Annotated in this window: 50 protein-coding genes (1 of these 50 running past the window's edge); 34 read left to right on the plus strand and 16 right to left on the minus strand. The window is 65.6% G+C overall.

What is annotated here, in order from left to right:
- The coding region (locus AB3X89_RS24270) for a PRC-barrel domain containing protein (protein WP_368585539.1) at positions 1-1,009 on the minus strand (1,009 nt) is incomplete at its 3' end.
- Between the two features lie 541 nt (positions 1,010-1,550).
- Between AB3X89_RS24270 and AB3X89_RS24275 the strand changes: the two genes are divergently transcribed.
- Both AB3X89_RS24275 and AB3X89_RS24280 read left to right on the plus strand, forming a co-directional pair.
- The gene (locus tag AB3X89_RS24275) at positions 1,551-2,948 is read left to right on the plus strand and encodes an NCS2 family permease (RefSeq protein ID WP_368585540.1); all 1,398 of its coding nucleotides are present in this window, start codon (positions 1,551-1,553) and stop codon (positions 2,946-2,948) included.
- A 179-nt stretch (positions 2,949-3,127) separates the two neighbouring features.
- Entirely contained in the window at positions 3,128-3,874 is a 747-nt protein-coding gene (locus AB3X89_RS24280) for a DUF899 domain-containing protein (protein ID WP_368585541.1), read from the plus strand.
- 91 nt (positions 3,875-3,965) lie between these two features.
- Here AB3X89_RS24280 and AB3X89_RS24285 read toward each other — a convergent pair whose 3' ends face one another.
- Both AB3X89_RS24285 and AB3X89_RS24290 read right to left on the minus strand, forming a co-directional pair.
- On the minus strand, positions 3,966-4,148 hold the full coding sequence (locus AB3X89_RS24285) for a hypothetical protein (RefSeq protein ID WP_368585542.1): 183 nt from the start codon (positions 4,146-4,148) through the stop codon (positions 3,966-3,968).
- A gap of 132 nt (positions 4,149-4,280) precedes the next feature.
- Positions 4,281-5,195: an NAD-dependent epimerase/dehydratase family protein gene (locus AB3X89_RS24290; protein ID WP_368585543.1), complete on the minus strand. Its 915-nt coding sequence runs from the start codon at positions 5,193-5,195 to the stop codon at positions 4,281-4,283.
- Between the two features lie 104 nt (positions 5,196-5,299).
- On the opposite strand from AB3X89_RS24290, the gene AB3X89_RS24295 reads away from it, so the two are divergent.
- The 8 genes from AB3X89_RS24295 to hutG all read left to right on the plus strand — a co-directional run bounded on the left by AB3X89_RS24295 (position 5,300) and on the right by hutG (position 14,746).
- Positions 5,300-6,223, plus strand: coding sequence for a LysR substrate-binding domain-containing protein (locus tag AB3X89_RS24295; protein WP_368585544.1), 924 nt, complete (start codon positions 5,300-5,302; stop codon positions 6,221-6,223).
- A 270-nt stretch (positions 6,224-6,493) separates the two neighbouring features.
- Complete coding sequence (gene hutH / locus AB3X89_RS24300; protein WP_368585545.1) at positions 6,494-8,014, plus strand: histidine ammonia-lyase; 1,521 nt, start codon at positions 6,494-6,496, stop codon at positions 8,012-8,014.
- A gap of 25 nt (positions 8,015-8,039) precedes the next feature.
- Complete coding sequence (gene hutC, locus AB3X89_RS24305; RefSeq protein WP_368585546.1) at positions 8,040-8,735, plus strand: histidine utilization repressor; 696 nt, start codon at positions 8,040-8,042, stop codon at positions 8,733-8,735.
- Positions 8,736-8,816: 81 nt separating this feature from the next.
- Positions 8,817-10,505 (plus strand): urocanate hydratase, encoded by a 1,689-nt coding sequence (gene hutU, locus AB3X89_RS24310; RefSeq protein ID WP_368585547.1) that lies wholly within the window; start codon positions 8,817-8,819, stop codon positions 10,503-10,505.
- A 2-nt stretch (positions 10,506-10,507) separates the two neighbouring features.
- Positions 10,508-11,164, plus strand: coding sequence for a HutD family protein (locus AB3X89_RS24315; RefSeq protein WP_368585548.1), 657 nt, complete (start codon positions 10,508-10,510; stop codon positions 11,162-11,164).
- Between the two features lie 84 nt (positions 11,165-11,248).
- Positions 11,249-12,487 carry an imidazolonepropionase gene (gene hutI / locus AB3X89_RS24320; protein WP_368585549.1) on the plus strand — a complete coding sequence of 413 codons (1,239 nt, stop codon included), beginning with the start codon at positions 11,249-11,251 and terminating at the stop codon, positions 12,485-12,487.
- Between the two features lie 10 nt (positions 12,488-12,497).
- Positions 12,498-13,883 carry a formimidoylglutamate deiminase gene (locus AB3X89_RS24325; RefSeq protein WP_368585550.1) on the plus strand — a complete coding sequence of 462 codons (1,386 nt, stop codon included), beginning with the start codon at positions 12,498-12,500 and terminating at the stop codon, positions 13,881-13,883.
- Between the two features lie 50 nt (positions 13,884-13,933).
- A complete protein-coding gene (hutG, locus tag AB3X89_RS24330) occupies positions 13,934-14,746 on the plus strand; it encodes an N-formylglutamate deformylase (RefSeq protein ID WP_368585551.1) in 813 nt (270 codons plus the stop codon).
- Between the two features lie 245 nt (positions 14,747-14,991).
- Here the strand turns inward: hutG and AB3X89_RS24335 are convergent, their stop codons facing one another.
- Positions 14,992-15,126, minus strand: coding sequence for a hypothetical protein (locus tag AB3X89_RS24335; RefSeq protein ID WP_013089067.1), 135 nt, complete (start codon positions 15,124-15,126; stop codon positions 14,992-14,994).
- 342 nt (positions 15,127-15,468) lie between these two features.
- On the opposite strand from AB3X89_RS24335, the gene AB3X89_RS24340 reads away from it, so the two are divergent.
- Both AB3X89_RS24340 and AB3X89_RS24345 read left to right on the plus strand, forming a co-directional pair.
- Positions 15,469-16,131 carry a hypothetical protein gene (locus AB3X89_RS24340; protein ID WP_026228072.1) on the plus strand — a complete coding sequence of 221 codons (663 nt, stop codon included), beginning with the start codon at positions 15,469-15,471 and terminating at the stop codon, positions 16,129-16,131.
- Positions 16,132-16,308: 177 nt separating this feature from the next.
- Positions 16,309-18,258 carry a DUF3857 domain-containing transglutaminase family protein gene (locus AB3X89_RS24345; RefSeq protein WP_368585610.1) on the plus strand — a complete coding sequence of 650 codons (1,950 nt, stop codon included), beginning with the start codon at positions 16,309-16,311 and terminating at the stop codon, positions 18,256-18,258.
- A 57-nt stretch (positions 18,259-18,315) separates the two neighbouring features.
- On the opposite strand, the gene AB3X89_RS24350 is transcribed toward AB3X89_RS24345, so the two are convergent.
- From AB3X89_RS24350 to glgC, 5 genes are all read right to left on the minus strand, one after another.
- A complete protein-coding gene (locus tag AB3X89_RS24350) occupies positions 18,316-19,467 on the minus strand; it encodes a branched-chain amino acid ABC transporter substrate-binding protein (protein ID WP_368585552.1) in 1,152 nt (383 codons plus the stop codon).
- 430 nt (positions 19,468-19,897) lie between these two features.
- A complete protein-coding gene (locus tag AB3X89_RS24355) occupies positions 19,898-20,359 on the minus strand; it encodes a hypothetical protein (RefSeq protein ID WP_368585553.1) in 462 nt (153 codons plus the stop codon).
- A 158-nt stretch (positions 20,360-20,517) separates the two neighbouring features.
- Positions 20,518-21,384: a pyridoxal kinase PdxY gene (pdxY, locus tag AB3X89_RS24360; protein WP_176108975.1), complete on the minus strand. Its 867-nt coding sequence runs from the start codon at positions 21,382-21,384 to the stop codon at positions 20,518-20,520.
- Between the two features lie 265 nt (positions 21,385-21,649).
- Positions 21,650-23,110, minus strand: coding sequence for a glycogen synthase GlgA (gene glgA, locus AB3X89_RS24365; protein WP_368585554.1), 1,461 nt, complete (start codon positions 23,108-23,110; stop codon positions 21,650-21,652).
- 137 nt (positions 23,111-23,247) lie between these two features.
- Complete coding sequence (gene glgC / locus AB3X89_RS24370) at positions 23,248-24,513, minus strand: glucose-1-phosphate adenylyltransferase (RefSeq protein ID WP_368585555.1); 1,266 nt, start codon at positions 24,511-24,513, stop codon at positions 23,248-23,250.
- Positions 24,514-24,988: 475 nt separating this feature from the next.
- Between glgC and AB3X89_RS24375 the strand changes: the two genes are divergently transcribed.
- Complete coding sequence (locus AB3X89_RS24375; RefSeq protein WP_368585556.1) at positions 24,989-26,083, plus strand: alpha/beta fold hydrolase; 1,095 nt, start codon at positions 24,989-24,991, stop codon at positions 26,081-26,083.
- Between the two features lie 206 nt (positions 26,084-26,289).
- Here AB3X89_RS24375 and AB3X89_RS24380 read toward each other — a convergent pair whose 3' ends face one another.
- Positions 26,290-26,439: a hypothetical protein gene (locus tag AB3X89_RS24380; RefSeq protein WP_368585557.1), complete on the minus strand. Its 150-nt coding sequence runs from the start codon at positions 26,437-26,439 to the stop codon at positions 26,290-26,292.
- A 383-nt stretch (positions 26,440-26,822) separates the two neighbouring features.
- Here AB3X89_RS24380 and AB3X89_RS24385 point away from each other — a divergent pair, with 383 nt between their 5' ends.
- Complete coding sequence (locus AB3X89_RS24385; protein WP_368585611.1) at positions 26,823-27,074, plus strand: GDCCVxC domain-containing (seleno)protein; 252 nt, start codon at positions 26,823-26,825, stop codon at positions 27,072-27,074.
- A gap of 12 nt (positions 27,075-27,086) precedes the next feature.
- Here the strand turns inward: AB3X89_RS24385 and AB3X89_RS24390 are convergent, their stop codons facing one another.
- Entirely contained in the window at positions 27,087-28,019 is a 933-nt protein-coding gene (locus AB3X89_RS24390; RefSeq protein WP_368585558.1) for a DMT family transporter, read from the minus strand.
- A 127-nt stretch (positions 28,020-28,146) separates the two neighbouring features.
- On the opposite strand from AB3X89_RS24390, the gene AB3X89_RS24395 reads away from it, so the two are divergent.
- Positions 28,147-29,064, plus strand: coding sequence for a LysR family transcriptional regulator (locus tag AB3X89_RS24395; RefSeq protein ID WP_368585559.1), 918 nt, complete (start codon positions 28,147-28,149; stop codon positions 29,062-29,064).
- Positions 29,065-29,136: 72 nt separating this feature from the next.
- Here the strand turns inward: AB3X89_RS24395 and AB3X89_RS24400 are convergent, their stop codons facing one another.
- A complete protein-coding gene (locus tag AB3X89_RS24400; protein ID WP_368585560.1) occupies positions 29,137-29,337 on the minus strand; it encodes a hypothetical protein in 201 nt (66 codons plus the stop codon).
- A 300-nt stretch (positions 29,338-29,637) separates the two neighbouring features.
- Here AB3X89_RS24400 and AB3X89_RS24405 point away from each other — a divergent pair, with 300 nt between their 5' ends.
- Positions 29,638-30,429 carry an SDR family NAD(P)-dependent oxidoreductase gene (locus tag AB3X89_RS24405; protein ID WP_368585561.1) on the plus strand — a complete coding sequence of 264 codons (792 nt, stop codon included), beginning with the start codon at positions 29,638-29,640 and terminating at the stop codon, positions 30,427-30,429.
- Between the two features lie 128 nt (positions 30,430-30,557).
- Here the strand turns inward: AB3X89_RS24405 and AB3X89_RS24410 are convergent, their stop codons facing one another.
- The gene (locus AB3X89_RS24410; RefSeq protein WP_368585562.1) at positions 30,558-31,553 is read right to left on the minus strand and encodes an LLM class flavin-dependent oxidoreductase; all 996 of its coding nucleotides are present in this window, start codon (positions 31,551-31,553) and stop codon (positions 30,558-30,560) included.
- 334 nt (positions 31,554-31,887) lie between these two features.
- Between AB3X89_RS24410 and AB3X89_RS24415 the strand changes: the two genes are divergently transcribed.
- The 15 genes from AB3X89_RS24415 to AB3X89_RS24485 all read left to right on the plus strand — a co-directional run bounded on the left by AB3X89_RS24415 (position 31,888) and on the right by AB3X89_RS24485 (position 49,414).
- Positions 31,888-33,489, plus strand: a complete 1,602-nt coding sequence (locus AB3X89_RS24415) for a rhodanese-related sulfurtransferase (protein WP_368585563.1) — start codon at positions 31,888-31,890, stop codon at positions 33,487-33,489.
- Between the two features lie 565 nt (positions 33,490-34,054).
- Positions 34,055-34,606: an outer membrane protein assembly factor BamE gene (gene bamE / locus AB3X89_RS24420; RefSeq protein WP_368585564.1), complete on the plus strand. Its 552-nt coding sequence runs from the start codon at positions 34,055-34,057 to the stop codon at positions 34,604-34,606.
- Positions 34,607-34,665: 59 nt separating this feature from the next.
- Positions 34,666-35,619 (plus strand): patatin-like phospholipase family protein, encoded by a 954-nt coding sequence (locus AB3X89_RS24425; RefSeq protein ID WP_368585565.1) that lies wholly within the window; start codon positions 34,666-34,668, stop codon positions 35,617-35,619.
- 291 nt (positions 35,620-35,910) lie between these two features.
- Complete coding sequence (locus AB3X89_RS24430) at positions 35,911-36,600, plus strand: ABC transporter permease (protein ID WP_176110610.1); 690 nt, start codon at positions 35,911-35,913, stop codon at positions 36,598-36,600.
- Positions 36,601-36,605: 5 nt separating this feature from the next.
- A complete protein-coding gene (locus tag AB3X89_RS24435; RefSeq protein WP_368585566.1) occupies positions 36,606-37,319 on the plus strand; it encodes an ABC transporter permease in 714 nt (237 codons plus the stop codon).
- 88 nt (positions 37,320-37,407) lie between these two features.
- On the plus strand, positions 37,408-38,199 hold the full coding sequence (locus AB3X89_RS24440) for an ABC transporter ATP-binding protein (protein WP_176120081.1): 792 nt from the start codon (positions 37,408-37,410) through the stop codon (positions 38,197-38,199).
- A 28-nt stretch (positions 38,200-38,227) separates the two neighbouring features.
- A complete protein-coding gene (locus AB3X89_RS24445; protein WP_368585567.1) occupies positions 38,228-39,271 on the plus strand; it encodes a GlxA family transcriptional regulator in 1,044 nt (347 codons plus the stop codon).
- A 304-nt stretch (positions 39,272-39,575) separates the two neighbouring features.
- On the plus strand, positions 39,576-40,811 hold the full coding sequence (locus tag AB3X89_RS24450; RefSeq protein ID WP_368585568.1) for an aspartate aminotransferase family protein: 1,236 nt from the start codon (positions 39,576-39,578) through the stop codon (positions 40,809-40,811).
- Between the two features lie 76 nt (positions 40,812-40,887).
- Positions 40,888-41,940: an arginine/ornithine succinyltransferase subunit alpha gene (gene aruF, locus AB3X89_RS24455; RefSeq protein WP_368585612.1), complete on the plus strand. Its 1,053-nt coding sequence runs from the start codon at positions 40,888-40,890 to the stop codon at positions 41,938-41,940.
- On the plus strand, positions 41,937-42,974 hold the full coding sequence (gene astA / locus AB3X89_RS24460) for an arginine N-succinyltransferase (protein ID WP_176108957.1): 1,038 nt from the start codon (positions 41,937-41,939) through the stop codon (positions 42,972-42,974). The genes aruF and astA overlap by 4 nt, the downstream gene beginning before the upstream one ends.
- Before the next feature lie 2 nt (positions 42,975-42,976).
- Positions 42,977-44,440 (plus strand): succinylglutamate-semialdehyde dehydrogenase, encoded by a 1,464-nt coding sequence (gene astD, locus AB3X89_RS24465; protein ID WP_368585569.1) that lies wholly within the window; start codon positions 42,977-42,979, stop codon positions 44,438-44,440.
- A 12-nt stretch (positions 44,441-44,452) separates the two neighbouring features.
- On the plus strand, positions 44,453-45,793 hold the full coding sequence (astB, locus tag AB3X89_RS24470) for an N-succinylarginine dihydrolase (RefSeq protein WP_368585613.1): 1,341 nt from the start codon (positions 44,453-44,455) through the stop codon (positions 45,791-45,793).
- Positions 45,777-46,847 carry a succinylglutamate desuccinylase gene (gene astE, locus AB3X89_RS24475; RefSeq protein ID WP_368585570.1) on the plus strand — a complete coding sequence of 357 codons (1,071 nt, stop codon included), beginning with the start codon at positions 45,777-45,779 and terminating at the stop codon, positions 46,845-46,847. Before astB ends, astE begins: the two co-directional genes overlap by 17 nt.
- A 146-nt stretch (positions 46,848-46,993) precedes the next feature.
- Positions 46,994-47,788 carry an ABC transporter substrate-binding protein gene (locus AB3X89_RS24480; RefSeq protein WP_368585571.1) on the plus strand — a complete coding sequence of 265 codons (795 nt, stop codon included), beginning with the start codon at positions 46,994-46,996 and terminating at the stop codon, positions 47,786-47,788.
- A 249-nt stretch (positions 47,789-48,037) separates the two neighbouring features.
- Complete coding sequence (locus tag AB3X89_RS24485; protein WP_368585572.1) at positions 48,038-49,414, plus strand: EAL and HDOD domain-containing protein; 1,377 nt, start codon at positions 48,038-48,040, stop codon at positions 49,412-49,414.
- 99 nt (positions 49,415-49,513) lie between these two features.
- Here the strand turns inward: AB3X89_RS24485 and AB3X89_RS24490 are convergent, their stop codons facing one another.
- Both AB3X89_RS24490 and AB3X89_RS24495 read right to left on the minus strand, forming a co-directional pair.
- A complete protein-coding gene (locus tag AB3X89_RS24490; protein ID WP_368585573.1) occupies positions 49,514-50,971 on the minus strand; it encodes an HDOD domain-containing protein in 1,458 nt (485 codons plus the stop codon).
- Between the two features lie 95 nt (positions 50,972-51,066).
- Complete coding sequence (locus AB3X89_RS24495) at positions 51,067-52,881, minus strand: putative bifunctional diguanylate cyclase/phosphodiesterase (protein ID WP_368585574.1); 1,815 nt, start codon at positions 52,879-52,881, stop codon at positions 51,067-51,069.
- A gap of 353 nt (positions 52,882-53,234) precedes the next feature.
- On the opposite strand from AB3X89_RS24495, the gene AB3X89_RS24500 reads away from it, so the two are divergent.
- The 3 genes from AB3X89_RS24500 to AB3X89_RS24510 all read left to right on the plus strand — a co-directional run bounded on the left by AB3X89_RS24500 (position 53,235) and on the right by AB3X89_RS24510 (position 55,811).
- Entirely contained in the window at positions 53,235-54,536 is a 1,302-nt protein-coding gene (locus tag AB3X89_RS24500; protein ID WP_368585575.1) for an EAL and HDOD domain-containing protein, read from the plus strand.
- A gap of 171 nt (positions 54,537-54,707) precedes the next feature.
- Complete coding sequence (locus tag AB3X89_RS24505) at positions 54,708-55,271, plus strand: peroxiredoxin (protein WP_368585576.1); 564 nt, start codon at positions 54,708-54,710, stop codon at positions 55,269-55,271.
- Positions 55,272-55,346: 75 nt separating this feature from the next.
- Positions 55,347-55,811, plus strand: a complete 465-nt coding sequence (locus tag AB3X89_RS24510; protein ID WP_368585577.1) for a hypothetical protein — start codon at positions 55,347-55,349, stop codon at positions 55,809-55,811.
- 17 nt (positions 55,812-55,828) lie between these two features.
- Here AB3X89_RS24510 and AB3X89_RS24515 read toward each other — a convergent pair whose 3' ends face one another.
- Positions 55,829-57,671, minus strand: the 3' portion of a protein-coding gene (locus AB3X89_RS24515) for an efflux RND transporter permease subunit (protein WP_368585578.1). It continues 1,484 nt past the right edge of the window; the window shows 1,843 of its 3,327 coding nt (coding positions 1,485-3,327); its start codon lies off the right edge, out of view; its stop codon occupies positions 55,829-55,831.

A 57,671-nucleotide genomic window follows, 5' to 3' on the forward strand; every position in this document is an offset into this window, starting at 1 on the left:
CTTCGCGCCGTGACCTGAGTGCGGACCGTCCTCGCACCGCCCGTGCGTTGGAAACCGCGACGGCCGACGCCGCCGTCGGCGCCGAGCTCGCCGGCGCGGCGCTCGCGGCAGGCTGCGCCGGCGGACCGGGGGGCGGCGCGGGCGACACCGCGCGGATCGGCTTGTCGGCCACATAGGGCGGCGTCGCGTTGATCTGCGCGTCGCTCAGATCGAGCTGCGGATGCAGCTCCTTGTCGCGCGTGACGAAGCGCAGCGCCGACCAGTTCGCGGCGATCGTGCGCCGGTCGGTGCTGACGATGCCGCTCACGTCGAGCACGACCGCCTGCGGCTGTGCGTTGCCGTCGATCAGCACGTCGACCACGCGGCCCACCTTCGCGCCGTTCGCGCGCTCGACGGTCGCATCGAGCAGCGCCAGCTCCAGCGCGTTCGTCTTGTTCGCGGCGGCCGGCACCGCCGTCGCCGTCAGCGTGATCGGCGCGCCCTTCGCGGTCGGCGTGAAGTGGAACGTGCCCCACGGGAAGTTCACCTTGCGATCGCCGACGCCGAGAAAGCCCTGCAGATTGACGACCATCTCGCGCGGCTTGCCGGCCGCGTCGGTGGTCATGTCGACCGCGCGGCCGACCACCTTGCCGTCGGGCTTCTGCACCTGGCTGTCGAGCAGCGTGCGCGCGTCGCTGCGCTCGATCGTGCGCAGCACGATCAGCGGCGGCGGTGGCGGGGGCGGCGGCGGCGGAGCCGGCGCGACGACGGGCGGCGGCGGCTCGACCTTGTGCGGCTTGACGACCGGCTTCTTCGGCTTCTTCGGCTCCTCGGGCCCTTCGTTCGTCTCGGTCTCGACCGGCTCGGGCGCGGAAGCGGCGACCGGCGCGCTGGCCGGCTCGACCGGCATCACCCGCGCGTCGACGATCGGCGCCTGCTGCGTACCCCACAGCAGGCTGCTGCAACCGGACAGCGCGGCGAGCGCGAACAGCGCGGCCACGGTGCATAGCCAGCGGAAAAGTCGAAGCATCTCTAGCGAATCAGGCGAATCGAGCGGGCGAAGCGATCCAAACGGTCCAATCGGGACAATCGGCAGGCGCCCGGCGGGGCGCGGAAAACCGCCAGTCATCAGGAAAAACTCCACGGGCAGGTGCGGACGGGCGCGATGAGCCGCCGCGGTTGGAATGGGGTACGGCCCAGAGTTTAACCTGCGCTGCCGCGCGGGCAGGCTTTCGCGGACTGGCTTGCAGGCGTTTCGCCGATGCTCTGCCGATATTGCGCTGCACGGCGCGTGCCTGCAACGCGATCACCGAAGTGGGTCCGGCGCCGTTTCGCGGCCGCTCGAATGCCGTAGGTGTAAACGCGCGCAGTGCTAGCGCGAGCGACCGTCAAGCAAAAGTTATAAGTCGCGCGACATGCCCGGCATGCCATACATGCGATTGGACGCATAGTTCTCTTCACCTACATTTCGACTCAGAAAAGCGTTACCCACACCAACAAATCCACGAGACGAACCTGATGACGGCCGCGCTGGCGGCCGTTTCAGCGCGCTGATAAAGGAGGCACTCATCATGATGGAACCCCAGGCCCTCGCGAATTCCGACGTCGCGAGCGAATCGTTCGACACCGGATCATTGCGCGGCAAGGGCTTGCTCGACCGCTACTTCGACATTTCCGCGCGCGGCAGCACGCAGCGCCAGGAGATCGTCGCGGGCATCACGACCTTCCTCGCGATGGTTTATTCGGTATTCGTCGTGCCGGGCATGTTCGGCAAGGCGGGCTTCGACACCAGCGCGGTGTTCGTCGCCGTGTGTCTGACCACGGCGTTCGGCTCGCTGCTGATGGGCGTGTGGGCGCGTCTGCCGATCGCGATCGGCTGCGCGATCTCGCTGACCGCGTTCACCGCATTCGGCCTCGTGCTCGGCAAGGGCCTGCATCCGAACGTCGCGCTCGGCGCGGTGTTCCTGATGGGCGTCGTGTTCACGACGATTTCGGTGACCGGCGTGCGCTCGTGGATTCTGCGCAATCTGCCGACCGGCATCGCGCACGGCACCGGCATCGGCATCGGCCTGTTCCTGCTGCTGATCGCCGCGAACGACGTCGGTCTCGTCGTCAAGAATCCGGGCGCGGGGCTGCCGGTGTCGCTCGGCAATATCACGGCGTTGCCGGCGCTGATGTCGGTCGCCGGACTCGCCGCGATCTTCGGGCTGGTGCGGCGGCGCGTGCCGGGCTCGATCCTGATCGTGATCGTCGCGATCTCGGCGATCGGGCTCGCGATCGATCCGGCCGTCGCGTTCCACGGCGTCTTCGCGGTGCCGTCGTTGAGCGCGCCGGGTCATGCGTCGCTGATCGGCGCGATGGACGTGAAAGGCGCGCTGTCGATGGCGGTGCTGCCGAGCGTGCTCGCACTCGTGATGACCGCCGTGTTCGACGCGACCGGCACGATCCGCGCGGTCGCCGGTCAGGCGGGACAACTCGACGAGAACGGCCGCATCATCAACGGCGGCCGCGCGCTGACCGCCGATTCGCTGAGCTCGATCTTCTCGGGCCTGCTCGGCGGCGCGCCGGCGGCCGCGTATATCGAATCGACGGTCGGGGTCGCGGCGGGCGCGAAGACCGGGATGGCGGCGGCGGTCGTCGGTCTGCTGTTCCTGGTCGTGATGTTCTTCTCGCCGCTCGCCGCGCTGGTGCCTTCGTACGCGACCGCGCCCGCGCTGATGTACGTCGGGCTGCTGATGCTGTCGAACGTCAGCAAGCTGCATATGGACGACATGGTCGACGCGATGGCGGGGCTCGTGTGCGCGGTGTTCATCGTGCTGACCGCGAACATCGTGACCGGCATCATGCTCGGCTTCGCGACGCTCGTGATCGGACGCGTCGTCAGCGGCGAGTATCGCAAGCTCAATGTCGGCACCGTGGCGATCGCGGTGGTGCTGGTCGGGTTCTATCTCGGCGGCTGGGCGATCTGAGTTTCGTTGCAGGTAGTCGTGGTTCTCCACCTTGACGCGGTGCGTCGCGGTTCGGTCCGCGGCGTGCCGCGTATCTTTTTGTCCGGTCCTGGGTGCCCACCTGTCCTTGACTTCCGCGCCGGCGCTTCTAAACCATAACCTTATGGTCAAGTCCTGCATGCGCAGGAAAGGAGACGCAGATGGAACCGCAACATCGCATCGGCAGCCGGGAAGAGTGGCTGGCCGCGAGCCGCGCGCTTCTCGCCGACGAAAAAGCGCATATGCGCGCCGGCGACGAACTCGCGCGCAAGCGCCGCGAATTGCCATGGGTCAAGGTCGACAAGGTTTATACGTTCGATACGCCTGACGGCCGCAAGACGCTCGCCGAACTGTTCGACGGCCGCAGCCAGCTGATCGTTTATCACTTCATGCTGGGCCCGGACTGGGAGGAGGGCTGCGTCGGCTGCTCGTTCCTGTCGGACCATATGACCGGCATTCTCACGCATCTGGTCCATCACGACGTCAGCTATGTGACGGTATCGCACGCGCCGCTCGAGAAGATCGACGCGTTCAAGCGGCGCATGGGATGGACGTTTCCGTGGGTGTCGTCGAGCGGCAGCGATTTCAATTTCGACTACCACGTGTCGTTCACGCCCGAGCAGCTGGCGAGCAAAAAGGCGTTCTACAACTTCACCGAGCAGGACGTCGGCATCGACGAACAGCATGGCCACAGCGTGTTCTACAAGGACGAAAACGGTGACGTGTACCACACGTACTCGTGCTACGCGCGCGGCGACGAGCGCTTCGTGAACACCTACGCGCTGCTGGACATCGCGCCGAAAGGCCGCAACGAGCAGAGCAATCTGACCGACTGGGTCAGGCATCACGACCGCTACGACGATCACGCGCGCGCGGCGTGCCCGGCCTGCGGATCGTACACGGTGTGAAGCGGTGAAGCGGGTCGACGCGGAGGGTGAGGGGCGCGCGCCGCGCTAAGCAGGCGCGCTGCCTCGCGCTGTATCAGCGTTGCAAAGCTCGTTACAGCGCCATGTCGAAGGCGGGTTTGAGGAATATTTCCATCGCCATCACGATGAGGCTCATCGCCGCGGCGGCCAGCGTCAGAACGCCGTATTCGTCGTAGCGCGTGTCGTACAGACACGCGACGACGAACAGAATCGCCATCAGGTTGGTCAGCCAGTCGAAGTTCAGCGCGAAGCTCATCGGTCGAATCGGAGCGGGGATGCGACGGTGCAATCGCACCGTCAGGTGCCCGCGATTCTAGCGAAATGAGCTTACGGATTCGCAACGGCCGCGCTTACACAGTTTACGGTGCGTGAAGCGCGCAAAGCCCCGTCAGACGGCGCTTTGCGGCACCATCATGTCGCGTTCGATCCATTCGATCACCGACGTGCGCCGCGGCTGCCAGCCAAGCAGCTTGCGCGCGCGTTCGCCGCGCACTCGGCTATTCGAGCCGAGACCATACGAGGCCATTTCGTAGCCCCATTCCTGTTTCGCGTCTTCGAGCGGCCAGTTTTGCGGCGCGCCGAGCTTCATCGCGCGCGCGATCGCGGCGCTCATGTCGCTGAACGACGCTTCGCCGCTTTCGACGAAATAGAACGTGCCGGCAGGGGTTTTATCGAGCGCGAGACGATACAGCTCGGCGACGTCGTCGATATGCACGTTCGACCAGATGTTGCCGCCGCTGCCCACATGACGCACTACGCCGCTCTTTTGCGCCTGGCGCACGAGCCGCGGCAACTGCACGCTCGCGCTGCCGGCCACCGCGCCGTGACCGTAGATCAGCGTATTGCACAGCACGGCCGAGCGCACGTTGCGTTGCGCGGCGTCGAGCACCAGCTGATCGATCGCGACGCGCGCGGCTTTGTCGGCGGTCGGGGTGGGCAGCGCGTCCTCGTGATAGATGCGCGCTTCACCGGCTTCGCCGCCCGACGCATCGCCGACGATGCTCGAACCGCTCGTGTGCAGGAACACCTGGCCCGAACCCGCGAGTCCGTCGATCAGCGCGCGCACCGCGCCTTCGTGATCGCTGCTCGCGGCGTTGATCACCGCGTCGGCCGCTTGCGCTTCGGCGATCAGCAACGCGCGGTCGTCGAGCGTGCCGATGACCGGCTCGATGCCGAGCCGTTGCAACTCGGCGCTGTGTTCGGGCTTGCGGATCAGACCGCGCACCTGATGGCCGGCGCGCGCCAGATGCGCCGCGATCGAGCCGCCGATAAAACCGCTTGCGCCAGTAACGAAAATCTTCAAGACGTTCTCCTGAGGGAAATGCTGGGACAGGTGCGCAGTATCGCTCGCGCGGATTCTCGCAAAAAGCGTGTTAGTCTCAAATCAACCTTGATTTGAAGTCAATAATGAAAACCTCCACGGACGAATTGCTCGTATTCGTCACCGTGATCGACAGCGGTTCGATCACGGCGGCGGCCGAGAAGCTGGGTCAGACCGTCTCAGGCGTGAGCCGCGCGCTAACGCGCCTCGAACAGAAGCTCGACACCGCGCTGGTGCGGCGTACGACGCGGCGTCTGCATCTGACCGAGGAAGGCGACGCGTTCCTGCGTCGCGCCCGCGCGATTCTCGACGCGCTCGAAGAGGCCGAGGAGTCGGTCGCGCGCGGCCGCGAACGGCCGTCGGGGCGCTTGCGCGTCGATGCGGCGTCGCCGTTCATGCTGCATTGCGTGGCGCCGCATATGACCGCGTTTTCGGCGCTGTATCCGGAGATCCGGCTCGAACTGACCAGCAACGAGCGGATCGTCGATCTGCTCGAACAGAAGGTCGACATCGCGATTCGGATCGGCGCGCTGCAGGATTCGACGCTGCATGCGCGCGCGCTCGGCGAGAGCAGGCTGCGCGTGCTCGCGAGCCCGGCGTATCTGGCCGAGCATGGCGAGCCGACCACGCTCGATGCATTGCGCGCGCATCGGCTGATCGGCTTTACGGCGCCGGAGCATCTGAATCGCTGGCCGTTGAGGGAAGGGGGCCGCGGAACGAAGCGCGTCAAGGGACCGCGGGACGAAGCCGCGCTGCTGAAGATCGAACCGTCGATCACCGCATCGAGCGGCGAAACCTTGCGGCAACTGGCGCTGAGCGGCTGGGGCATCGCCTGTCTGGCCGACTTCATGACTGCCGCCGACGTGCGCGACAACCGCCTCGTACCGATTCTCGGTAACCTGCTCGTCGACGAACGGCAGCCGGTGCATGCGGTGTACTACCAGAGCGCATCGCTCGCGGGGCGTGTGCAGTGCTTCCTCGATTTCATCGCGGCGCGGGTCAAGCTCTGATCCGCGTCGCGGCGCCTTCTCTCCTATAACTCAGATATCGGCCGACCCGTACCGCGAAGGTGTATATACAACTGTGGGTCGGCCGCAGAGCCCACGCCGATCCATGCGTCTCGCATCGCCGCTTGCGACCCGCGGCCAAACTTGCCGATTCCGCGCCGAACCACGCCGCAAATAATGGAAATCCCCAGGCAGGAAATCTCGAAAAAGAAGTTGTATATACAAGACTCGCCGGCTAGACTTATTTGAACTTGTATAGACAGGACGACAACCATGATTCTGAAGCCCGGCTACCTGACCCTCCCGCAACTGCGCCAGATCGCACGCGAGCAGGTCACCCTGCAACTCGATCCCGCGAGCCACGCCGCCATCGACGCGTGCGCGCAGGCAGTCGCCGACATCACCGCCAAGGGCGAGCCGGCTTATGGCATCAACACCGGCTTTGGCCGCCTTGCCAGCACGCACATCCCGCGCGATCAGCTCGAACTGCTGCAGCGCAATCTGGTGCTGTCGCACGCGGTCGGCGTCGGCGAGCCGATGTCGCGCCCGGTCGTGCGTTTGCTGATCGCGCTTAAGCTGTCGAGCCTCGGCCGCGGCCACTCGGGCATCCGCCGCGAAGTGATGGAAGCGCTGATCGCGCTGTTCAACGCCGACGTGCTGCCGGTGATCCCGGTCAAGGGTTCGGTTGGCGCTTCGGGCGACCTCGCGCCGCTCGCGCATATGTCGGCGATCCTGCTCGGCGTCGGCGAAGTGTTCGCGAAGGGCGAGCGCATGCCGGCCACCGAAGGTCTCGCGCTCGTCGGCCTGAAGCCGATGACGCTGCAGGCGAAGGAAGGTCTCGCGCTGCTGAACGGCACGCAGGCGTCGACCGCGCTTGCGCTCTACAACATGTTCGCGATCGAAGACCTGTTCCGCACGGCGCTCGTCGCCGGCGCGCTGTCGGTCGATGCGGCGATGGGCTCGGTCAAGCCGTTCGATGCGCGCATCCACGAACTGCGCGGCCATCAAGGCCAGATCGACGCGGCCGCGGCTTATCGCTCGCTGCTGCAAGGCTCGGCGATCAACGTGTCGCACGCCGATTGCGACAAGGTGCAGGACCCGTACAGCCTGCGCTGCCAGCCGCAGGTGATGGGCGCGTGTCTCGACCAGATGCGTCAGGCCGCCGAAACGCTGCTGACAGAAGCGAACGCGGTTTCCGACAATCCGCTGATTTTCCCGGACACCGGCGAAGTGCTGTCGGGCGGCAACTTCCACGCCGAGCCGGTCGCGTTCGCGGCGGACAACCTTGCGCTCGCCGCGTCGGAAATCGGCGCGCTCGCCGAGCGCCGCATCGCGCTCCTGATCGACGCGACGCTGTCGGGCCTGCCGCCGTTCCTCGTCAAGGATGGCGGCGTGAACTCGGGCTTCATGATCGCGCACGTGACGGCTGCCGCGCTCGCGTCGGAGAACAAGACGCTCGCGCATCCGGCCTCGGTGGATTCGCTGCCCACTTCGGCGAACCAGGAAGACCACGTGTCGATGGCGACGTTCGCCGCGCGCAAGCTCGGCGATATCGCCGACAACACCGCGAACATCCTGTCGATCGAACTGCTCGCCGCCGCTCAGGGCGTCGATCTGCGCGCACCGCACAAGACCAGCCCGAGCTTGCAGAAGGTGATGGACCTCGTGCGCAAGGACGTCGCGCACTACGAGCTCGACCACTACTTCGCACCGGATATCGCGGCGGTCACGAAGCTCGTGCAGGCCGGCGCGGTCGCGAAGCTGAGCCCGTTCTCGTTCGTGTCGGAACAATGAGTCGACGAGAGCGCGGATCGAAACAATGAACGCACCCGCTTATCAGGGCATCAAGGACTTCATCCTCGCGCGCATCCATGCGGGCGAATGGGCCGAAGGCGATCAGGTGCCCTCCGAAAACGAGCTTGCGCGCGAGTTCAGCGTTGCGCGCATGACGGTCAACCGCGCGTTGCGCGAGCTGACCTCGGAGCAGGTGCTGACACGCGTACAAGGCTCGGGCACGTTCGTCGCCCGGCCCAAGTACGAGTCGACCCTGGTGGCGATCCGCAGCATCTCCGATGAAATCGTCGCGCGCGGTCACCGCTATCAGGCGAAGGTGCTGAACATCGGCGCCAGCATCGCCGACGCGGCGCTCGCCGAAGAGATCCAGGTGAGCGCGGGCAGCCCCGTGTTTCATTCGCGTCTGCTGCATTTCGAAAACGACGAGCCGGTGCAGCTCGAAGAACGCTGGGTCAATCCGGCCGTCGCGCCCGAATACGGGCTGCAGGACTTCACGAACACCACGCCGAACCAGTACCTCATGCGCGTCGCGCCGCTGCAGCGCGTCGAGTACCGCATCGAGGCGCTCGCCGCCGACGACATCACGCGCGAGCTGTTGAACATGAGCGAACGCGAGCCGTGTCTGGTGCTGCACCGGCGCACGTGGTCGCAAGGCGCGGTCGCTTCGATCGCGAACCTGTGGCACCCGGGCACCCGTTACCGCTTCACTGGGCATTTCTGAATTCGCTTTTTCGCGCTTTTTCGCGCTTTTTCGTCTTCGCCGAATCTTTATCGAACATCGTCACGCATTCCGAGGGACACCATGAACAATCCGAAACACATCGATCCGCGTCTTGATCCGACTCGCACGATCCGCGCACCGCGCGGCGCGGAAAAGACCTGCAAGACCTGGATCGCGGAAGCCGCGTACCGGATGATCCAGAACAATCTGGACCCCGAAGTCGCCGAGCATCCGCACGCGCTCGTCGTGTACGGCGGCATCGGCCGTGCCGCGCGCAACTGGGATTGCTTCGACCAGATCCTCGCGTCGCTGAAGGATTTGAACGAAGACGAAACGCTGCTGATTCAATCGGGCAAGCCGGTCGGCGTGTTTCGCACGCATGCGGACGCGCCGCGCGTGCTGCTCGCGAATTCGAACCTCGTGCCGCATTGGGCGACCTGGGAACACTTCCATGAACTCGATCGCAAGGGCCTGATGATGTACGGCCAGATGACCGCGGGCAGCTGGATCTACATCGGCAGCCAGGGCATCGTGCAGGGCACCTACGAGACCTTCTTCGCGGTCGCGAACGAGCACTTCAACGGGGAGCCTGCGGGCCGCTGGATTCTGACCGGCGGCCTCGGCGGCATGGGCGGCGCGCAGCCGCTCGCGGCGACGATGGCGGGCTTCTCGATGATCGCGGTCGAATGCGACGAGACGCGCATCGACTTCCGTCTGAAGACGCGCTACGTCGACAGGAAAGCGAAGACGCTCGATGAAGCGCTCGCGATGATCGACGAAGCGAAGAAGGCCGGCAAGCCGATCTCGGTCGGGCTGCTCGGCAACGCCGCGGATGTGTTCGCCGAGTGCGTCGCGCGCGGCATCACGCCGGACTGCGTGACCGACCAGACCAGCGCGCACGATCCGATCCATGGCTACCTGCCGCAGGGCTGGACGGTGGAAGACTGGCGCGAGCGTCAGAAGACCGCGCCGGACAGCATCGTCACGCCGGCCAAGCAGTCGATGGCGAGGCAGGTGCAGGCAATGCTGACTCTGCAGGAACGCGGCGCGGCCACGCTCGACTACGGCAACAACATCCGTCAGATGGCGCTCGAAATGGGCGTCGAAGACGCGTTCGATTTCCCCGGCTTCGTGCCGGCGTATATCCGCCCGCTGTTCTGCGAAGGCAAGGGCCCGTTCCGCTGGGTCGCGCTGTCGGGAGACCCCGAGGACATCTACAAGACCGATGCGAAGGTCAAGGAACTGATCCCCGACGATCCGCATCTGCACAACTGGCTCGACATGGCGCGCGAACGCATCGCGTTCCAGGGCTTGCCGGCGCGGATTTGCTGGGTCGGCGTGAAGGATCGTTATCGTCTCGGCCAGGCGTTCAACGAAATGGTCAAGAACGGCGAGCTGAAGGCGCCGATCGTGATCGGCCGCGATCATCTCGACACCGGTTCGGTCGCGAGCCCGAACCGCGAAACGGAATCGATGAAGGACGGCTCGGACGCGGTCAGCGACTGGCCGCTGCTGAACGCGCTGCTCAATACTGCGGGCGGTGCATCGTGGGTGTCGCTGCATCACGGTGGCGGCGTCGGCATGGGCTTCTCGCAGCACTCGGGCGTCGTGATCGTCGCGGACGGCACCGAAGCCGCGCACCAGCGCCTCGGTCGTGTGCTGCTGAACGATCCGGCCACCGGCGTGATGCGTCACGCGGATGCGGGCTATGAACTCGCGCAGCAAACGGCGCGCGAGGCTGGCCTCAATCTGCCGATGCTGGGCCGCTGATCGTGATCCAGGCCCACCACGCGGGCGACATCGCAAACGTCACGCTGATTCGCGGCGCCGAGCTCGTGGCGGCGCCGTGGAAAAACGGCGGCGGCGTCACGCGCGAGGTCGCGGCGTTTCCGTCGCCACGCGGCGGGCAGGGCGCGGCGAGCGCCGACTTCGTGTGGCGCGTGAGCGTCGCCGAGGTCGCGCAGGCTGGGCCGTTCTCGCGCTTCGACGGGGTCGACCGGACGCTCGTGTTGCTATCGGGCGCGGGCATGCTGCTCGATGAGCTGGGCGATGCGGGCGTCGTCAACACGCATGTGTTGCGACAGCCGCTCGATCTGGCGCGCTTTAGCGGCGAGACGCGCATCGACGCGCAGCTCGTCGATGGCGCGACGCGCGACTTCAACCTGATGGTGCGCCGTGACGTGGCGCAGGGCGAGTTGGACGTGTGGCGTGTCGGCGCAAAGCAGAATGAGCGGCGCGTGCTCGATGGCGACGTGGCGCTGCTGTTTTGCGCGGGCGGCGCGGTCACGGTCGCGTTGACGGCGGACCACGCGCAAGCGGTCCGGCTCGACACCGGCGATACGTTGCGCGTCGACGGGCCGAGCGCGCTCGCTTGCACGCTAACGGGCGACGGCGCGGTGCTCGCCATCACGATCCGCTACACGCGATGACGATTCATACGTGATGAGGCATTGCATGCGCTCCATGACGGCCAACCTATCCACAGACACGCAACGAGCGGCAAAGAGCACGCGATGAAGCAAACCGTCTGGCATCACCTGAATTTGTGCCCGCAGGGCGATCCTTGCCACACGCTCGCCGATGCCGCGATCGCCGTCGAAGACGGCCGCATCGCGTGGCTCGGCGCTCTCGCCGAGTTACCCGCGCAATACGCCGGATGGCCGCGCGAAGATCTGCGCGGCGCGTGGGTGACGCCGGGCCTGATCGATTGTCATACGCACCTCGTGTATGGCGGCCAGCGCGCCGACGAATTCGCGCAGCGGCTCGCGGGCGTCAGCTACGAGGAAATCGCGCGACAGGGCGGCGGGATCGTGTCGACGGTGCGTGCGACGCGCGCCGCGGACGAAGCTTCGCTGTTCACGCAAGCGGCGGCGCGGCTCGAACCGCTGCTCGCCGAGGGCGTGACGGCGATCGAAATCAAATCGGGCTACGGTCTCGATCTCGCGAGCGAGCGCAAGATGCTGCGCGTCGCGAGACAACTCGGCGAGCGCTATCCGGTCACGGTCTATACGACGTTTCTCGGCGCGCACGCGCTGCCGCCCGAATTCGCGGGCCGCGCCGACGCGTATATCGACGAAGTCTGTAACACGATGCTGCCCGCGCTAGCGGACGAAGGCCTCGTCGATGCGGTCGACGTGTTTTGCGAGCGCATCGGTTTTTCGCTGGAGCAAAGCGAGCGTGTGTTCAACGCCGCTGCGCGCTACCAGCTGCCGGTCAAGATGCACGCCGAGCAGTTGTCGAACGCCGGCGGCGCCGCGCTCGCGGCGCGGCATCGCGCGCTGTCGGCGGATCACCTGGAGTTTCTCGACGAAGCCGGCGTCGCCGCGATGAAGGAAGCGGGCACCGTCGCGGTGCTGCTGCCGGGCGCGTACTACTTCATCCGCGAGACGCAGTTGCCGCCGCTCGAACTGCTGCGGCGCTACGAGGTGCCGATCGCGATTTCGACCGACAGCAACCCGGGCACGTCGCCGGCGACTTCGTTGCTGCTGATGATGAACATGGCGAGCACGTTGTTTCGCATGACCGTGCCCGAGGCGCTGCAAGGCGTCACGACGCATGCGGCGCGCGCGCTCGGCAAAGCCGGGGAGCACGGTGCGCTGCAGGTGGGTCGCGCGGCCGACTTCGCGGTGTGGTCGGTCGATTCGCTGGCCGAGCTCGCTTACTGGATTGGCCGGCCGTTGTGCGCGCGCGTCGTGCGCGCGGGCGAAACCGTTTACGCGGCGCGGGTCGAGTGTGACCTGAACCCGAACTAGAACCTGAGAGATGACGCAATCCAATCAATCGCTGTTCGCCGCCGACGCGTATCTGCCCGAGGGCTGGCGCCGCAACGTGCTGCTCGAATGGGACGCGCGCGGCACGCTGAGCGCCGTCACGCCGGATCAACCCGGAGCGCCGGCCGGTGTGCCGAAAGCGGCCGGCCCGCTGATGCCAGGCATGCCCAACCTTCACTCGCACGCGTTTCAGCGCGCGATGGCTGGGCTCACCGAATATCGCGCCAACGCGACCGATAACTTCTGGTCGTGGCGCGACCTGATGTATCGCTTCGCCGCGCGCATCACGCCGGAAGGCCTCGCGAGCGTCGCGCAGTGGCTTTACATCGAAATGCTGAAGGCGGGCTATACGTCGGTGTGCGAGTTCCACTACGTGCATCACGCGCAGGACGGCCAGCGCTACGCGAATCAGGCCGAGCTGGCGCAGCGCGTGGTCGATGCGGCAGCGGCGAGCGGTATCGGCATGACGATGCTGCCGGTGCTGTATCAGTACAGCGGCTTCGGCGCGCAGGCGCCGCGCGACGATCAGCGGCGCTTCATCAATACGCCGGAGAGCCTGCTCGATCTGCTCGGCACGCTGCGCGCCGCGCGCCCCGAACATGCGGCACTGTGTTACGGAGTGGCGCCGCATTCGCTGCGCGCGGTATCGGAAGCATCGTTGCGCGCGCTGCTTGGCGGCATCGACGCGAGCGCGCCCGTGCATATCCATATCGCCGAACAGACTGCCGAGGTCGACGCGTGCATCGAAACCGAAGGCGCGCGGCCGGTGCAATGGCTGCTCGATCGTTTCGACGTGGACAGCCGCTGGTGTCTCGTGCACGCGACCCATGTCGATGCGAACGAAACGCTCGCGCTCGCGAAGAGCGGCGCGGTCGCCGGTTTGTGTCTGACCACCGAGGCCAATCTCGGCGACGGCATTTTCCCGGCGTACGACTATCTCGATGCGCACGGCCGCATCGGCGTCGGCTCGGATAGCCATATCGGCGTCGACTGGCGCGCCGAATTGCGTCTGCTCGAATACGGCCAGCGTCTGACGCGTCGGCAGCGCAACGTGCTGGCGTCGGCGCAGGCTCCGCATGTCGCGGACCGCCTGTATGCGGCTGCGCTCGACGGCGGCGCGCGCGCAACCGGCCGCGCGGTCGGTGCGTTGCAGCCCGGCCATCGCGCGGACTGGCTCGTGCTCGACGCCGATCATTCAAGCATCGCCGAGCACGAGGGAGAAGCGTGGCTGTCGGGCGTTGTATTCTGCGAGCACGGCGATACGCCGATCCGCGACGTCTATGCGGGCGGCATCAAGGTTGTCGACGATCGCCGGCATCGCGACGAAGAGGGCGCATATGCGCGCTATCGCGCGGCGCTCGCGGAACTGCTCAAATAATGGCGACGAGCGCCGAACCGATTCTCCGATCCCACTGATTCCGGACTGACATGACTGCTTCGAACCTCACGCCGGTTTTCTCCCTGCATCAGGGAAGCCTGCCGCTGCTGATCTCGATCCCGCATCTGGGCACGCAAATCCCCGCCGACATTGCCGCGACGATGACGCCTGTCGCGCAACGCACCGACGATTGCGACTGGCATCTCGATCGCCTCTACGCATTCACGAAGGTTCTCGGCGCGTCGTTCCTCACGCCGACCTACGCGCGCTACGTGATCGACCTGAACCGTCCGCCCGACGGCGCGAATCTGTACCCGGGGCAGGACACCACGGGTCTCTTGCCGGTCGATACGTTCGACAAGGAGCCGCTCTATCGCGACGGCCATCTGCCCGACGACGCCGAAGTCGCGCGCCGTCGCGACGCGTACTGGAAGCCGTATCACGACGCGCTCACCGGCGAGATCGCGGCGCTGAAGGCGAAGCACGGCAAGGTGCTGCTGTGGGAAGCGCATTCGATCCGCTCGCGCGTGCCGCGTTTTTTCGACGGACGTCTGCCGGACTTCAACTTCGGCACGTCGAACGGTGCGAGCGCGGCGCCGGGACTAGCTGACGAACTGGCCGCGCTCGTCGAGCGCCACGGCGGCTATACGGCGGTCGCGAACGGCCGCTTCAAGGGAGGCTATATCACGCGCCAATATGGCCAGCCCGAAGAGGGTGTGCATGCGGTGCAACTCGAACTGTCGCAGATCACGTACATGGAAGAGCGCTTGCCTTATGCCTACGATGAAGCCCTCGCCGCGAAGGTCGCGCCGCTGCTCGAAGCGCTGGTGACGACGGCGCTCGCTCGCGTGAAAGCAGCCTGACGCAGAGGTGTCCTGACGGGTGCCTCGCAGGCCCCGTCGGCGTGCATCGCTTAGCGGATCGCGAAGGTGTAACAGCTTGTGTCCGTGATTGCACATCGGCGCGATCATATGGAATGGTTTGGGCGTCGAGCGCGCACAGCGTATCGTGCGCCGGCTGTTTCACGACGCGGCGCGCCATGAAAAAAAGCCCCGCGAAAGCGGGGCTTTTTATGTGCACCGCGTCCTTGGACACGGTTTCACCGCCATTAGTGGCAGCGCTTTTCCCAGTGATGATGAACCTTCACCTTATGGCACTCGTGGTGATGTTCATAAGCTTGAGCGGGGGCGATCGCGCTCAGGGTAGCGACGGCTGCGGCGATGGCGAGAACGATTTTCTTCATTACAAAACCCTTAAGTCAATGTTGTGGAGCGACCAATGCAGCACGACGCGTGCCGCATCGGCGCGTAAGCATGCCACATCGAAGGGACGCGGATAGGAACGGTGCGCAATTGCGTGTGTCAATGCAACACGCGATGTGTTGTAAGCCCTGTTTTAGCGTGCTTTGCGCTGAATTGGCCGGTGCCTGCCGTGTCATACGTGTACCTTCGGTATCGGGGCCTCACCGCAAGCAAGGCGGCGCAGCGGCATTGCACGCGACACCGCCAGACGACTACCCTTTCAAAACGATGACATGCGCGACGCGGTCATCGATTCATCAGGCGAAAAGATGGAAGACCCAGCGATGGAAGATTCCGACGAATTGCTGCTGCCAGTCTGGCGCGCGAACCTGGTGTTGCTGACCAGCGAGGTTGGCGCCGCGAGCCGGCTCGCGCGCATGATGACGTTTTCCGCGAGCTATCTGAAGCTGATGCTGTCCGGCCAGCGCGAATTCAGCGAGGAATTCGTGCGCGGCGTCGAGGCGGTCACCGGCTTGCCGGGCGGCTGGATGAACGTGCCGCACAGCGGTCACGAGATTCCGCCGAATGCGCGCGAGGCGATCGACAACGAGCAGCCGCTCGCGCGCTTTCGCGGCACCGCGCATCCGGTGCGCAAGAAGACCGTGCTGCGGCCCGAGCCGATCTTTGGGCAGCCGGGGCCCGCGCGTCGCGTCGAGGAAGAAACGCTCGATGTCGAAGCGCACCGCCGTCATGTGCATTTTCGCAAGGTACGCGATGTCGCGACGCAGGAAGTGCGGCGCTTCGAGCGGCATCTGCTGCATGCGCCGGTCGAACTCGCGTCGATGCGTGCGAAGGTCGAGGACGTCATGGCCGCGGCCGAGCTCGACGACCGCATTCAGGCCGACCTGGAGGGGCGGCTCGAACAGATCGACAAGCACCGGCACATGCTGCTGCGGCACGTGGAAAAGCTGCAGGCGCTGCTGAGCCAGCTCGACGACGGCGAGTGATCGCGATTCACGCCGGCCCGGCCCGAAGCGCGCGGGCCGGCGATGTGCTACAACGACGACACGAATCTTGCCGAGGTGGATCTTGGAGAACATCGTCGTTACGTTGGCGCACGTATCGATCGTGGAGATCGGGCTTGCGTGCCACGAGCGGCGCGCGTGGAGCGGGGTGCGTCGTTCATGACGCGCGCGCGCAGGGTCGCCGCATGCATCGGCGCGCTCACGCGAAGCGTGCGCGCCGCCGCGTTGCTTGCGGCGCTAACGGCCGCGAGCGGCATCGCGTTGCCCCTCTGCGCGATCGCCGCCGAAATCGCCACCTCCGCCAACGAACGCGCTCCTGCGACGATCGAGCGCGACGTGCATTTGTTCGTGATCCAGAAAGACGGCTCCATCGAGGAACACGACGACACCGTGATGCGCGCCGACACGGCCAGCGGCGTCGACGCGATCGCGCAACGCTATGTGTGGTTCAACAAGGACATCGAGCAGGTGCAACTGCTGGCCGCCGAGACGATCGACCCTGACGGCACCGCCCATGCGGTCGGTCCCGAAGCGATCCGCGACGTGCAGGAGCCGCGCTCGTCCGGCGCGCCGAGCTTCGAGGACGGGGTATTGCGCACGGTGATCTTCCCCGGCGTCACGACCGGCTCGCGCGTGCATCTGGCGTTTCGCAAGACCCGCGCGAAGCCGCTGCAGGTGGGCACCTTCGGTTATCTGGTCGAGCCGTCGCTCGAGCCCGTCGACGAGCAGCGTCTGATCTTCGATCTGCCCGCCGACGTGCCGCTCTATACGGATGCACGCGGCTACGTCGCGGTACCGCCCGTCACCGCGAACGGGCGCACCCGCTACGAGTTCGACTATCGGCACGGCCCGTATCCGCGCGTCGAAGCGGGCGCGGTCGGCTACGCGAATTGGGGCGACCGGCTGATGGTGTCGACGGTGCCGGACTTCGCGAGCTTCGCCGAGCGCTATCGCGGTCCCGCCGACAACGACGCGACCCGCGACGATCCGGCGATCGTCAGTCTCGCTCGGCAACTGACGGCCGGCCTCAGCGATCCGCGCGACAAAGCCCGCGTCTTATACGACTGGATGCGTCTGAACATCCGCTACGTCGCGCTTTTTCTCGGCGAGACGGCGGCGATTCCGCACAAGGCGGCCGATATCCTGCGCAACCGCTACGGCGACTGCAAGGACCACGTCGCGCTATACGGTGCGTTGCTCGCGGCGGTCGGCATTCGCAGCGAACCGGTGCTGCTGAATCTCGGCCCGTACTACACGCTGCCCGAGGCGCCCGGCTACGGCGCGAGCGCGATCAATCACGCGATCATCTGGATTCCCGAGCTGGCGCAATTCGCGGACACGACGGCGGGCGGCACCGCGTTCGGCTATTTGCCTGGCGGCGTGATGGACCGGCCGGTGCTGCTCGTCGGCGATGGCGTGCTCGCGCGCACGCCGGCCACTCAGCGGCACGAACGCAACGCGCGCGTGCAGATCGACATCGATGAAAACGGCACCGCGCGTTACGCGTACCGCGTCGAAGACCGGGGCTATCCCGCGGAGATCGAACGCAACACGTTCCGACGCGCGACGCGCCAGGGCGCGCAGCAGATTGCCGCGAGCCGTCTGCTGAAAACGGGCTTGCATGGCACCGCGCAGTTGCAGACCGACGACGTCGACGTGACCGGCGGACCGTTCGCGACCTCGATGCAGGGCAGCGTGCCGCATCTGATCTGGCCGGACGGCACGACCGCGGTGCCGGCGCTGACGAGCCTCGCCGGCGGCATGAACTCGCAGATCGAGACGTGGCTAGCGGAGCCCGTCAGAACGCAGCCGTGGGCATGCATCGGCGGGGAGTTCGATGAGACGCTGGAAATGAGTTTGCCGCGCTTCGTGCGCGTGACGGACCTGCCGACCGACAGCACGGTCGAGGACCCGCTGCTCTCATTTGCGTCGCGCTACGTGTTCGATCCGGCGACGCGCACCTTGCAGGTCACCCGGCATCTGCGCGCCGCGTTCGGCCACCAGATGTGTACGGCTAACGAGTTCGCGGCGATTCGCGACGACCTCGTGCGCATCGAGCGCGATCTGGATGCCGAGGTGGTCGTCCGGGCGGCGAGCGCGAGGCAGTAGCGCGCCCGCGCCGGCCGTAAGCCGGGCAGGGCCGCTACGATTCACTGGACGGCGAGCTTAGGTGCCGCTCTTCGTCACCACCGGCACCCACGCGCCGTTCTTCACCTGATACAGCGTCGACGCGCCGCTCTTCAACGCGCCGGTGTTGTCGAACGAGATCTTGCCGGTCACGCCGTCGTAGTCGATCGACTTGAGCACCGGGCGGTACACGTTCGGCGAGTCGGATTTGGCCTGCTGCATCGCCTTGATCGCGACCCATGCGCCGTCGTAGCCGAACGGCGCATACGACAGCACATCCGCGCCGAAGCGCTTCTTGAACTTCGCGTTGAAGTCCTTGCCACCCGGCAGTTGCGCGAGCGGGCGGCCGTATTCCCAGGCCATCGCCCCGTCGGACGCGTCGCCCGCGAGCTTGATGAAGTCTTCGTCCATCACGCCGCCGCCGCCGACCAGTTGCGCGTTCAGGCCGAGCTGCTTCATGCGCCGCGCGAAACCCGCCGCCTGGCTGTCGAGGCCGGCAAAGAACACGAGGTCCGCATTGGCACCCTTGAACTTGGTGATCTGCGTGCTGAAGTCGACCGCGTGGTTGTCGGTGTAGTCGCGCGCGACGATCGTGCCGCCGTGCGCCTTCACGGCCTTCTCGAACTCGTCGGCTTCGCCCTGGCCGAACGCGGTGCGATCGTCGATGATCGCGATGCGCTTGGCCTTCGTTACCTCGACCGCATAAATGCCTGCGTTGCCGGCGTTCTGCGCATCGGTCGAAATCACCATGAAGGTATTCGCGAAGCCGCGGCCCGTGATGATCGGATTCGTCGCGGCGGGATCGAGCACTGGAATGCCGGCCTGCTCGTAGACCTGCGAGGCCGGGATCGTCGTGCCCGAGTTGAAGTGGCCGACCACCACCGCGACGCCCGAATCGACCAGCTTCTGCGCGGCCTGCACGCCGACGCGGGGGTCGGCCTGGTCGTCCTGCGAGACGATCTCGAAGTGCGCGACCTTCTCGCCGATCTTGATCTTCTGCGCGTTGGCTTCGTCGATCGCGAGCCGCACACCGTTTTCCAGATCCTTGCCGTAACCGGCATTGGCGCCCGTCAGCGGCGCGGCAAAACCGATCTTGACCGGCAGGTCGTCGGCAAAACTGGCGACAGGCGCGACGGCAAACATCGCACCCACGAGCATGGCCAGCGGTTTCAGCGTGTTGCGAAGACTCATGGTCTCTCCTTGCATCGACGGTTGTTATGAAAGCGGTACGACAGCAATGCGGTACGACACGTGAGGCCGAGGGGAGCCCTCGCGCATCGCAAGGCTACGAAGGATCGGTCGCCGCTCACAATGCTGGAATACGCGCAGTGACGTTGCGCTTCACAGCGTGTTCGCGGGGTCAATCTGGGGCGAATATAGAAAGCCAAATTGCCGTCGTCTTGGCAATTCGTGGCGTTTTGGATGAGCATTTCGGCATAGCCGGCGGGATGTCCGTCACGTCCACAGGGAGCGTGCGTGAGGCATCCAGGCTGGCTTGCCGCGAGAATTTCCGCTGGGGCTGCGGATTACGGCATACGCTTAAGAAACCGGCGCGAGCGCGCCGGCCGGTGTTGCAGTGTTGCGGAGTTAGCGTTGCGGCGGGGAGATTCGAGCCTCTTGCCTAGCGCTCGCCTTGCTGACGCAGCAGTTCCTCACGCAGACGCAGAAGCGGCGCCTTCGTGTCTTCGTCGGCCCACGTGTCCAGATCGTCGATCGCGCGCTGGCAGCCGTCGAGCACCACGTCGAGATCGACCGGCACGCCGTTGTTCAGCGCGAATTCGATCGTCTCGGCGAATTGCTGGCACTCGTCCTCGCCGTAAGAGATGTCGAGATTGTCGGCGATGATTTCGGCGATGTTGCTGCGTGCCTTGTCGTCGGCCGTCACCATCTCGACGATGCCGCGCGCGACGGCAGGCGAGTAGTAGAGCGCGATATCGAGCCATTGCGCGGGATCGAAGTCGGGCTGGTCGAACTGGTTCTCGAAGAACTCGATCGCTTCCTGTTCGTGCGCTTCGTCCGCGTCGACGCTGATGCACAACTGCTCAAAAAATTCTTCCCGCTCGCTGCGGATATGACCGTCCATCGAATGCCTCGTCTGCTGAATGCCGGATGCTGAAAAATCCCGTGGAATGCGGGCGCAAGCCCCGTTCCACGCGGCACGCATTATAGGACGGCCGCTCGCGTGACGTTGGCGGCGAGCGCCCGCAACGGGGGACTCGCCTCAGTGACCCGAGCTCGACCTTAAGCCGTCTCCGCAACCCACGCATCGAACCACTCGCGCGGCTGGGCGATTTCATTTTGCATCGCCACCAGTTCGAGTTCGTAGCGTCCGGCCTGCCAGGTCGCCTTGACTACCGCGTTGACGGCGGCGAGCGTGTGCTCGAAGGCCGAGCGGATCGAATCGCCGAGCAGCGTGCGCGCGACGAAGACCGCGCTCGTCAGATCGCCGACGCCGACCGGCTGGCGCGCGAACGGATAGAGCGGGCGCTGTCCCATCCACGCTTCACGCTCTGTGACGACGAGCATGTTGAAGCGGTCGGCGGGACTGTTGCGATCGAGCAGATGCTTGACGAGCACGAGCTTCGGCCCGCGCGCGAGCACCTCGCGGCACGCGGTGACGGCTTCCTCGAGCGTCTCGATCTCGCGGCCGACGAGGCGCTGCAATTCGATGTGATTCGGCGCGATCCCGTCGGCGACCTGCGGCATTTCGTTGACGAGGAATTCCTGGATGCCGGGATCGACCTTGTAGCCGCCCATCGCACCCATCACCGGATCGCAAAAGTACCAGGCGCGGGGATTGGCCGCCTTCACGGCCTTGACGATGTCGATCACCGCCTGCGCCTGTTCCGTCGTGCCGAGATAGCCGGAGAGCACCGCGTCGCAGCGCGGCAGCATGCCGATCGCGCCGATGCTGTCGACGAGATCTTCCATCTTCGAAGCGTCGATCGCGCTGCCGCTCCAGTGTCCGTATTGCGTGTGATTCGACAACTGGACGGTGTTGAGCGGCCACACGTTGACGCCGAGCCGGCACATCGGAAACACGGCCGCGCTGTTGCCGGCGTGACCGAACACGACATGGGACTGAATGCTCAGAACGTTTTTCGTCATGGTAAGGCTCGCGCAACCGGTAATGCGCGATCAACAAAGCGGGAAGGGAGTCTCACGCGGGCGGGCCGATGGCCCCGGCGCCGCGCGGCAGACATGCCTGATACAGATGGTGCAGGAAAAACGCACGAACTGCATAGCCGGCAAGTCAGCAAACGATACAGGAGTTTGACAGCCGCGAGTTGATCCGTCCCCGTGCTGTTGCGCCGAACCATCAAACGCGCGTGAACCTTAACGAAAGCTGACAGTTTCCCGCGTGGCCGATGCTTCAGACGAGCTCGCGATACAAGGCCAGATAGCGGTCGGCCGACGTGCCCCAGCCGAAGTCCTGGCGCATTGCGCGCCGCTGCGCGGCCTTCCATTCGGTGCGGCGCCCGTACAGCGCGAACGCGCGGCGGATCGCTGCGGCGAGGCCGGTCGGATCGAAGCGGTCGAACACGAAGCCGGTCGCGACATCGTCGGCGAGGTTTTCGAGCGATGCGTCGGCGACCGTATCGGCGAGACCGCCGACGCTGTGCACGAGGGGCAGCGACCCGTAGGCGAGCGCATAGAGCTGCGTGAGCCCGCACGGCTCGAAGCGCGACGGCACCGCGACCACGTCGCTGCCGGCGATGATCGTATGCGCGAGCGCTTCGTCGAAACCGAGTTCGACCGCGACCGATTCCGGATGCGCCTGCGCGACCATCCTCAGGCCATTCTCGAGCGCCGGATCGCCGGTGCCGAACACGACCAGTTGGCCGCCGCGCTTGACGATTTCGGGCACCGCGCCGAGCAGCAGATCGAGGCCTTTCTGTTCGGTCAGCCGGCTCACCACGCCGAACAGCAGCGCGTCGCTTCGTTGCGCGAGGCCGAAGCGCTTTTGCAGCGCTTCCTTGCAGGCGAGCTTGCCGGCCAGCCGCGACGAGCTGTAGCGCGTCGCGAGCAGCGTATCGCTGGCGGGATTCCACACCGTGTAGTCGACGCCGTTCAGGATCCCGCTCAGATCGTGCGCGCGATGGCGCAGCAGCGCATCGAGCCCGCCGCCGTGCGCGAGCGTCTGGATTTCGCGCGCATAGTTCGGGCTGACGGTCGTGATGCGGTCGGCGTAATAGAGGCCGGCCTTCAGGAACGACAGCTGTCCATAGAATTCGACGCCGTGCATGTTGAAGAAATCGTGCGGCAGGCCGAGCAGGCCGAACTGATGCGCGGGAAAGATCCCCTGGTAGGCGAGGTTGTGGATCGTGAACACGCTGTGCGCGGGCACGCGGCCGTGCTCGCGTTCGGCGGCCTTCAGGTAGGCAGGCGCGAGCCCAGCATGCCAATCGTGCGCATGGACGATCTGCGGCGACCACGTCGGGTCCATCTGCTGCGCGAGCTGCGCGGCGACCCAGCCGAGCAGCGCGAAACGCTGCGCGTTGTCGCCATACGGCACGTGTTCGTCGTTCAGATACGGGTTGCCGGGTCGGTCATACAGCGACGCGGCGCGGATCACGTAGACCGCGAGCCCGTTGGTGGGCAGCGTGCCGCGTTCGAGCGTCACGTTCGGCGCGCCGAAGCGGCTGCCGAGTTGCGCGACCGGTTGCAGATCATGCAGTCCCGCGAGCACCGCGGGAAAGCCGGGCAGCAGCACGCGCACGTCGGCGCCGCGCTCGATCAGCGCGGACGGCAGCGCGCCCGCGACGTCGGCGAGACCGCCCGTTTTGAGAAGGGGATACAGCTCGCTTGCGACGTGCAGGGCGCGAATCGTCATAGACCGGGTCTCTGTCGGGTTGGCAGGGTTGCTCGGGTTGGTAAAAAGGTGAGCGGTGCTGCGGGTGAAGCCGGATGAAGCGAGCAAAGGCGTAGCCGGCGGCGTGCGGCCGCCGGCGCGGGCATGCGGCGGGCGCGCTACTTCGGATGAGTGCGCAGCGCTTCCTGCGTGACCAGCACGACGCCATCGTCGGTGCGATAGAAGCGCTCGGCATCGCGCGCCGGGTCTTCGCCGATCACGGTGCCTTCCGGGATCGTGCAGCCACGGTCGATCACCACCTTCTGCAGGCGGCAACTCGCGCCGACCGTGACCTGCGGCAGCAAGACTGCCTCATTGATATTACAGAACGAACTCACTTTCACGTTCGACGACAGCACCGAGCGCGAAATCTGCGAGCCCGAGATCACGCAGCCGCCGCAGACGATCAGGTTGTTGCCCGAACCCTGCAGCCCCTTCATGTCGCGTACGAACTTCGCGGGCGGCAACTGCTCCTGGTAGGTCCAGATCGGCCATGACTCGTCGTACAGGTCGAGCGTCGGAATCGTCGAAGCGAGGTCGAGGTTCGCGGCCCAATACGCGTCGATCGTGCCGACGTCGCGCCAGTACGGCTCGACGCTCGGGTCCGACGACACGCACGACATGCTGAACGGATGCGCGATCGCCACGCCCTGCGTGACCACGCGCGGCAGGATGTCCTTGCCGAAGTCGTGGTCGGTATCGATCGCGGCGATGTTCTCTTCGAGTTGCGTGTACAGATAGTCGGCGTTGAACACGTAGATGCCCATGCTCGCGAGCGCGGTGTCGGGACGGCCGGGCATCGCGGGCGGGTCGGCCGGTTTTTCGACGAAGCCTGTCACGCGGCGGTTTTCGTCGACGGCCATCACGCCGAACGCGACCGCGTCCATGCGCGGCACCTCGATGCAGCCGACCGTGCAGTCGGCGCCGCTGTCCGCGTGATCGGCGATCATGCGCGTGTAGTCCATCTTGTAGATGTGGTCGCCCGCGAGCACGACCACATACTTCGGACGGATCGAGCGGATGATGTCGAGGTTCTGGAACACCGCGTCGGCGGTGCCGCGATACCAGTGCGCGCCTTCGACGCGCTGCTGCGCGGGCCACAGATCGATGAATTCGCCCATCTCCCCGCGCAGGAAGCTCCAGCCGCGCTGCAGATGCCGCAGCAGCGAATGCGCCTTGTACTGCGTGACCACCGCGATGCGGCGGATGCCGGAATTCAGGCAATTGGAAAGCGCAAAGTCGATGATCCGGTATTTGCCGCCGAAGTGCACCGCCGGCTTCACACGCTTGTTCGTCAGCGGCCCGAGCCGGGTGCCGCGTCCGCCGGCGAGGACGATCGCCAGGGTAGTGCGCTGTAAGTCGTTCAGCCGTGCCGGAGTATTCATATTTGTCTCCTGTCGATCGGCGCGAGCCCTTCATCACTCACGCCGACCTCATGCAAGATGGTTGCTTGATTGATGTACCCCCGGGAATGATCTGGCCGCGTCCTCTCCGCTGATGATCTGGGCTGCCTGGCAGTCGCACCGCACTGCCGTTCTTTGGTGCCTGTTTATCGCGAGTCCGTCAGTCAGTTCTAGCACCGATTGGACTCGAATGAATAAATGTTTATTGCGGGGGCCGCGTGGCCGACCATCCTGTAACGATCGCGTGTTATGGCGAATTTCTCGGTGCGGCGCAGCACATTGGCCACGAGGTCGTGTCCGACGATGCTCAAGCACGGGGGCGCAATATGCATGCCACATCGCCGCTGCCGCGTGCCGTGTCGGCGCTGCGCGACTGGCGTCAGAGTTCGGCGGTGCATCGTAGAATCGTGCGCTCCACGCCTCGTGCATCCTGTTGCGTTTTTTCCAGACCCTCCCGATGAATCCTCGCCACCCATTCCTGCTTGCCCTGTCGAGTGTCTGCGCCTGTGTCGTGCTGTGCGCGGCGTCTGTCGCCGTGGCCGCCACGCCGGTCAGCGAGGCGAGCCCGGGCGCCGCAAGCGCCGCTTCCTCACTCGACGATTCCGGCCCGGCCTATGGTCCGGAGCTACAGGGCTTCAGCTATCCGGCGCCGGTCGAACGCTTCGAATTCACGTCGCAGGGGGTGCCTTTGCAGATGGCCTACATGGACGTGAAGCCCGCGCATGCGAACGGACGCACGGTGGTGTTGCTGCATGGAAAGAATTTTTGTTCTGCAACATGGGATACGACGATTCGCCGGCTGAGCGACGCCGGCTATCGCGTGATCGCACCGGATCAGATCGGCTTTTGCAAATCGAGCAAGCCCGAGCATTACCAGTACAGCTTCCAGCAACTCGCGCGCAATACGCATGCGCTGCTCGAGTCGCTCGGCATCAGCGACGTGACGGTGGCCGGCCATTCGACGGGCGGCATGCTCGCGGTTCGCTATGCGCTGATGTATCCGCGCGAAACGCAGCAACTGGTGCTGGTGAACCCGATCGGACTCGAGGACTGGAAGGCGAAGGGCGTGCCGTCGCTTTCGGTCGACCAGTGGTATCAGCGGGAACTGAAGACCAGCGCCGACGGTATCCGCCGTTACGAACAGGCGACCTACTACGCGGGGCAATGGCGCGCGGACTATGAGCCATGGGTGCAGATGCTCGCGGGCATGTATCGCGGGCCGGGCAAGCAGATCGTCGCGTGGAATTCCGCGCTGCTGTACGACATGATTTACACGCAGCCGATTTTTTATGAGCTAGGGCAGCTCAGCATGCCGACGCTGCTGTTGATTGGTCAGAAGGACACCACCGCGATCGGTAAGGATGCGGCGCCGCCCGAGGTGCGCGCAAAGCTCGGCCATTATCCGGAACTGGGTCGCGCGGCCGCGAAGGCGATTCCTCATGCGACGCTCGTGGAGTTTGCGACGCTTGGTCACGCGCCGCAGATGCAGGACCCGGATGCGTTTCATAAGGCGCTGCTGGACGGGTTGGCGGCGGTGCCGACGAACCGCTGAGGGCTCGGACGGATTTTGTCGCGTATCCGACGAACCTCCCAAAAAGGAAACAGCCCGATCAGCGTAAGCCGATCGGGCTGTTCCGGTCAGGCTGACCGCCCAGACCGAGGGACGTCAGCGCACGCCCATAGCGCTGCGGCTACGGGAGCCGCGGTATCACTTCCGCTTCGAAGTTCACGCGACGCTGATGGGCGCGCGGGCGCGCATCAATAGCCGCCGCTGTTGGTGGCGCCGCTGCTGCTGCTGCCCGACGAGCCCATGTCGCCGCCCGTGGATTGGCACGCGGCCAACGACAACGATGCGACGCCTAGCGCGATGATCACGGATACGGCGGATAACAGTTTTGATACTTTCATGTAGAACTCTCCTGCACGGCCAACGCGACTGACTTGTCGCGCGGCCACGCGTTGAGCCGGCGAGTCGCGGATCGCTGGCGGCAAGTGCCGCGACGCCGACGACGGTTACAAAAAGAACAGACAAACCTTGTGCAAAACGAACCAGCAACCGCCATGCGCGGCCGACGATTCCGTTTCGCGGTCCCACGGCTCCGCGCGCTTGCACGCGACGCCTAATCTACGAACGCCGACGGCGCGCCTTTATTCCAACGCAATAGTTATTTGTGACACGTATCGCGCCGGGACGATGGAGTTCGATGCCGCACGGACTTTGCGCGAGCCCCGCAACCGTTTGGCGGCGCTGACATTGATAGGTGCAAGAAATATGGATGCAGACGCTATCCATGCAAACCTCACCGATCCTGGAATCCGCGTTGACCTGTCCGCACTGCGGGGGCGTGTCAGTCGTGACGATGCCCACCGACGCCTGCGACTACTTCTATGAATGCCCGCGGTGCAAAAGCTTGCTTTCTCCAAAGTCGGGCGACTGCTGTGTCTTCTGTTCGTATGGCACGGTCAAGTGCCCGTCCGTGCAAGAGGCAGGTGCGTGCTGTGCGAAATCTGTCACTCGAGCCGGACCTTCGAACAACGCTTAGCCTGAAAATTGGCTAAGCGTCGACCGAAGTGGCGGGACGCATGTCGAGCCTCGCGTTGGCGTCCCTTTTAGATGGCACCGCCGCCAGCACCGATGCAAGCACCATCAGACCTCCGCCAAACCATGCCGAGGCCGAAAGGTGCTCCCCGAGCCATACGTAGGCGAATAGCGCACCGAACGCGGGCTCGCTGCCCATCAGCAAAGCGACGCGCGTCGGGTTGCTGCGCTTGACGGCAAAGTTCTGTGCGAAAAATGCGAACAACGTACAGGCGAGCACGAGGTAAGCGATGCTCGCCCAGAAGTCACCGTGCCCACTGAGCGACGGCAGCGCCTGCCAATGTTGTGATGGCAACACGAACGCCACCAGCACACTGCCCAGTGCAACGACGCCTGCCTGGACCGCCGTTACCGACAGCGGCGCAAGTTTCGATTCGCGCATGACGCGCTTGGTCACGCAGACCATCAGCGCGCGCAGCAATGCCGCAAGAAGAATCAGCGCATCGCCCGCGGTCGGAATGATCGCGCCTCCGCTGACGAACGCGGCGCCCGTCAGCGACAAGCCCACGGCGATCCATTCGCCACTCGACGGCTTTCGTCGCAGCAACACCCATTCGACCAGCGGCGTCAGCGCGACACACAGACTGATAAGGAACGCCGCGTTCGACGCGCGTGTGTGCGCGATCCCGAATGTCTCGGCCAAAAAGATGCTGAGCAGGATTGCGCTGGAACCGAACGCCCCCAGCAGGGCGGACGCTTTGACGTGTCGAAGCGAGCGCAACGCCGGCGACAACACGACGAACGTCAGCCCGAAGCGCAACGCCAGCAGACCGAGCACCGGATAGATCGCGAGCGCGCCTTTCACGACCCCATAACTCGTGCCCCACACCATCGCGACCGCAAGCAGCATCAGGTCGGATACCCATAAAGCACTCTGTTGCTTCGACATGACGGACCTTCTGTTTTCATTCAGACGGTCAAATTGTCGGGTATTGCGCTGAAAACTATAATCCACGGCGTCAGCACATCTTTTATGTCTGAATTGCACAAATGTCCGGCCAGGTGCGAGGATCGCGATGAATCCGAACGAGCTTTTTGCGTTGCTACCCGACATGGCGATGTTTGCGAGGGTCGTCGACGCCGGCAACTTCTCCATTGCCGCGCGGCAGTTGGGCAGTACACCCTCGACTGTCAGTCGGCAAATCAAACGCCTTGAGGATGCGCTGGGCACGCGCCTGCTCGAGCGCTCGACCCGTAGCATTCGGTTGACGGATTCGGGCGCGCAGATTTACCGGTATTGCCGGGATATGGTCGGCGCGGCGTCGGGCGCTGTCGACGTCGCGGGACAAGGGGCGGGTGATCCGCGAGGCAAGGTCAGCATCAGTGCGCCGATTTCATTTGCGCGTTCCGTCATCCATCCGCTGGTTCCCGAATTTCTGCGCATGTGGCCCGACGTGGATGTCCATCTGGTGTTCGCCGACCACGACGTCGATCCGCTGCGTGACGATGTCGATCTGGTGATCCGGCTCACGCGTTCGCCTCCGCCGGGTCTTGCTGCGCGGCGACTCGGAGCGGTCAAATGGGTTCTCTGCGCGTCGCCTGCTTATCTGCGGGAGCGGGGGACGCCGGCCGAGCCGCGCGACCTTGCGCGGCATGCATGCATGTATCTGGGAGAGACGGTCGACGACAATCGATGGCATTTCCGCCGCGACGCCGAGACACAGACGGTCGAAGTGAAGGGGCGCTACATCGCCAACGACACGAGTGCGCGCTTGGATGCCGCGCTGCATGGTCTGGGCATTGCGAGCTTGCCCGATTTTGTCGCGGCGCAGGCGATTTCCGCGGGTGACATCGTCCGGGTGCTGAGCGACTGGGAGTTCGAGGCGCGTCCCTATATGGGCCCGGTCTGGCTGCTGTATCCGCCGAATCGATTTTTACCGTCTCGAGCACGTGCGTTCATCGATTACCTGGTGAGCCGTCTTGACGACAGGTGACGAGCGCTTCTCAAGCACGCACGGGCCAAACCTGCGGCATCGGGGCGCGCAGGGCTGCGCGCCGCCTTGCTGTCAGCCGTGGTAGAAGCCGTCGGTAACTGAATTCTGCAGCACGCCGTCGACATAGACGCCGACAGGGTCGCCATCCGCGGTCGTGAGGATTGACCCGACGTGCTGGCCGGGTAGCTTCATCCGGCCACCTTGAATGGTGGTCATCTCCTGATGATCGAGCTCTGCACAGTTCTCGATGTCGTCGATGGTCAGTGTGTTCATGGGCGCTCCTTGAACAAGAGGGTTGTAGAAACATTCAAGCGGCCGGCTGCTTGCAGCACAGTACGCACATGTCATGCCATTTGCTCGTGGTCTGTGCAGAGCGCATCTCAAGGGGAATCTCTATGATGCGAGTTTGGGCGCGACCATCACTTAGCCAGACGAAGTCGGAAAATCGCTGACATGGCCTCGCTTTCCCGCTCCCGGGCATCTGCGTCAGATCATCTAGTCTTTTTGCTGTTCGAAAGCGAGGCTGTACCCAACGTTGCGATTTTTAATTCATCCATTGAAAGGAAATCACCCATGGACCTGAACCTGACAGGCAAACTCGCACTGGTGAGCGGCAGTACAGCGGGCATCGGTCTCGCCATCGCCAGCACGTTGGCGCAGGAGGGCGCTCGTGTAATCGTGAACGGCCGCCTGCAGTCATCCGTGGATGACGTGGTCGCGCAGCTGAAAGCGCAGACGGGCGGCGACGTGCTGGGATTTGCCGGCGATCTCGGAACCGCCGCTTCAGCAGAAGAACTCGCGCGACGCTATCCGCGCGTGGAAATTCTGGTCAACAACCTGGGCATCTTCGAGCCCAAGCCGTTTGAAGAGATCCCCGACGCGGACTGGCAGCGATTCTTCGATGTCAACGTGTTGAGCGGGGTACGCCTCGCTCGCCTGTATCTGCCTGCGATGAGGCAGGCCGACTGGGGGCGCATCATTTTCATTTCGAGCGAAAGCGCGGTGCAGATCCCTGCTGAAATGATCCACTACGGAATGACGAAAACCGCGCAGCTGGCGGTCGCGCGCGGACTCGCCGAAGCCGTCGCCGGCACCGGCATTACCGTCAATAGCGTGTTGCCGGGGCCCACGAAATCGCGGGGAGTCGGTGAATTCGTGGAGACCCTTGCCAAGGCCGACGGCAAATCGTTCGAAGCGTTCGAAAAAGAGTTCTTCGAGAAGGTCCGTCCCACCTCGCTGATCAAGCGATTTGGTTCGCCGCAGGAAGTCGCGTCGCTGGTGGCCTATATCGCCAGTCCGCTTTCGTCGGCCACCACGGGAGCTGCATTGCGCGCCGACGGGGGCGTTATAAAGAGCGCCTTCTAGGGCCATGCCGGCGCCGGGGCCGGCTTCTCATGCGACTGGTCCAACTCAGTGCAAAAGACGAGGGCGGCTCGCCATGAGCCGCCCTCTTTTCGTGCGTGGCCGTGTCGGACGATCGGTTCGCGAAGCGCTTATTCGACCGCCATCAATTCGTCGCGCACCTCGGCGCCGATCTCGAACGAGCGCAGCCGCGCTTCATGATCGTAAATCTGCGCGGTCAGCATCAACTCGTTCGCGCCGGTCTGCTCGATGATCGATTGCAGACCTTCGCGGATCGCGTCGCGATCGCCGAGCACCGTGCACGCGAGCGCACGCGCGACGTTGTTCAGCTCCATCTCCGATGCCTCGAGCCGCTCGACCGGTGGCTGCAATTGCCCCGGCGTGCCGCGCCGCAAATTGATGAACTGCTGTTGCAGCGACGTAAAGAGGCGCGCGGCTTCGTCGTTCGTGTCGGCGGCGAACAGATTGACGCCGACCATCGCATACGGTTTCGCGAGCGTCGCGGACGGCCGGAACTGCGAGCGATACACCTGTAGCGCGCTCATCATGTAATCGGGCGCGAAGTGCGACGCGAACGCGAACGGCAGCCCGAGCGCCGCGGCCAGTTGCGCGCTGTACAGCGACGAGCCGAGCAGCCACAGCGGCACGTTCAGGCCCGCGCCCGGCACCGCGCGAATGCGCTGGCCCGCGACCGGTTCGGCGAAGTAGCGTAGCAATTCGACGACATCGTCGGGGAAAGTTTCGGCGCTCGCCTGCAGATCGCGGCGCAGCGCGCGGGCGGTGGTCTGATCGGTGCCGGGCGCGCGGCCGAGGCCGAGATCGATCCGGCCCGGATACAGCGACGCGAGCGTGCCGAACTGTTCGGCGATCACGAGCGGCGCATGGTTCGGCAGCATGATGCCGCCGGAGCCGACGCGAATCGTCTTCGTGCCGCCGGCCACGTAGCCGATCACGACCGAGGTCGCTGCGCTCGCGATGCCGGTCATGTTGTGATGCTCGGCGAGCCAGTAACGCTTGTAATTCAGTTTTTCCGCGTGCTGCGCGAGTGACAGTGTGTTCCTGAATGCGTCAGCGGGCGTGGCACCCGCGGTGACCGGCGAAAGATCGAGAACCGAGAAGGGGATCATTGTCTATTGATTGCGATGGGCGGCGCTTTCGCGCGATGGGGCATTGTGGCAAAGCGGCGGCTTTTCTGCTGGCGGCGCGACGATGCCCCTGACGGCGGAAGGGTCGCCGGCGCTGAGGACCGACGAACCGCGACGACGGCCGTCGTGTGGCGCGGAAATTGCGCTCGCCTAGCGTGTTCGCGCGGCGGTGCTTCGCATTCGCAGCGCGGTCGAATAAGCAATCCCACGAGTGACCGTGCGCCGATCGGAATTCGAGTGTACGGTTTAAGTATTCGGTACGGTGACGCGACGCGTTGCCCGAAATCTGGAATGTAGCGAAGGAGTTCCCGATCCCATGAATGTCGTCAAAGAGTTTCGTACCCGGTCGTTCCAGGACGTGTGCCACGCATTGCTCGACCGCGAGGAGATCGCGCTCGTCGACGTGCGTGAGGAAGATCCGCACGCTCGCAGTCATCCGTTGTTCGCCGCCAATCTGCCGCTGTCGCGGCTCGAACTCGATGCGCCGTTGCGACTGCCGCGCCTCGCCGTGCCGATCGTCGTGTTCGATGCCGGCGAAGGGCTCGCGAGGCGCGCGGCCGAGCGCCTCGACGAGCTCGGCTATAGCAACGTCGCATTGCTCGAAGGCGGTCTGCAGGGCTGGCGCGAAGCGGGCGGCGAGTTGTTCAAGGACGTCAACGTGCCGAGCAAGGCGTTCGGCGAACTGGTCGAAAGCGTGCGTCATACGCCGTCGCTGTCCGCGCAGCAGGTGCAGGCGCTGCTCGATCGCGAGGCCGATGTCGTGGTGCTCGACGCGCGCCGCTTCGACGAGTTTCAGACCATGAACATCCCCGGCAGCATCAGCGTGCCGGGCGCGGAGCTGGTGCTGCGCGCGCGGCAGCTCGCGCCGGACCCGGCCACGCGCATCATCGTCAATTGCGCGGGACGCACGCGCAGCATCATCGGCGCGCAGTCGCTGATCAATGCGGGCGTGCCCAACCCGGTGGCCGCGCTGCGCAACGGCACGATGGGCTGGACGCTCGCGGGTCAGCCGCTCGCGCATGGCAGCACGCGGCGCGTCGAAGGCGCGGTCGACGACGTATCCCGTCTCGCGGCGGCCGACGGCGCGCGCGCGCTTGCCGACCGCGCGCGCGTGCGCCGCACCTCGCGCGACGAAGCGCGCCGCTGGGCCGACGAGGCGGTGCGCACCGTGTATCGCTTCGACGTGCGCACGCCCGAGGAATACGAGGCGGGCCACGTGCCCGGCTTTCGCAGCGCGCCGGGCGGCCAGCTCGTGCAGGAAACCGACCTGTTCGTGACGGTGCGTGGCGCGCGCGTGATCCTCGCGGACAGCGACGGCGTGCGCGCGAACATGACCGCATCGTGGCTCGCGCAGATGAACGTCGAGGTGTTCGTGGTCGATGGCCTGACGGCGGGCGATTTCGCCGAGAAGGGCGTGGCGCCGCTCTCGCGTAACGCGGTCACGCCGCCCGACGTCGACGACATTGAGCCGGCCGAGCTCGCCGCGCTGCTGCAGTCGCCCGGAACCGTCGTGCTCGACTTCGCGAGCAGCACGAATTATCTGAAGCGGCACATTCCGGGCGCGTGGTTCGTGATCCGCAGCCAGCTTGCCGACGCGCTGCGCACGCTGCCCGATGCGAAGCGCTATGTGGTGACGTGCGGCAGCGACGTGCTCGCGCGCTTCGTCGCGCCGGAGCTCGCCGCGGCGACCGAGCGGCCGGTGCAGGTGCTGCGCGGCGGCACGCGCGCGTGGATCGACGCGGGCTTGCCGGTGGAGTCAGGCGGCGCGCGGATGGCGTCGCCGCGCATCGATCGTTATCAGCGGCCGTATGAGGGCACGGAGAACGCGCGCGAAGCGATGAGCGCGTATCTGGAGTGGGAGCATGGGCTCGTCGCGCAACTCGCGCGCGACGGCACACACGGCTTCCGGGTGATTTGAAGGGGCCGGCTGTCCGGAGGCCGGCTATCCGGGGGCCGGCCTTCCGGGGGCCGGCCTTCCGGAGGCCGGCCATCTTGCGCCGCGAATCTTCTGCCGATTCGGTGTAAACGCGCTCTCGTCGAAAGCCTCCGATGCGTTTAGATTATCCGCATCTGGAAGGCTTATCGAGGGACCAGGGCGGCCGTAAAAGGCAGCGGTTTGTCATTCGGCGATGGCGCAAGGTGAGTAGCCAAGGTTGCTCATCGCTTCGTCTGGAGCAGGCCGCTGCGCGTCGTCCGCGGTACTTCGCGCAGGGCGGCTGTCGAGCCGCCGTCACTTCCGGTTGATCGTATCGACCGACATGGCGACGCTGCACACAGCGTCGCCTTTTTGCTTCTGGCGTGCCCGTTTCAAGCGACCCCCAGCCGATCTTTTAGCGCTGCGCGCAACAGGTTACGTGCGTAGCCGCACTCGTCGCGCCTGCGTTGCTCGCGGTTTTCTCCGTGCGCGGTTATCCTTGTAGTACACACTACAGACCGGCCGTGCGCAGCGATTGCAGATGCCGCGCATCCGGACAGGAATCGAAGTGAGCCTCAAACCGCTGGGCATCACGCTGCTGATAGCGTGCGTTGCGCTGACCGGCTGCGACCAACAGCAGAGCGATCAAGCCGTGCAAAAACTCAAGGATTTTTTCAACGCGGTCAAACCGGACGCGTTGTTGCTCAAGAACATGACGCCGGGTGTCACGACCGAAGCGCAAATCCTCGCGCAGATGGGCAAGCCCGAAACCACCCGCACCTTCACCGACGGCTCGAAGCGCTTCGAGTATCCGCGCGGTCCGCAAGGTCTCAACACCTACATGGTCGACATCGATCGCGACGGCAAGCTGCAGGCGATCACGCAAGTGCTGACCGCGGACAACTTCGCGAAGATCCGCTCCGGCATGACCGAGGACGAGGTGCGTCGATTGCTTGGTAAGCCTGGAGAGGTCGCGGTGTTTCCACTGAAGCCGGAAACCGTGTGGAGCTGGAAATGGCGCGAGCGCGGCGTGACCGAGGAAGGCATTTTTAACGTTCACTTCGACCGCAACCAGAGGGTGTACACCACGTCACGCTCGGACGTGATTCGTGGGCGATAGGTGGGAAGAATGTCGAATAGAAGACGGCCGGATAAGCCGGCCGAAAGAGCGGGGTAGGCATGATACGTCGACGTCGATACAGCCGGATCGGGCTGGTGTTGGGGGGCGGCGCCGCGCGCGGCTGGGCGCATATCGGCGCGATTCGGGCGCTGCAAGACGCGGGCATCAAGCCCGACGTCGTGTGCGGCACGTCGATCGGCGCGCTGGTCGGCGCGGTCTATGCGAACGGCGATCTCGACTGGCTCGAGGAGTGGGTGTCGCGTCTCACGTGGCAGACCGTGGTGCGGCTGCTCGATCTGCGCATCTCGGGTGGTCTGCTCGGCGGGCGCAAGGTGATCCAGCTATTCGCCGACAAATTCGCCGGCCGCTCGATCGCGCAACTGAACATGCCGTTCGCGGCAGTCGCGACCGAGCTCGACACCGGCCGCGAAATCTGGCTGCAGGACGGCAGCACGGTCGACTCGGTGCGCGCGTCGATTGCGATTCCGGGCATCTTCACGCCGGTGTGGCACAACGGCGTGTGGCTCGTCGATGGCGGGCTGTGCAACCCGGTGCCGGTGTCGGTCGCGCGCGGCATGCGCGCGGACTGCGTGATCGCGATCGATCTGAACAACGACATCCTGAACGGCCGCGACTTCGGCGGCCCGGTCATCGAAACGCCAGCGCTCGATCCCACCGCGCCGCCGCCTGTCGCGCTGCGCCGCAACGGCAAGCCGTGGCCGCGCTGGCTCGCGCCAGCCGAAGCGAGCGCCACCGACGACGTGCGCGTGCCGCCGAAGCCGAGCGCGCACGTGCCGTCGATGCTGAGCTCGATCGCGCAAAGCATCGACATCATGCAGGTGCGCATCACGCGCAGCCGGCTTGCGGGCGAACCGGCCGATATCCTGATTCAGCCGCGTCTCGGCGGCATGGGCATCTTCGATTTTCATCGCGCGGAGCCGGCCATCGCGGAAGGGCGCGCGGCGGTCGAGCACATGCTGCCGGCGATTCGCGCGCGGCTCGCGCTCGATTGAGCGCCGGTTGTTCGTCGCCGCGGCCTATCGAAAAAGCGACCCGAAATTTGCGAAATCGCGGCGCGGCGAAGCGCGCGCGGCGCACCTGACAAAACGATAACCCTCGTGATACCAAGCGCTACGAGCGTTCAGCGCGCGCCGGCAGCGTCATGCTGCGTCGCAGCAATCCAGTCGCCCGGTATTTGAGAAATTGATTTCCGCTTGCGAGACTCCGCGCCATGCCGGAGCAGCGAGCCGCCCACGAAGCTGCCGCCATCCGCGCCAATTCAACGAACCTGGATGGAGACACGCGTGTTCCTATACGGCTTTGGTCCCGTGCTGCTCGCCGGCACGCTGCAGACGATCGAGCTGTCCGTTCTGTCGCTGGCGGCCGCCGTGTTGCTCGGCCTCGCGGGCGCGGCGGCGAAACTCTCGTTCAACCGGCCCCTCAGGGCCATCGCGACCGGCTACACGACGCTGATCCGCTCGGTGCCCGACCTCGTGCTGATGCTGCTGCTGTTCTACAGCATCCAGATGGCGGTCAACGATCTGACCGACGCGCTCGATCTGCCGCAGTTCGACATCGATCCGTTCGTGGCCGGCGTGCTGACGCTCGGCTTCATCTACGGCGCGTATTTCACCGAAACCTTCCGCGGCGCTTTTCTCGCGGTGCCGCGCGGCCAGCTCGAAGCGGGCAGCGCGTACGGCATGAGCGGCGTGCGCGTGTTCACCCGCATCCTGTTTCCGCAGATGATGCGCTTCGCCTTGCCCGGCATCGGCAACAACTGGCAGGTGCTCGTGAAGGCGACCGCGCTGGTGTCGATCATCGGTCTCGCCGACGTCGTCAAAGCCGCGCAGGACGCCGGCAAGAGCACCTTCAACATGTTCTTCTTCATCCTCGTCGCCGCGCTGATCTATCTGGCGATCACCACCGTCTCGAACGTCGCGCTGATCTGGCTGAACCGCCGCTATTCGATCGGCGTGCGACACGCGGAGCTTTGAACGTCATGATCGACATCATCAATCAATTCTGGAAGGCGTATCTGTTCTGGGATGGGCAGCGTCTGTCGGGTCTTGCGGTCACGCTGTGGCTGCTGGTAGCGTCGATCGCGATCGGCTTCGTGTGCGCGGTGCCGCTCGCGGTCGCGCGCGTGTCGAAGAAGCGCTGGCTGTCGACCCCGGTACGTCTGTACACCTACGTGTTTCGCGGCACGCCGCTCTACGTGCAGCTGCTGTTGATCTACACCGGCGTGTACAGCCTCGCGTTCGTGCGCTCGCACAGCCTGCTCGACGCGTTCTTTCGCAGCGGCTTTCACTGCGCGATCCTCGCGTTCGCATTGAACACCTGCGCGTACACGACCGAGATTTTCGCCGGCGCGATCCGCTCGACCTCGCACGGCGAAGTCGAGGCGGCGCGCGCCTATGGCATGAGCTGGTTCACGATGTACCGGCGCATTGTGATACCGTCCGCGCTGCGTCGCGCGTTGCCGTTGTACAGTAACGAAGTGATCCTGATGCTGCACGCGACCACGGTCGCGTTCACGGCCACGGTGCCCGACATCCTGAAGGTCGCGCGCGATGTGAACTCTGCGACCTACCAGTCGTTCAACGCGTTCGGGCTCGCGGCGTTAATTTACCTCGTGGTGTCGTTTGCGCTGGTTGCGTTGTTCCGGCGCGCCGAGCGCCGCTGGCTCGCGCATCTCGCGGTGCGCACGCATTGAGCGCGCGTTGACATTGCAGCGGACGCCGCGCGCTTGAGCACCGCGGCGTCCGCATCAGACCGATCCGTATCTTCACTGGGAGAGCATCTTGCTCCATACCACTCAAACCGAAGCTTGCAAGCTCGCCGTACAGGACATCCACAAGCGCTACGGCGACAACGAAGTGCTCAAGGGCGTGTCGCTGAACGCGAACAAGGGCGACGTGATCAGCATCATCGGCGCGAGCGGCTCGGGCAAGAGCACCTTCCTGCGTTGCATCAATTTTCTCGAGCGGCCGAACGCCGGGCAGATCATCGTCGATGGCGAGGCGGTGAAGACGAAGACCGATCGCGCCGGCAATCTCGAAGTCGCCGATCACAAACAGTTGCAGCGCATCCGCACGAAGCTTGCGATGGTGTTCCAGCACTTCAATCTGTGGTCGCACATGAACGTGCTCGAGAACATCATCGAGGCGCCGATTCATGTACTCGGTCTGAAGCGCAAGGAAGCCGAGGACCGTGCGCGCGAATATCTGGAGAAGGTCGGTCTCGCGCCGCGTCTCGAGAAGCAGTATCCGTCGCATCTGTCGGGCGGCCAGCAGCAGCGCGTCGCGATTGCGCGGGCGCTCGCGATGCATCCCGACGTGATGCTGTTCGACGAACCGACTTCCGCGCTCGACCCGGAACTCGTCGGCGAAGTGCTGAAGGTGATGCAGAAGCTCGCCGAGGAAGGTCGCACGATGATCGTCGTCACGCACGAAATGGGCTTCGCGCGCAATGTGTCGAACCATGTGATGTTCCTGCACCAGGGCCGCACCGAGGAAGAGGGCAATCCGGCCGAGGTGCTGAGCGCGCCGCGCAGCGAGCGCCTGAAGCAGTTCCTGTCCGGCAGCCTGAAGTAACGCGCGGCCCGCTTTTCACGGACACCCGATGGCCCGCACGTCCAGCCCGGCTCGCACGACCCAGGTCGCGATCGTCGCATTGCCGCCCGTGTCGATGTCGGGCGTCGGGCCGATCGTCGACGCGCTCAATCTCGCCAATGAAATCGACGGCCGCGCGCTGTATCGCGTGCAGGTCTGTTCGTGGGACGGCCGCGCGGTGCCGCTGTCGGGCGGCGCGCAATGGCCGGCCGACGCCGCGTTCGGCGACGCGATCGCGTGCGACTGGCTGATCGTCGTCAGCGAGCGGTTCCAGCAGTTCGCCGACTATCGGTTGTTTCTCGCGAGCCTCGCGCGCGTCGGCCAACGCACGCCGCTCGTCACCGGCATTCACCACGGCGTGTGGTGGCTCGCGATGGCGGGGCAGTTGTCCGGCTATCGCGTCAGCGTGAACTGGGAAACCTATCAGCAGTTCTCCGAACAGTTCGAACGCTCGATTGTCACGCAGCAGATCTTCGAAATCGACCGCGATCGCGCGACCTGCGCGGGCGGTCAGGCGACCGTCGACTTCATGCTCGCGATGATCGGCCGCGAGCACGGGCCCGAACTCGCGGAGCGCATCGCCGATACGCTCGGCGTCGGTGTGCTGCGCGCCGGCGAGGAGCGTCAGCGCATCCCGTTCGTGACTGCGCCGGGCGAGCGTCATCCGCGCCTGAACGACGCGCTGCTGCTGATGGAAGCCAATATCGAGGACCCGCTGACCACCGATGAAATCGCCGGCCTCGTCGGCGTCTCGCGGCGGCAGCTCGAACGCCTGTTTCGCCAGTATCTCGGCTCGATGCCCTCCAAATACTATCTGGGGCTGCGGCTGTCGAAGGCGCGCACGCAGTTGCAGCGCACCAGCAAATCGGTCGTGCAGATCAGCCTCGCGTGCGGGTTTTCGTCGGCGGCGCATTTTTCGAATGCGTATCGGGAGCACTTCGGCGTCACGCCGCGCGAGGATCGCCGCAACTGGATCGAGCGGCAGACCGGTGCGCACGGCGGCGCGAGCGAGCCCCGGCCGGCCGCGCTGATCGAGCGGCCCGAGCTCGATTGATGCACAGCGGCGCGCGCAGTCGGGCATAGCTCGTGCGCAAGCTGGAAGCCGTCTGAAAGCGGAGCAGGGGCATGTCCGGCGCGGGCGGCGCGGCCGCACCGCCGAAGTCCGACACGAGCGACACGAACCCGACACGAACCGCTCACACAGTAAGAACGAAACACCTGCACGAACAGTACCCGCGGTACCCGCCGTGGCGCGACGACGCGCGGAACCTCATAGAAAGCGTCGCGTATGCGCAAGACGCGCCGCGCACGGTTTCCTACACTAGCTGTATTACCTGTCACCCGTAAAAGGATTAGCCATGAACGACCTGACTGTGACACGCCAGACCTTCGACGAAGTCATGGTGCCGGTGTTTGCCCCCGCCGCCTTCGTACCGGATCGCGGTCTCGGCTCGCGCGTGTGGGACACGCAAGGCCGCGACTATATCGACTTCGCCGGCGGCATCGCCGTCACCGCGCTCGGTCATGCGCATCCGGAGCTGCTGAAGGTACTGCATGAGCAGGGCAGCAAGCTGTGGCACATCGGCAATGGCTACACGAATGAGCCGGTGCTGCGTCTCGCGAAGCGCCTTGAAAGCCTCACGTTCGCCGATCGCGCGTTCTTCGCGAACTCGGGCGCCGAAGCGAACGAGGCCGCGCTGAAGCTCGCGCGCCGCGTCGCGTTCGACCGTCACGGCGCGCAGAAAGACGAAATCATTTCGTTTACGCAGTCGTTCCACGGCCGCACGCTGTTCACCGTCAGCGTCGGCGGCCAGCCGAAGTATTCGGAAGGCTTCGGCCCGGTTCCCGCCGGCATCAAGCATCTGCCGTACAACGACATCGCGGCGGCGAAGAAGGCGATCGGCGCGCAGACCTGCGCGGTGATCGTCGAGCCGATCCAGGGCGAGGGCGGCGTGATCCCGGCCGATCCGGCGTTCCTCAAAGCACTGCGCGAAGCGTGCGATCAGCACAACGCCGTGCTGATTTTCGACGAAGTGCAAACCGGCGTGGGCCGCAGCGGCTACTTCTACGCGTACCAGGACACCGGTGTGACGCCCGACATCCTGACCACCGCGAAGGCGCTCGGCAACGGCTTTCCGATCGGCGCGATGCTGACCACCAAAGAGCTCGCCGCGCACTTCAAGGTCGGCGTGCACGGCACGACCTACGGCGGCAATCCGCTCGGCTCGGCGATCGCGGAAAAAGTGGTCGAGCTCGTCAGCGACCCGAAGCTGCTCGAAGGCGTGCGCTCGCGCAGCGAAGTGCTGAAAGGCCATCTCGCGAAGTTGAACCAGCGGTTAGGGCTTTTCAGCGAAGTGCGCGGCAAGGGTCTGCTGATCGGCGCCGAACTGAACGACGCGTATCGGGGCCGCGCGAAGGACTTCGTCACCGCGGCCGGCCAGCACGGCGTGATCATGCTGATGGCGGGCCCGGACGTGCTGCGCTTCGTGCCGTCGCTGATCATGCCGCTCGACGACATGGCCGAAGGCTTCGCGCGGCTCGACAAGGCGTTCGGCGAACTCGTCGGCGCGAATGCGCAGGCGGCGTCGCGTTGATGTTCAGACCGTGCAATCCTCCACGCCTGCGCACGCCGATGCGGCGATTCATGCGTCACATTCAACAGGAACGATGATGTACTTCGTACGTCCCGCCCGCCTTGCCGATCTCGATGCGCTCGAGCATATGGCGCGCACCGCGCAACCGGTGCTGCATTCCCTGCCGCACGACCGGCGCGCGCTCGAAGCGCGCGTCGCGTTGTCCGAAGACTCATTTCGCGCGGAAGTCGATTTTCCGGGCGAAGAGTTCTATCTGTTCGTGCTCGAAGATTCGGACACCGGCAAGCTGATGGGAACCGCGAGCATCGTCGCGGCCGCCGGTTACGCGGACCCGTTCTACGTGTTTCGCAACGACGCGCTGATTCATGCGTCACGTGAGTTGCACGTGAATCGCAAGATTCACGCACTGACGATGTCGCACGAGCTGACCGGCAAGAGCCGGCTCGCGGGCTACTACATCGACCCGTCGCTGCGCGGCGACGCAGCCGCGCAACTGATGTCGCGCGCGCGGATGATGTATATCGCCGCGAATCGCAAGCGCTTCACGCCCGAGGTGTTCTCGCTGCTGCTCGGCGTCACCGACGAAAACGGCATGTCGCCGTTCTGGGAAGCGGTGGGCCGCAAGTTCTTCGGCCGCAATTTCGCCGACATCGAAGTCGAATCGGGCGGCCGCAGCCGCACCTTCATCGCCGAAGTGATGCCGACCTATCCGGTGTATGTGCCGCTGCTGCCCGAAGCGGCGCAGCGCGTGCTCGGCGAGCCGGATGCGAATGCGCTGCTCGCGTACGAGATTCATCTCGAGGAAGGCTTCGAGACCGATCGCTACGTCGATATCTTCGACGCGGGTCCGGTGCTGACCGCGCAGATGGATCGCAGCGTCAGCGTGAAGCACAACGAAACGCGCGTCGTGCGCGAGGCACCGGCGCCGCACGGTGCAACCTACCTGATCGCGCACAACGGCGCCGACGGCGAGTTCCGTTGCGTGCTCGGCGAGCTCGCGCCCGGCAAGGAGTCGGGCGCCGTGTTGTCGCAGGCGGCGCTCGCCGCGCTCGGGGTGCGCGAAGGCGATACGGTGCGGTGCGTGCCGCTGCATCAGCCGCAGGATGAACAATCGGGAGACGCGCAATGATCGTCGTTCGCGTAGTGCAACGAGGCGATGTGGATGCGCTGATGCGGCTCGCGCAGGAAACCGGGCCGGGCCTGACGACGTTCAAGCCGGATCGCGATGCGCTCGCAGCGCGTGTCGAACGCGCGCGCCGCACGATGGAAGATCGGGCCGAGCCGCACGAGGCCGGCTATTTCTTCGTGATGGAAGACACCGCGACCGGCGACGTGGCCGGTGTCTGCGGGATCGAAGCGGAGGTGGGGCTGCAGCAGCCGTTCTACAACTATCGCGTGAGCACGGTCGTGCACGCGAGCCAGGATCTCGGCATCTGGACCCGCATGCACGCGCTGAACATCTCGCACGACCTCACCGGTTATGCGGAAGTGTGCTCGCTGTTCCTGAGCCCGCGTTATCGCACGAGCGGCGTCGGCGGCTTGCTGTCGCGTTCGCGCTTCATGTTTCTCGCGCAGTTTCGCGAGCGCTTTCCGCAGCGTCTGTGCGCGGAGCTGCGCGGCCATTTCGACGAGCAGGGCACGTCGCCGTTCTGGCGCGCGGTCGGCTCGCACTTTTACCAGATCGATTTCAACGCCGCCGACTATCTGAGCTCGCACGGCCGCAAGGCGTTTCTCGCCGAGCTGATGCCGCGCTATCCGGTGTACGTCGAGCTGTTGCCGGAAGAAGCACAGCGCTGCGTCGGCCTCACGCATAGCGACACGATCCCCGCGCGCCGCATGCTCGAAGCCGAAGGGCTGCGCTACGAGAACCACGTCGATATTTTCGATGCGGGTCCGGTGCTCGAATGCCATATCGCCGATTTGCGCACCGTGCGCGAGAGCGTGCTGGTCGCGGCCGAGATCGGCGACGCAGCGGAGCCGGCCGCGCAGGACGGACTGAAGTCGATGGTATCGAATACGTCGCTCGGCGATTTTCGCGTCGGGGTCGTGGCGGGCGTGGCGCGCAACGGCGTGTTCCGCCTCAGCGCGGCCGAAGCCGACGCGCTTCGGGTAAAGGCAGGCGATCCGCTGCGGGTGCTGCCGGTGAAACACAAACAAGGATGATCATGAGCGAGCTTTTCATCGCCGGTGAGTGGGTCGCCGGCACAGGACCCGTGTTCGCGTCGCACAATCCCGGCACGGGCGCGGTGGTGTGGCAAGGCAATAGCGCATCGGCGGACGACGTCGATCGCGCGGTACGCAGCGCGCGCCGCGCATTCGCCGCATGGTCGGCACTGACGCTCGACGAGCGCTGCGCAGTGGTGCGCCGCTTCGCCGCGCTCGTGACCGAGCGCAAGGAAGCGCTCGCCGAAGCGATCGGCCGCGAGACCGGCAAACCGTTGTGGGAAGCGCGCACCGAAGCGGCGTCGATGGCCGCGAAGGTCGAGATCTCGATCCAGTCGTACAACGAGCGCACCGGCGAAAAGCGCTCGGCGATGGCCGATGGCACCGCGGTGCTGCGGCATCGTCCGCATGGCGTGGTCGCGGTGTTCGGCCCGTATAACTTTCCGGGCCATCTGCCGAACGGGCATATCGTGCCCGCGCTGATCGCCGGTAACGCGGTCGTGTTCAAGCCGTCCGAACTGGCGCCCGGCGTCGCGGCGCTCACCGCGCAGATCTGGTGCGATGCGGGGCTGCCCGCCGGCGTGCTGAATCTGGTGCAGGGCGAGAAGGACACCGGCGTCGCGCTCGCGAATCACCGTCAGATCGACGGACTGTTCTTTACCGGTAGTTCGGATACAGGAACATTGCTGCACAAACAGTTCGGCGGCCGGCCGGAGATCGTGCTCGCGCTCGAAATGGGCGGCAACAACCCGCTCGTGATCGGCCCGGTCGCGGACCTCGACGCCGCCGTGCATCACACGATCCAATCGGCGTTTCTGTCGGCGGGGCAGCGTTGCACGTGCGCGCGCCGCATCTTCGTGCCCGACGATGCGTTCGGCGAGCGTTTTCTCGCGCGCCTGACGGAAGTGACCGCGCGCATCGGCGTCGGCGAATACAACGCCGAGCCGCAGCCGTTCATGGGCGCCGTGGTGTCGGCGCGCGCGGCCTCGCGTTTGATCAGCGCGCAGGAACGTCTGCTCGCGAGCGGCGCGAAGGCGCTGTTGAAGATGGAGCAGCGCGATCCGCAACTCGGCTTCGTCACGCCCGCGATTCTCGACGTGACCGGCGTGAAGGACCTGCCCGACGAGGAGCACTTCGGCCCGCTCGCGCAGATCATCCGCTACCGCAACTTCGACGATGCGCTCGAACAGGCGAACGACACGGAGTTCGGTCTGTCTGCGGGCCTGCTCGCCGACGACGAAGCGCTGTGGACGCATTTCCAGCGCACGATTCGCGCGGGCATCGTCAACTGGAACCGGCCGACCAATGGCGCTTCGTCGGGCGCGCCGTTCGGCGGGCCGGGCCGCTCGGGCAATCATCGGCCGAGCGCGTACTATGCGGCCGATTACTGCGCGTACCCGATGGCCTCTGTCGAAAGCGCGCAACTGAACATGCCCGCGAGCGTCTCGCCGGGCCTTCAATTCTAAGGATCGACGATGCTGCAAGCCACTGAAGCCAATTTCGACGGCCTGGTCGGCCCGACTCACAACTACGCGGGCTTGTCGTTCGGCAACGTCGCGTCGCAGAGCAACGAGAAGTCGGTCGCGAATCCGAAGGCCGCGGCGCGCCAGGGTCTGCGCAAGATGAAGCGGCTCGCGGACCTCGGCTTTCATCAGGGCGTGCTGCCGCCGCAAGAGCGTCCGTCGATGCGGCTGTTGCGCGAGCTCGGTTTTTCCGGCGACGACGCTTCGGTGATCGCGCGCGTCGCGAAGAACGCGCCCGAGCTGCTCGCAGCGGCGAGTTCGGCCTCGGCGATGTGGACCGCGAACGCCGCGACGGTGAGCCCGTCCGCGGATACGCACGACGGCCGCGTGCATTTCACGCCGGCCAATCTGTGCAGCAAGCTGCATCGCGCGATCGAGCATGAATCGACGCGCCGCACGTTGCGGGCGATGTTCAGCGACACCGACCGCTTCGTCGTGCACGAGGCGCTGCCCGGCACGCCCGCGCTCGGCGACGAAGGCGCGGCGAATCACACGCGCTTTTGCGAGCAGTACAAGGCGCGCGGCGTCGAATTCTTCGTGTACGGCCGCAGCGAGTATCGTCGTGGGCCGGAGCCGAAGCGCTATCCGGCGCGCCAGACGTTCGAGGCGAGCCGCGCGGTTGCGCATCGTCATGGCTTGCAGGAAGCGGCGACCGTGTATGCACAGCAGAACCCCGAAGTGATCGACGCGGGCGTGTTTCATAACGACGTGATCGCGGTCGGCAATCGCAACACACTGTTCTGCCATCAGCTCGCGTTCGTCGATCAGCAAGCGGTGTACGACGAGCTGCGCTCGAAGCTCGCGAACCTTCACGCGGGCTTCAACGTGATCGAAGTGCCCGACGCGCAGGTCAGCGTCGCCGATGCGGTGACGTCGTATCTGTTCAACAGCCAGCTGCTGACTCGGCCCGATGGCAAGCAGGTGCTGGTCGTGCCTCAGGAGTGCCGCGAAAATCCGCGCGTCGCCGCGTATCTGGATGAGCTGACTTCGCACAGCGGTCCGATCGACGAAGTGCTCGTGTTCGATCTGCGCGAGAGCATGAAGAACGGGGGCGGTCCGGCCTGTCTGCGTCTGCGCGTCGTACTCGACGACACCGAGCGCGCGGCGGTTGCGCCGGGCGTATGGATCGACGACACGCTGTTCGGCCGTCTCGATGCGTGGATCGAAAAGCACTATCGCGATCGTCTCGCACCGGCCGATCTCAGCGATCCGCAACTGCTGGTCGAATCGCGCACCGCGCTCGATGAGCTGACGCAAATCCTCGCTCTGGGCTCGCTGTATGACTTCCAGCGCTGATTACGCGATGTCGGCCCCGAGCGCGATGCTCGACGATTTTCTCGCGTGGACGCTCGCGGGTTCGCGGCCTGCCGCGCATCGAGCGCAAGGCACGTGCGGGAACGGTGTGCGCTGGACGTGGCAGGGCGACGGCGTGCTCGTCATCGAGCCCGCACAGCGGCATGCAGGCGTGCGCAGCGTGCTCGTCTCGGCCGGCGTGCATGGCGACGAGACCGCGCCGATCGAACTGCTGTCGCGCATCGTCGCCGATATCGCACAGGGCCGCGCGGCGCTCGCGTGCCGGCTGCTCGTGATTCTCGGCAACATCGATGCGATGCGCGACGGCGGCCGCTATCGCGACGACGATCTGAACCGGCTCTTCAGCGGCCGTCATCTGCAACTGCCGCACAGTCATGAAGCGCCGCGCGCGGCCGCGCTCGAACAGGCCGCAACGCGCTTTTTCGCGGACGCGTCCGACGCGCCCGGCGCGCGCTGGCATATCGACATGCATACGGCGATCCGCGCGTCGGTATTCGAGCGCTTCGCGCTGTTGCCGCATACCGGCAAGCCCTTTTCGCGGGCGATGTTCGAATGGCTCGGCGACGCGCGCATCAGCGCGGTGCTGCTGCACACGACGAAGGGCAACACCTATTCGCACTTCACCGCGCAAGCGTGCGGCGCCGATGCGTGCACGCTCGAACTTGGCAAGGTGCGGCCGTTCGGCCACAACGACCTGACGCGCTTCGAGGGCGCGGATCTCGCGGTGCGCGCGCTGCTGGCCGGCACGCGAATGAACGCACACGGCGACGCGCAAGCCACGCTGCCGCGCGTGTTCACCGTCGTCGATCAGCTGACCAAGCAAAGCGACGCATTCGAGCTGCTGCTCGCGCCCGACGTGCCGAACTTCACGCCGCTCGCCAAGGGCACCCTGCTCGCGCGCGACGGTGACTATCAATACACGGTGCAGCGCGACGAAGAGCGCATCGTGTTTCCGAACCCGGCGGTCAAGGCCGGCCTGCGCGCCGGACTGCTGGTCGTCGATACCACCGCCGAGACGCTGCCCAGGCTTGTCTAGACAGGCTCCGTGTACAATCGCGGGCTTCGCGGCTGACGCACCTACCGGTTACTCCGGCCGCGCGAGTCCGGAGCGCGGCAGGCGTCATCCGCCTGTGCGCGCGAAATCGGCTCCGTTTCAGTCAACACCGTAAAGGAACACCCGTAATGAAGAAGAATTGGCCCAACCTGGCCGCGCTCGCGCTGTTCGCGACGGCGGCGTTGACCGCAGGCACCGCGTCGGCTGCTGAGATCAAGGAAGTGCGCTTCGGCGTCGAAGCGTCGTACGCGCCGTTCGAATCGAAGTCGCCCGCGGGCGAGCTGCAAGGCTTTGACATCGACGTCGGCAATGCCGTGTGCGCGAAGCTGAAGGCCAGATGCGTGTGGGTCGAGAATTCGTTCGACGGTCTGATTCCGGCGCTCGAAGCGCGCAAGTTCAGCGCGATCAACTCGGACATGACGATCACCGACCAGCGTCGCCAGGCGATCGACTTCACCGATCCGATCTACACGATCCCGAATCAGATGATCGCGAAGAAGGGCAGCGCTCTGCAGCCGACGCCCGCATCGCTGAAGGGCAAGCACGTCGGCGTGCTGCAGGGCACGATCCAGGAGACCTATGCGAAGGCGCGCTGGGCGCCGGCCGGTGTCGACATCGTGCCGTATCAGACTCAGGACCAGATCTACGCGGACCTCGCGTCGGGCCGTCTCGACGCGTCGTTCCAGGACGCCGAAGCGGCATCGAAGGGCTTTCTGAAGAAGCCGCAAGGCGCGGGCTTCGAGTTCGCCGGTCCGGCCGTGAGCGACGACAAGCTGCTCGGCGCGGGTGTAGGCTACGGCGTGCGCAAGAACGACAAGGCGCTCAAGGATGCGCTGAACGGCGCGTTGAAGGAGCTGAAGGCCGATGGCACGATCGACCGCCTCGCCGCCAAATACTTCGACGTGAAAGTCGTGCTGAAGTAACGTTGCATCTGACTCTGCAAAACGGCCGCTGATGCGGCCGTTTTGCTTTTTGCACGCGTGTCGCAAACGTTCAACAAATATTTCGAGATATTGCCCTGTAAGCCTGTTCGTGCCCAATGACGCTGCGATAAAATTGCGACGCACGCTGCCGCGCGTCGACGAGCTTCCAACGTCACGGAAACGCGCCTATGTGCAGCGAAAAACAGAACATAGCGGCCAGGCGCCAGCGGCGCCGAGCGGGGGACCGGAATGACCACCATCGCAATCGAGACTCTGAGCCACAGCGGCACGACCGACGACGCGTCGCTCATCGCCAGCTACGCGCGGCAGCCCATTCTGAATCGGGACGGCATGCTGTGCGGGTACGAGATCAAGGTGCGAGCGCCCGAGCTGCCGCTCGCCGACGCAGACCTCAGCGCCCCGCGAACCAATACCGATCCTCATGCCGACGCGGACGCGTTGCCGGGCCGCGCGCCTACGCCGGTGCAACGCGTCGCGCGCGCGATCGTGCGCGGGCTCGTGCAAAGCGACGTGCGCGGCGCGCTGACCGGCCATCCGGCCTACGTCGACGTGAGCCGCGAGCTGCTGCTCGACGACGCGATCCTGAGACTGCCCGCCGAGCGCTTCATGCTCGAGCTGCCTTCATCGCTCGAAGTCGATGACGAGCTGATCGCGCGTATCGTGTATCTGCATGGCCGTCGCTACCGCTTCGCGCTCGACGACGTCACGCAGCCCGACGAGACTTTCGCGAAGCTGCTGCCGTACGCCGAAGTCGTCAAGATCGACGTCCCGCGCACGCCGCGCGCGCTGCTGTCGAAGCTCGCGAGCGTGCTGAAGTCGGCGGGCAAGCTGCTGCTCGCATCGGGTCTCGATGCGCAGGCCGACTTCGAAACGGTGCATGAACTCGGCTTCGACCGCTTCCAGGGCTATTACTTCGCGCGGGCGCAAAGCGCGTCGACGCGCAGCGTCAGCGCGCCGCGCCACGCGCTGCTCAATCTGCTGCAACTGCTCGCGGGCGACCCGACGGTCGCGCAGCTCGAAGCCGAGCTGAAGCTCAATCCGGTGCTCGTCATGCATCTGATGAAGCTCGCGAATTCGAGCGGCCTCGCGGTCGGTCACAAGGTGACGACGCTGCGCGACGCGATCAACGCGACGGGCACCGATCGCATCGCGCGCTGGACGCAGCTGCTGCTCTATGCCGACGGCCGCAAGGTCGCGCTCGAAGACGATCCGCTGCTGCAACTCGCGGCCACGCGCGCGCGCTTCATGGAGCTCGCGATCGAGCGCATGCCCGAGGCGGGCCGCGACGAAGCCGACGCGGCCTTCCTGACCGGCGTGTTTTCGTTCGTCGATGCGGTGTTCGGCGGCTCGCTCGAGAAAACGCTGAATATCCTCACGCTGTCGCGGCCGATCCAGGCCGCGATCCTGCATCGCGAGGGCAGGCTGGGTCTGTTGCTGAGCGCGGTCGAGGCGCTCGAAGGCGGCGCATGGGAGCGCGTCGCCGCGCTGTCCGAACGTCTTGCGCCGTTGACGCTGGAAGAGGTCGCGCAGATGGGTCTCGCGGCCGGCGCGTGGGCCGGTGTTGCGGATCGCAGCGCGGAAGGGCTGGAGCGGATCGAGGATTGAGTGGGGTGAAAGCCCCACGGATGCCCGCATAAAATCGTTTTCGGGCAAACACGGAAAGAATCAAAGTGAAGCGGAGTGATCAGCGATCACGCCAGGTCTTCACATCGTCTCCATTTCCCGCATCTGCCCCCGGCCGAAAAAACGTCCTAACTCCTTTGCCAGTTCGTTGAGCACGCCCATCTCCTTCTGTGAGATGCGGCGCGCCTCCTGCGTATGCGACCAGTCGCCGTAGAGCAGCGCGACGGTCTGATCGGTTTCGTCGATGATCGGCAGCAGCACGAACGCGCGCGCGTCGTCGAACGAACGCCGGAACCACTCGGGCAGCCGCGCGACCATCTTCGGATCGCGCGCATTCTCGATGAAAATGCCCACCGAGTTCGCGATCGCGAGATGAAACACGTCGGGCTCGAACGCGGTGTTGAACGCGAGCTTCGGCAGCGCCACGTCGATCTTCGGCCCGAAGCCGAGACGCGCCCTGAACGTGCCGTTGCTATGTTTGACGTAGACCACGGTGCGCGCGAAGCCGAGCGCCGCGAGCACAGTCTCGGCGGCCATCGCGAGCGCCGGCGCGAGCGGGCTGCCCTCGGGCAGGCCGCGCAAGTCCTTCACGCCGACCTCGATGCGCGCCTCGGGCGTGAGCGCCTCGCGCGCGATCGCATCGGCATTGGCGCGCAGCTCGACGATTTCGCGCATCACGCTGTCGCCGCCATCCTCGCGCGCGAGCGCGACGCTCATCTGCAGCAGCACCTCGGGGTCGGTGTTCAGCGCGCTGCCGTACTCGTGCGCAAGCTCGCCGATGCGTGCCTCGCGCTCGCCCTCGGGCATGTTCTGCTGCGTGAGCACGTCGGCGACCGCGGTCGAGTAGTTGGTGATTGCGCGCAGCCACTGCACTTGGCGCGGTTGCGTCACGTCCTCCGGATCGAACTCGCCCATGCCGGAGCGGATCGTGTCGGGCAGGCGCCAGCGAACCGCCGCTTCGGCGCCGATTTCATCGAAGGTGACGCCGAGCACGAGCACGCACGCATCGGCTTCGAGTGCGCCGCCGTCGATATGGCGGCGAATCTGGTCCCACTCGGCGTCGAGATAGAACACGACCAGCAGCTTGCCGATTTGCCGCATCAGCGTGCAGACCACCGCTTCCTCGCCGGCGCGCAGGTCGCCGCGCTCGGTCAGCTTGCGCGCGACGCAGCCCGACAGCAGCGTGCGGTTCAATTCGAGTTTCGCGTCGATGCGGCGCGGCACGCTTTGATGAAAGTGATCGACGATCTTCAGACCGACTACTAGGTGGCCGACCGCATCCATGCCGAGCACCATCAGCGCGCGCGATACGGTCGTGATATTGCCGCCGAACGCCATGTACATCGCCGAGTTCGCGAGCCGCAGCACCTTCTGCGTGAGCGCGAAGTCCGACAGCACCACTTGCACGAGGCCGGTGAAGTCGAGGTCGTCGTTGGTCACTGCCGCCATGGTGGTGCGCAGCGATTGCGACAGCATAGGGAAATCGCCGCGCTCGCTCATTCGCGTCCAGAGCCGGTCGAGCACTGCCGCCTTTACCATGTGTGTCCCGCAAAAGCCATACGTGTTCCAGTGAATGCCGTGCCGGTCGTGAGCCGGCTTGTTCCGCTGCCTGGGCGTCGTGTCTGCATCGCCCGTTACGCGCCGTGCAGCTGAAGCTCGCGCGTTTCGAAGCGCTGCGCGAGCTCTTCGGACGGCAGCGCCTTGCAGACGAGCCAGCCCTGAATGTGATCGCAGCCCATCTCGGTGAGCAGGGTGCGCTGCGCTTCCGTTTCGACGCCCTCGGCAACCAGTTCGAGGTCGAGCGTCTGCGCAAGGCCGACGACAGCGCTAACGATTGCCTGATCGTTTCGCGAGGTTAGCAGATTCTCGACGAAACTCCGGTCGATCTTCAGCTTCGCGAGCGGAAAGCGCTGCAGGTACGCGAGGCTCGAATAGCCGGTACCGAAGTCGTCGACGGCGAAGCGGATGCCCATCGCGGTCAGGTCTTCGAGCAAGCCCTTCGCGTGCGCCGGGTCGTGCATCAGCAGACTTTCGGTGATCTCGAACACGAGCCGGCGCGGATCGATGCCGGTCAGCTCGATCGCCTCGCGCACCGAGTCCTTGAAGCGCGGATCGCGAAACTGCTGCGGCGACACGTTGACGGCCACGTACTGCAGCGGGATGCCCTTCGCGTCCCACTGGATCAGCTGCATGCACGCGACCTTCATCACCCAGTTGCCGAGGAAGTTGATGAGCCCGATCGACTCCGCGAGCGGAATGAACATCGACGGCGGCACGAGGCCGTGCACCGGATGCGTCCAGCGGATCAACGCCTCGACACCGACCACGCCCCGCGTGCGGCTGCTCGTGATCGGCTGGAAGTGTAGCGAAAACTCGCCGTTGCGTACGCCGTCGTAGAGGTCGGCCTCGAGCTTCAGACGCTCGGCGTCGGCCGGGTTGTCGTCCGGCACGTAGAACGCGAGCGTGTTGCCGCCCGCGGCCTTCGCCTGCAGCAGCGCGTGGTCGGCCCAGCGCAGCAGGTGCGTGTCGTGGCCGCCGGTGTCGTTGGCGTGGCGCACGTCCGGGTACAGGGCGATGCCGATGCTGGCCGACAGGTGGACCTGCTGACCGTTGAACACATACGGCTGCTGGATCGCGGTCAACAGGCGCCGCGCCAGCGCTTCGGCGGCGGCGGCCGCGTCGGTGCGGCTCGCGGCCGGCTTCACGAGGATCGCGAACTCGTCGCTGGCGATCCGCGCGATCGTTTCGTTCGGGCTCGTCATGTTCAACAGGCGCCGTGACGTATCGCGCAGCATCTCGTCGCCGGCGTCGTAGCCGAGCGCGCGGTTCACCCGCTGATAGTCGTCGAGATCGAGCAGCAGCAGCGCGACCGGCGTGCCGTGCGCGTCGGCCTTCTGTTGTGCGTCGAGCAGCGCATGCACCAGACCCGACTGGTTCGGCAGACTGGTCAGCCGGTCCAGATGCAGCGCCTGGGTCAGCCGCTCTTCGGTCGCGCGCCACGACGACACGTCGAAGCCGGCGATCGCGTAGCCGTCGACGCCGTCATGGTTGCTGCGCACGACCCGCAACTCGACCGTGATCGGATAGGTCAGCGACTTGACGAGCCCGAGCGTCGCTTTCTCGACGCTGCCCGAGGCTGCCGCCTGCTTGAGCAGCGCATCGAGGCGCGGCACGTCGGCGGGGGCGACCAGATCGGGCAGCGTCGCGGTTTTCAGGTATTCGCGGTGATAGCCGATGAAGCGCAGGCTCGCGTCGGACACGTAGATGAAGCGCAACGCATCGTCGACGTGCGCAAGCAGGTCGACCGCGCCGACCACCTGTTCCAGTGGGGGCGGGCGGTTCGCGCTGCTCGGCCGGTCGTCGTCCTCGCGCCGGCCGAACGCCCGCAGCCGGTCGATGACCGTGCGCAAGGAGCCCCGGCGGGGCGCGGTGATCGTGTTCGCTTCCATGTTCGTCGCTGGCAACCTGGGTTCGTCCGCGGGCTGGGCTGCTTGTCCGCCGGTCCGGGCGGCCGGGAAATAGCAGGCCGCCCCATCAGAACGAGATAACGACGCAAGCGGGGAAATCTTTAGCTGCGCGCGGAGAAAAGATCCGGTAATGAGGCGCCCGGTGCCGTCGCTGGGACGATTCAGTTAAAGTGACGCCGCTTCGCGGCCGTTAATACGGCGAATCTCCCTTAATTTGGCGACGCTGATGGCGTCGCGCTGCGTAGACTTTCCGAACCTTGCACCGATGATCCATCTTCGAACGCTCCGTCATCAGGTCCGCCAGCGCCCCACGGCCCGTCCCGCGGGACGTCGAGGTGCGTGATGTCTCCGCCGGCGCGTCGGCCGGCTATTCTGAGCGCGGGTACCCGGACGCGGTCCCGCAGTATGTCTACGTCGGCCGCCAGCCGATTCTGGATCGCGATGGGGCGCTTCACGCGTACGAGCTACTGTTCCGCGCCGGCACCTACAACTACGCCGAAATCAGCGACGACGCGCAGGCCACCGCGCAGGTGGTTGCGCGCACGATCGGCGGAATCGGCGTGCCGGCCGTGCTCGGCCAGCATCGCGGCTTCGTCAATATCGACCGCGCGCTGCTCTTTAGCGACATCGTCCATCTGATGCCGCCCGAGCGCTTCGTGCTCGAAATCCTCGAAACCGTGCGTTACGACGCCTCGCTCGCGCGTCGGCTCGACGAGCTGCACTGCGCCGGTTTCCAGGTCGCGCTCGACGACGTGCACGACCTGACCGACGAGCTGAAGGCGATGCTGCCGTACGCCGACATCGTCAAGATCGACTTCCTGCAAACGCCGCGCCGCAAGGTCGCCGAGCTCGCGTCGGCCTTGCGCGGCTACGGCAAGACGCTGCTCGCCGAGAAGGTCGAAACGCGCGAGGACTTCGCGCTCGCGCACGAGCTCGGCTTTGATCTGTTTCAGGGCTACTTCTTCGCGCGGCCGCAGGTGCTGGCCGCGCCGCGCAACCGCTCGCTGCGCCCGGGGCTGCTGCGGCTGCTCGCGCTGCTCTCGCGCGACGCCGGCATCGTCGAGCTCGAGGCGGAGCTGAAGGTCAATCCGGGCGTAGTCGTGCAACTGCTGCGGCTCGTCAATTCGAGCGCGTTCGGCCTCGGGCGCAACATCGCGTCGCTGCGCGAGGCGATCATCGCGACCGGCACGCGGCAGATCGCGCGCTGGGCGCAACTGCTGCTGTACGCGGATACCGGCGACCTGCCGTGGCGCGCCGATCCGCTCGTGCAACTGGCCGCGACGCGCTCGCGCTTCATGGAGCTCGCCGCGAACTGGCTGCGTCCGGCCGACGGCGAATTCGCCGATGCCGCGTTCATGACCGGGATCTTTTCGCTGGTGCACATCGTGCTCGACAGCACCCCGGACGCGGTGCTCGAAAAGCTCGGCCTCGCGCCGCAGATCCGCGAGGCGATCGTCGCGCGCAAGGGCGAGCTGGGCGCGCTGCTGCTGATCGCCGAGGTCGCGGGCGAGGGCGGCGACGCCGCGCCGGTCGCGACGGCGGCGGGCTTCCACGCACTGACGCCCGACGTGCTATCGCAGCTGAACCTGTCGGCGGCGGCGTGGTTCGGCGCGCACGTGGCGGAGCCGGACGCTTGATGCGCCGGGCCCGCGCGCCGCATTCTTTCGATTGGCTTGTGGTCCTGGCGGCGACTGACGCCGCGTGCGCATCCGTGGTCCAATAGACCGTTCAGCGGCGCCCTGTGACGCCGGCCGAAGCTGTGTTCGATGGACGGGATCAACTGCGTGCGCTCACGCATGGAGGAGCAGATGAAGACAAAACACATACCGGCGGTATTGGCCGCCGTCATGGTGTTCGGATTCGCAATGCATTCGCCGCTCGCCTCGGCAACCCTGAAACCCGGCGATACGGCACCGCCGTTCACTGCCGAGGCCTCGCTCGGCGGCAAGACCTACACGTATTCGCTCGCCGATCAGCTGAAGAAGGGGCCGGTCGTGCTGTACTTCTATCCGGCCGCGTTCACGAAGGGCTGCACGATCGAGGCGCACGAGTTCGCCGATGCGGTCGACGAGTACAAAAAGTACGGCGCGACTGTGATCGGCGTATCGCACGACAACATCGATACGCTGACGAAGTTCTCGGTCAGCGAATGCCGCAGCAAATTCCCGGTCGCGGCCGACGCCGACGCGAAGGTGATCGACGCATACGACGCGGCCATGCCGATGAAGGCCGGCATGGCGAATCGCGTGTCGTACGTGATCTCGCCCGACGGCAAGATCATCTACGAATACACGAGCCTGCAGCCCGACAAGCATGTCGAGAACACGCTGAACGCGCTCAAGGAATGGGCGGCCGCGCACAAGGGTCAGTGAAGGGGCCGCGCCGGCTTCGCGCATTGCTCGTGTGAGGCCCGTGCCAGGCAAAACCATTTACCGGATGAGCTTGCGATGCCGATTCTCGTTGCGTTGATCGCGCTGGTTGCGCTGGGGTACGGCGCGGTACGCGCCTTCGATGCGTTGCAGGCCAGTTTCGGGCTGGCGGTGGCGGAAGGCGTGGCGGTCCTGGTTGCGTTGCTGATTGCCGGTGCGCTCGCTTACTGGCGGCAGCGGCGCCGCGAAGTCGCGCCGAACGTGCGCGACGGCGACTGGACGCACGAGCTGAAGGGCAGTTGGGGGTCGGTGCGGCTCGCGGCGGCCAAGCGGCTCTGCGAGATTCGCGTCGGCGACGAGCAGGGCGCGTATATCTTCGCGGATCTGCTCGGCGCCGAAGCACAGGGCCGCGACGCGCAGGCGCGGCTCGCCGTGAAGGTCAAGGACGCACGGCGCGGCGAGTGGCTCGTGCCGATGTCGAACGAGCGGGCGGCGCGCCGATGGCAGCGGATCTTTTCGCTGGCCATCGAGCAGAAGCTGTGAGCGCCGCCTTCACGACATCATGACGAGGTCGGCGCCGCGCCACCCGTGCGGCGCGCCTTTCTCGCCTCCCAGCGCACGCGGATGCGATCCATGTACAGATACACGACCGGCGTCGTATAGAGCGTCAGCATCTGGCTGACGATCAGCCCGCCGACGATCGAAATGCCGAGCGGCGCGCGCATCTCCGCGCCTTCGCCGCTGCCGAACGCGAGCGGCAACGCGCCTAGCATCGCGGCGAAGGTGGTCATCATGATCGGCCGGAAGCGCAGCAGACAGGCCTGGTAGATCGCGTCGCGCGACGACAACCCTTTGCGCGACGCGTCGATCGCGAAGTCCACCATCATGATCGCGTTCTTCTTGACGATGCCGATCAGCAGGATCACACCGATCAGCGCGATGATGCTGAACTCGGTCTTGAACAGCAGCAGCGCGAGCAGCGCGCCGACGCCCGCGGACGGCAGCGTCGACAGGATCGTCAGCGGGTGGATGTAGCTCTCGTACAGGATGCCGAGCACGATATACACCGCCGCGAGCGCGGCGAGGATCAGGATCGGCTGATCGGACATCGACTGCTGGAACGCCTGCGCGGTGCCCTGGAAGCTGCCGTGGATCGTGGCGGGCATACCGATTTCGGCCATTGTGTCGTAGATCACCTGCGTGGCGGTGGATAGCGACACGCCCGGCGGCAGGTTGAACGAGATCGTCGAGGCGACGAACTGGCTCTGGTGATTGACCGACAGCGGCGTGGTGCCCGGCCCGAAGCTCGCGATCGCCGACAGCGGCACCATCGTTTCCTTCGCGGTCGACACCGGCGAGCCCGACGACGCGCTCGACTTGCCGCTCGCCGCGATCGAGTTGATCGCCTGGTTGCGCGCGGAGTCGGCCGCGATGCTGGCCGCGCTCGTCGCGGTGGTGGCTGCGGTGCCGCCGGTTGCCGCGCTCGTCGTTGCGCCCGTGCTGGTCGCCCTGGACGTCACGGTGCCGGCCGGCGCGTTGGTGGTCTGCGCGCCGCTCGCGCTGCCGCCCGAGGTGCTGACGTAAATCTGGCTCAGCATTTCCGGGCTCTGCCAGTAGCGCGGCGCGACTTCCATCACCACGTGATACTGGTTCAGCGGGTTGTAGATCGTCGACACCTGGCGCTGGCCGAACGCGTCGTACAGCGTGTTGTCGATCTGCGCGGGCTTGATGCCGAGGCGCGCGGCGGTGGCGCGGTCGATCGTCACCATCGCTTCGAGACCGCCTTGCTGCTGGTCGGAGTTCACGTCCGCGAGCTCCTTGCGCGCCTGCAGCGCCTCGGTGAGCTTCGGCCCCCACTTGTACAGATCGGGCGTCGAATCGGCGAGCAGCGTGAACTGATACTGCGCGTTCGATTGCCGGCCGCCGACGCGGATGTCCTGCACCGCCTGCAGGAAGGTGCGCGCGCCGGCCACGTCGCCGAGCGGTGCGCGCAACTGCTGGATCACCTGGTCGGCGGACAGCTTGCGTTCGCTCTTCGGCTTCAGCGATAGGAACATGAAGCCCGAGTTGGTCTGCCGGCCGCCGGTGAAGCCGACCACGCTGTCGACCGCCGGGTTCTTGCTGACGATCTCCATCATCTGCGAGAACTTGCCCTTCATCGCCTGGAACGACGTGCTCTGGTCGGCCTGGATGCCGCCGATCAGACGCCCGGTGTCCTGCTGCGGGAAGAAGCCCTTCGGCACGATGATGTAGAGCACGACGTTCAGCCCGATGGTCAGCAGCAGCACGAGCAGGATCAGCCTCGGATGCAGCAGCGCCCAGCCGAGCGTGCGCTCGTAGCCGCGCTGCATCGACGTGAAGCCGCGTTCGAGCCAGCGGCCGAAGCGGCTTTCCTGTTTTTTC

It is taken from the genome of Paraburkholderia sp. BR14320, assembly GCF_040948665.1.
Taxonomy (GTDB): Bacteria; Pseudomonadota; Gammaproteobacteria; order Burkholderiales; family Burkholderiaceae; genus Paraburkholderia; species Paraburkholderia youngii.

Coding starts and splice junctions, on each gene's coding strand:
- AB3X89_RS24410 (WP_368585562.1), bottom strand. CDS start 31,553: ATGATCCCCTTCTCGGTTCTCGATCTTTCGCCGGTCACCGCGGGTGCC.
- hutC (WP_368585546.1), top strand. CDS start 8,040: ATGAACGCACCCGCTTATCAGGGCATCAAGGACTTCATCCTCGCGCGC.
- AB3X89_RS24385 (WP_368585611.1), top strand. CDS start 26,823: ATGCAAACCTCACCGATCCTGGAATCCGCGTTGACCTGTCCGCACTGC.
- AB3X89_RS24480 (WP_368585571.1), top strand. CDS start 46,994: ATGAAGAAGAATTGGCCCAACCTGGCCGCGCTCGCGCTGTTCGCGACG.
- AB3X89_RS24405 (WP_368585561.1), top strand. CDS start 29,638: ATGGACCTGAACCTGACAGGCAAACTCGCACTGGTGAGCGGCAGTACA.
- pdxY (WP_176108975.1), bottom strand. CDS start 21,384: ATGACGAAAAACGTTCTGAGCATTCAGTCCCATGTCGTGTTCGGTCAC.
- AB3X89_RS24345 (WP_368585610.1), top strand. CDS start 16,309: ATGACGCGCGCGCGCAGGGTCGCCGCATGCATCGGCGCGCTCACGCGA.
- hutI (WP_368585549.1), top strand. CDS start 11,249: ATGAAGCAAACCGTCTGGCATCACCTGAATTTGTGCCCGCAGGGCGAT.
- AB3X89_RS24355 (WP_368585553.1), bottom strand. CDS start 20,359: ATGGACGGTCATATCCGCAGCGAGCGGGAAGAATTTTTTGAGCAGTTG.
- aruF (WP_368585612.1), top strand. CDS start 40,888: ATGTACTTCGTACGTCCCGCCCGCCTTGCCGATCTCGATGCGCTCGAG.
- AB3X89_RS24450 (WP_368585568.1), top strand. CDS start 39,576: ATGAACGACCTGACTGTGACACGCCAGACCTTCGACGAAGTCATGGTG.
- AB3X89_RS24445 (WP_368585567.1), top strand. CDS start 38,228: ATGGCCCGCACGTCCAGCCCGGCTCGCACGACCCAGGTCGCGATCGTC.
- AB3X89_RS24425 (WP_368585565.1), top strand. CDS start 34,666: ATGATACGTCGACGTCGATACAGCCGGATCGGGCTGGTGTTGGGGGGC.
- AB3X89_RS24295 (WP_368585544.1), top strand. CDS start 5,300: ATGAAAACCTCCACGGACGAATTGCTCGTATTCGTCACCGTGATCGAC.
- AB3X89_RS24505 (WP_368585576.1), top strand. CDS start 54,708: ATGAAGACAAAACACATACCGGCGGTATTGGCCGCCGTCATGGTGTTC.
- AB3X89_RS24285 (WP_368585542.1), bottom strand. CDS start 4,148: ATGAGCTTCGCGCTGAACTTCGACTGGCTGACCAACCTGATGGCGATT.
- astD (WP_368585569.1), top strand. CDS start 42,977: ATGAGCGAGCTTTTCATCGCCGGTGAGTGGGTCGCCGGCACAGGACCC.
- AB3X89_RS24335 (WP_013089067.1), bottom strand. CDS start 15,126: ATGAAGAAAATCGTTCTCGCCATCGCCGCAGCCGTCGCTACCCTGAGC.
- AB3X89_RS24350 (WP_368585552.1), bottom strand. CDS start 19,467: ATGAGTCTTCGCAACACGCTGAAACCGCTGGCCATGCTCGTGGGTGCG.
- AB3X89_RS24485 (WP_368585572.1), top strand. CDS start 48,038: ATGACCACCATCGCAATCGAGACTCTGAGCCACAGCGGCACGACCGAC.
- glgA (WP_368585554.1), bottom strand. CDS start 23,110: ATGACGATTCGCGCCCTGCACGTCGCAAGCGAGCTGTATCCCCTTCTC.
- hutG (WP_368585551.1), top strand. CDS start 13,934: ATGACTGCTTCGAACCTCACGCCGGTTTTCTCCCTGCATCAGGGAAGC.
- AB3X89_RS24490 (WP_368585573.1), bottom strand. CDS start 50,971: ATGGTAAAGGCGGCAGTGCTCGACCGGCTCTGGACGCGAATGAGCGAG.
- hutU (WP_368585547.1), top strand. CDS start 8,817: ATGAACAATCCGAAACACATCGATCCGCGTCTTGATCCGACTCGCACG.
- astA (WP_176108957.1), top strand. CDS start 41,937: ATGATCGTCGTTCGCGTAGTGCAACGAGGCGATGTGGATGCGCTGATG.
- AB3X89_RS24400 (WP_368585560.1), bottom strand. CDS start 29,337: ATGAACACACTGACCATCGACGACATCGAGAACTGTGCAGAGCTCGAT.
- AB3X89_RS24390 (WP_368585558.1), bottom strand. CDS start 28,019: ATGTCGAAGCAACAGAGTGCTTTATGGGTATCCGACCTGATGCTGCTT.
- AB3X89_RS24325 (WP_368585550.1), top strand. CDS start 12,498: ATGACGCAATCCAATCAATCGCTGTTCGCCGCCGACGCGTATCTGCCC.
- astE (WP_368585570.1), top strand. CDS start 45,777: ATGACTTCCAGCGCTGATTACGCGATGTCGGCCCCGAGCGCGATGCTC.
- hutH (WP_368585545.1), top strand. CDS start 6,494: ATGATTCTGAAGCCCGGCTACCTGACCCTCCCGCAACTGCGCCAGATC.
- AB3X89_RS24280 (WP_368585541.1), top strand. CDS start 3,128: ATGGAACCGCAACATCGCATCGGCAGCCGGGAAGAGTGGCTGGCCGCG.
- AB3X89_RS24380 (WP_368585557.1), bottom strand. CDS start 26,439: ATGAAAGTATCAAAACTGTTATCCGCCGTATCCGTGATCATCGCGCTA.
- AB3X89_RS24375 (WP_368585556.1), top strand. CDS start 24,989: ATGAATCCTCGCCACCCATTCCTGCTTGCCCTGTCGAGTGTCTGCGCC.
- AB3X89_RS24435 (WP_368585566.1), top strand. CDS start 36,606: ATGATCGACATCATCAATCAATTCTGGAAGGCGTATCTGTTCTGGGAT.
- AB3X89_RS24415 (WP_368585563.1), top strand. CDS start 31,888: ATGAATGTCGTCAAAGAGTTTCGTACCCGGTCGTTCCAGGACGTGTGC.
- AB3X89_RS24340 (WP_026228072.1), top strand. CDS start 15,469: ATGGAAGATTCCGACGAATTGCTGCTGCCAGTCTGGCGCGCGAACCTG.
- AB3X89_RS24395 (WP_368585559.1), top strand. CDS start 28,147: ATGAATCCGAACGAGCTTTTTGCGTTGCTACCCGACATGGCGATGTTT.
- AB3X89_RS24510 (WP_368585577.1), top strand. CDS start 55,347: ATGCCGATTCTCGTTGCGTTGATCGCGCTGGTTGCGCTGGGGTACGGC.
- glgC (WP_368585555.1), bottom strand. CDS start 24,513: ATGAATACTCCGGCACGGCTGAACGACTTACAGCGCACTACCCTGGCG.
- AB3X89_RS24495 (WP_368585574.1), bottom strand. CDS start 52,881: ATGGAAGCGAACACGATCACCGCGCCCCGCCGGGGCTCCTTGCGCACG.
- AB3X89_RS24275 (WP_368585540.1), top strand. CDS start 1,551: ATGATGGAACCCCAGGCCCTCGCGAATTCCGACGTCGCGAGCGAATCG.